Annotated in this window: 56 protein-coding genes (2 of these 56 running past the window's edge); 31 read left to right on the forward strand and 25 right to left on the reverse strand. The window is 73.0% G+C overall.

Annotated features, from left to right (window positions below):
- The 3 genes in view from BLA60_RS02130 to BLA60_RS02140 are tightly spaced (at most 4 nt apart) and all read right to left on the reverse strand, a layout consistent with a single transcriptional unit that may run on beyond the window.
- A protein-coding gene (locus BLA60_RS02130; protein ID WP_075130946.1) for a tripartite tricarboxylate transporter permease crosses the window boundary here: on the reverse strand, nt 1–602 show its 5' portion. 901 nt of this gene lie to the left of the window's left edge; 602 of the gene's 1,503 nt are visible here — the first part of the coding sequence; its start codon is at nt 600–602; its stop codon lies off the left edge, out of view.
- 1 nt (nt 603) lies between these two features.
- Complete coding sequence (locus tag BLA60_RS02135) at nt 604–1,089, reverse strand: tripartite tricarboxylate transporter TctB family protein (protein ID WP_075130947.1); 486 nt, start codon at nt 1,087–1,089, stop codon at nt 604–606.
- A 4-nt stretch (nt 1,090–1,093) separates the two neighbouring features.
- On the reverse strand, nt 1,094–2,089 hold the full coding sequence (locus tag BLA60_RS02140) for a tripartite tricarboxylate transporter substrate binding protein (protein WP_075130948.1): 996 nt from the start codon (nt 2,087–2,089) through the stop codon (nt 1,094–1,096).
- Nucleotides 2,090–2,169: 80 nt separating this feature from the next.
- On the opposite strand from BLA60_RS02140, the gene tcuA reads away from it, so the two are divergent.
- The 3 genes from tcuA to BLA60_RS02155 all read left to right on the forward strand — a co-directional run bounded on the left by tcuA (nt 2,170) and on the right by BLA60_RS02155 (nt 6,214).
- Nucleotides 2,170–3,624, forward strand: coding sequence for an FAD-dependent tricarballylate dehydrogenase TcuA (gene tcuA / locus BLA60_RS02145; RefSeq protein ID WP_075130949.1), 1,455 nt, complete (start codon nt 2,170–2,172; stop codon nt 3,622–3,624).
- A gap of 35 nt (nt 3,625–3,659) precedes the next feature.
- Nucleotides 3,660–3,857, forward strand: coding sequence for a hypothetical protein (locus BLA60_RS02150; protein WP_075130950.1), 198 nt, complete (start codon nt 3,660–3,662; stop codon nt 3,855–3,857).
- Between the two features lie 107 nt (nt 3,858–3,964).
- Nucleotides 3,965–6,214, forward strand: coding sequence for a DUF6351 family protein (locus tag BLA60_RS02155; protein ID WP_075130951.1), 2,250 nt, complete (start codon nt 3,965–3,967; stop codon nt 6,212–6,214).
- Nucleotides 6,215–6,222: 8 nt separating this feature from the next.
- Here BLA60_RS02155 and BLA60_RS02160 read toward each other — a convergent pair whose 3' ends face one another.
- On the reverse strand, nt 6,223–6,771 hold the full coding sequence (locus tag BLA60_RS02160; protein ID WP_075130952.1) for a TetR/AcrR family transcriptional regulator: 549 nt from the start codon (nt 6,769–6,771) through the stop codon (nt 6,223–6,225).
- A gap of 62 nt (nt 6,772–6,833) precedes the next feature.
- Here BLA60_RS02160 and BLA60_RS02165 point away from each other — a divergent pair, with 62 nt between their 5' ends.
- The 6 genes from BLA60_RS02165 (at nt 6,834) to BLA60_RS02190 (ending at nt 11,839) form a co-directional block, all read left to right on the forward strand.
- Nucleotides 6,834–8,054, forward strand: a complete 1,221-nt coding sequence (locus BLA60_RS02165) for an FAD-dependent monooxygenase (RefSeq protein WP_075130953.1) — start codon at nt 6,834–6,836, stop codon at nt 8,052–8,054.
- Between the two features lie 125 nt (nt 8,055–8,179).
- A complete protein-coding gene (locus BLA60_RS02170) occupies nt 8,180–8,509 on the forward strand; it encodes a hypothetical protein (RefSeq protein ID WP_075130954.1) in 330 nt (109 codons plus the stop codon).
- The gene (locus BLA60_RS02175) at nt 8,502–9,866 is read left to right on the forward strand and encodes a chromosomal replication initiator protein DnaA (protein WP_075130955.1); all 1,365 of its coding nucleotides are present in this window, start codon (nt 8,502–8,504) and stop codon (nt 9,864–9,866) included. Before BLA60_RS02170 ends, BLA60_RS02175 begins: the two co-directional genes overlap by 8 nt.
- A gap of 2 nt (nt 9,867–9,868) precedes the next feature.
- The gene (locus tag BLA60_RS02180) at nt 9,869–10,624 is read left to right on the forward strand and encodes an ESX secretion-associated protein EspG (protein ID WP_075130956.1); all 756 of its coding nucleotides are present in this window, start codon (nt 9,869–9,871) and stop codon (nt 10,622–10,624) included.
- A complete protein-coding gene (locus BLA60_RS02185) occupies nt 10,621–11,514 on the forward strand; it encodes a hypothetical protein (protein ID WP_075130957.1) in 894 nt (297 codons plus the stop codon). The genes BLA60_RS02180 and BLA60_RS02185 overlap by 4 nt, the downstream gene beginning before the upstream one ends.
- A 1-nt stretch (nt 11,515) precedes the next feature.
- Nucleotides 11,516–11,839 carry a hypothetical protein gene (locus BLA60_RS02190; RefSeq protein ID WP_075130958.1) on the forward strand — a complete coding sequence of 108 codons (324 nt, stop codon included), beginning with the start codon at nt 11,516–11,518 and terminating at the stop codon, nt 11,837–11,839.
- 1 nt (nt 11,840) lies between these two features.
- Here BLA60_RS02190 and BLA60_RS02195 read toward each other — a convergent pair whose 3' ends face one another.
- The 5 genes from BLA60_RS02195 to BLA60_RS02215 form a co-directional block, all read right to left on the reverse strand.
- Nucleotides 11,841–12,632 carry an Fpg/Nei family DNA glycosylase gene (locus BLA60_RS02195; protein ID WP_075130959.1) on the reverse strand — a complete coding sequence of 264 codons (792 nt, stop codon included), beginning with the start codon at nt 12,630–12,632 and terminating at the stop codon, nt 11,841–11,843.
- The gene (locus BLA60_RS02200; protein ID WP_075130960.1) at nt 12,619–13,569 is read right to left on the reverse strand and encodes a ribonuclease Z; all 951 of its coding nucleotides are present in this window, start codon (nt 13,567–13,569) and stop codon (nt 12,619–12,621) included. Before BLA60_RS02200 ends, BLA60_RS02195 begins: the two co-directional genes overlap by 14 nt.
- A gap of 40 nt (nt 13,570–13,609) precedes the next feature.
- Nucleotides 13,610–14,779, reverse strand: coding sequence for an MAB_1171c family putative transporter (locus BLA60_RS02205; protein WP_154814059.1), 1,170 nt, complete (start codon nt 14,777–14,779; stop codon nt 13,610–13,612).
- Entirely contained in the window at nt 14,776–15,327 is a 552-nt protein-coding gene (locus tag BLA60_RS02210; RefSeq protein WP_075130961.1) for a hypothetical protein, read from the reverse strand. The genes BLA60_RS02205 and BLA60_RS02210 overlap by 4 nt, the downstream gene beginning before the upstream one ends.
- A 107-nt stretch (nt 15,328–15,434) precedes the next feature.
- Nucleotides 15,435–15,890, reverse strand: a complete 456-nt coding sequence (locus BLA60_RS02215; protein ID WP_075130962.1) for a helix-turn-helix domain-containing protein — start codon at nt 15,888–15,890, stop codon at nt 15,435–15,437.
- A 127-nt stretch (nt 15,891–16,017) separates the two neighbouring features.
- On the opposite strand from BLA60_RS02215, the gene BLA60_RS44725 reads away from it, so the two are divergent.
- On the forward strand, nt 16,018–17,034 hold the full coding sequence (locus BLA60_RS44725) for a GGDEF domain-containing protein (RefSeq protein WP_162292886.1): 1,017 nt from the start codon (nt 16,018–16,020) through the stop codon (nt 17,032–17,034).
- Between the two features lie 5 nt (nt 17,035–17,039).
- Here BLA60_RS44725 and BLA60_RS02225 read toward each other — a convergent pair whose 3' ends face one another.
- Both BLA60_RS02225 and BLA60_RS02230 read right to left on the reverse strand, forming a co-directional pair.
- Nucleotides 17,040–17,861 carry a formylglycine-generating enzyme family protein gene (locus tag BLA60_RS02225; protein WP_075130964.1) on the reverse strand — a complete coding sequence of 274 codons (822 nt, stop codon included), beginning with the start codon at nt 17,859–17,861 and terminating at the stop codon, nt 17,040–17,042.
- 1 nt (nt 17,862) lies between these two features.
- A complete protein-coding gene (locus BLA60_RS02230; RefSeq protein ID WP_075130965.1) occupies nt 17,863–19,629 on the reverse strand; it encodes a hypothetical protein in 1,767 nt (588 codons plus the stop codon).
- Between the two features lie 151 nt (nt 19,630–19,780).
- Between BLA60_RS02230 and BLA60_RS02235 the strand changes: the two genes are divergently transcribed.
- The 12 genes from BLA60_RS02235 (at nt 19,781) to BLA60_RS02290 (ending at nt 31,894) form a co-directional block, all read left to right on the forward strand.
- A complete protein-coding gene (locus BLA60_RS02235) occupies nt 19,781–20,809 on the forward strand; it encodes a DUF6346 domain-containing protein (protein ID WP_075130966.1) in 1,029 nt (342 codons plus the stop codon).
- Between the two features lie 16 nt (nt 20,810–20,825).
- Nucleotides 20,826–21,353 (forward strand): YbaB/EbfC family nucleoid-associated protein, encoded by a 528-nt coding sequence (locus tag BLA60_RS02240; protein WP_084734548.1) that lies wholly within the window; start codon nt 20,826–20,828, stop codon nt 21,351–21,353.
- Nucleotides 21,346–21,654, forward strand: a complete 309-nt coding sequence (locus BLA60_RS02245; RefSeq protein ID WP_245811788.1) for a hypothetical protein — start codon at nt 21,346–21,348, stop codon at nt 21,652–21,654. The genes BLA60_RS02240 and BLA60_RS02245 overlap by 8 nt, the downstream gene beginning before the upstream one ends.
- Nucleotides 21,655–21,656: 2 nt before the next feature.
- Complete coding sequence (locus BLA60_RS02250; protein WP_075130968.1) at nt 21,657–22,712, forward strand: hypothetical protein; 1,056 nt, start codon at nt 21,657–21,659, stop codon at nt 22,710–22,712.
- A gap of 59 nt (nt 22,713–22,771) precedes the next feature.
- Nucleotides 22,772–23,233: a hypothetical protein gene (locus BLA60_RS02255; RefSeq protein WP_075130969.1), complete on the forward strand. Its 462-nt coding sequence runs from the start codon at nt 22,772–22,774 to the stop codon at nt 23,231–23,233.
- Nucleotides 23,234–23,293: 60 nt separating this feature from the next.
- The gene (locus BLA60_RS02260; RefSeq protein ID WP_075130970.1) at nt 23,294–23,551 is read left to right on the forward strand and encodes a ubiquitin carboxyl-terminal hydrolase 14; all 258 of its coding nucleotides are present in this window, start codon (nt 23,294–23,296) and stop codon (nt 23,549–23,551) included.
- Nucleotides 23,552–23,631: 80 nt separating this feature from the next.
- Complete coding sequence (locus BLA60_RS02265; protein ID WP_075130971.1) at nt 23,632–25,287, forward strand: NAD(P)/FAD-dependent oxidoreductase; 1,656 nt, start codon at nt 23,632–23,634, stop codon at nt 25,285–25,287.
- Complete coding sequence (locus BLA60_RS02270; RefSeq protein WP_075130972.1) at nt 25,284–26,705, forward strand: ATP-binding protein; 1,422 nt, start codon at nt 25,284–25,286, stop codon at nt 26,703–26,705. Before BLA60_RS02265 ends, BLA60_RS02270 begins: the two co-directional genes overlap by 4 nt.
- Nucleotides 26,706–26,741: 36 nt before the next feature.
- A complete protein-coding gene (locus tag BLA60_RS02275; protein WP_075130973.1) occupies nt 26,742–29,114 on the forward strand; it encodes a phosphoketolase family protein in 2,373 nt (790 codons plus the stop codon).
- A 10-nt stretch (nt 29,115–29,124) separates the two neighbouring features.
- Nucleotides 29,125–30,267: an acetate/propionate family kinase gene (locus BLA60_RS02280; RefSeq protein ID WP_075130974.1), complete on the forward strand. Its 1,143-nt coding sequence runs from the start codon at nt 29,125–29,127 to the stop codon at nt 30,265–30,267.
- 4 nt (nt 30,268–30,271) lie between these two features.
- Nucleotides 30,272–31,174, forward strand: coding sequence for a universal stress protein (locus BLA60_RS02285; RefSeq protein WP_075131458.1), 903 nt, complete (start codon nt 30,272–30,274; stop codon nt 31,172–31,174).
- A 228-nt stretch (nt 31,175–31,402) separates the two neighbouring features.
- Nucleotides 31,403–31,894: a DUF4383 domain-containing protein gene (locus BLA60_RS02290; protein ID WP_075130975.1), complete on the forward strand. Its 492-nt coding sequence runs from the start codon at nt 31,403–31,405 to the stop codon at nt 31,892–31,894.
- A gap of 24 nt (nt 31,895–31,918) precedes the next feature.
- On the opposite strand, the gene BLA60_RS42910 is transcribed toward BLA60_RS02290, so the two are convergent.
- On the reverse strand, nt 31,919–32,080 hold the full coding sequence (locus BLA60_RS42910; protein WP_154814061.1) for a hypothetical protein: 162 nt from the start codon (nt 32,078–32,080) through the stop codon (nt 31,919–31,921).
- 122 nt (nt 32,081–32,202) lie between these two features.
- On the opposite strand from BLA60_RS42910, the gene BLA60_RS02295 reads away from it, so the two are divergent.
- From BLA60_RS02295 to BLA60_RS02305, 3 genes are all read left to right on the forward strand, one after another.
- Nucleotides 32,203–33,003, forward strand: a complete 801-nt coding sequence (locus BLA60_RS02295) for a siderophore-interacting protein (protein ID WP_075130976.1) — start codon at nt 32,203–32,205, stop codon at nt 33,001–33,003.
- 309 nt (nt 33,004–33,312) lie between these two features.
- Nucleotides 33,313–34,578 (forward strand): extracellular catalytic domain type 1 short-chain-length polyhydroxyalkanoate depolymerase, encoded by a 1,266-nt coding sequence (locus BLA60_RS02300; protein ID WP_075130977.1) that lies wholly within the window; start codon nt 33,313–33,315, stop codon nt 34,576–34,578.
- A gap of 60 nt (nt 34,579–34,638) precedes the next feature.
- On the forward strand, nt 34,639–35,460 hold the full coding sequence (locus BLA60_RS02305) for a hypothetical protein (RefSeq protein ID WP_075130978.1): 822 nt from the start codon (nt 34,639–34,641) through the stop codon (nt 35,458–35,460).
- A gap of 3 nt (nt 35,461–35,463) precedes the next feature.
- Here BLA60_RS02305 and BLA60_RS02310 read toward each other — a convergent pair whose 3' ends face one another.
- From BLA60_RS02310 to BLA60_RS02320, 3 genes are read right to left on the reverse strand one after another with little or no spacing between them, the layout of a single operon-like run.
- Nucleotides 35,464–36,900, reverse strand: a complete 1,437-nt coding sequence (locus BLA60_RS02310; RefSeq protein ID WP_075130979.1) for an AfsR/SARP family transcriptional regulator — start codon at nt 36,898–36,900, stop codon at nt 35,464–35,466.
- 43 nt (nt 36,901–36,943) lie between these two features.
- Nucleotides 36,944–38,359 (reverse strand): aminotransferase class V-fold PLP-dependent enzyme, encoded by a 1,416-nt coding sequence (locus BLA60_RS02315; protein ID WP_154814062.1) that lies wholly within the window; start codon nt 38,357–38,359, stop codon nt 36,944–36,946.
- Between the two features lie 48 nt (nt 38,360–38,407).
- Nucleotides 38,408–41,107, reverse strand: coding sequence for a sensor domain-containing protein (locus BLA60_RS02320; RefSeq protein WP_245811789.1), 2,700 nt, complete (start codon nt 41,105–41,107; stop codon nt 38,408–38,410).
- Nucleotides 41,108–41,298: 191 nt separating this feature from the next.
- Here BLA60_RS02320 and BLA60_RS02325 point away from each other — a divergent pair, with 191 nt between their 5' ends.
- Nucleotides 41,299–42,453 (forward strand): beta-ketoacyl synthase N-terminal-like domain-containing protein, encoded by a 1,155-nt coding sequence (locus tag BLA60_RS02325; protein ID WP_075130981.1) that lies wholly within the window; start codon nt 41,299–41,301, stop codon nt 42,451–42,453.
- A gap of 36 nt (nt 42,454–42,489) precedes the next feature.
- Here the strand turns inward: BLA60_RS02325 and BLA60_RS02330 are convergent, their stop codons facing one another.
- The 5 genes from BLA60_RS02330 to BLA60_RS02350 are packed head-to-tail and all read right to left on the reverse strand — an operon-like array spanning nt 42,490 to nt 48,530.
- Entirely contained in the window at nt 42,490–43,713 is a 1,224-nt protein-coding gene (locus BLA60_RS02330) for an acyl-CoA dehydrogenase family protein (RefSeq protein WP_075130982.1), read from the reverse strand.
- A gap of 1 nt (nt 43,714) precedes the next feature.
- Nucleotides 43,715–45,925 carry an iron-containing redox enzyme family protein gene (locus BLA60_RS02335; RefSeq protein ID WP_075130983.1) on the reverse strand — a complete coding sequence of 737 codons (2,211 nt, stop codon included), beginning with the start codon at nt 45,923–45,925 and terminating at the stop codon, nt 43,715–43,717.
- Between the two features lie 9 nt (nt 45,926–45,934).
- On the reverse strand, nt 45,935–46,855 hold the full coding sequence (locus BLA60_RS02340; RefSeq protein WP_075130984.1) for a 3-oxoacyl-ACP synthase: 921 nt from the start codon (nt 46,853–46,855) through the stop codon (nt 45,935–45,937).
- On the reverse strand, nt 46,855–47,619 hold the full coding sequence (locus BLA60_RS02345; RefSeq protein WP_075130985.1) for a thioesterase II family protein: 765 nt from the start codon (nt 47,617–47,619) through the stop codon (nt 46,855–46,857). The genes BLA60_RS02340 and BLA60_RS02345 overlap by 1 nt, the downstream gene beginning before the upstream one ends.
- Nucleotides 47,616–48,530 (reverse strand): DMT family transporter, encoded by a 915-nt coding sequence (locus BLA60_RS02350; protein WP_075130986.1) that lies wholly within the window; start codon nt 48,528–48,530, stop codon nt 47,616–47,618. The genes BLA60_RS02345 and BLA60_RS02350 overlap by 4 nt, the downstream gene beginning before the upstream one ends.
- 163 nt (nt 48,531–48,693) lie before the next feature.
- Between BLA60_RS02350 and BLA60_RS02355 the strand changes: the two genes are divergently transcribed.
- From BLA60_RS02355 to fabG, 5 genes are read left to right on the forward strand one after another with little or no spacing between them, the layout of a single operon-like run.
- Nucleotides 48,694–48,948 carry an acyl carrier protein gene (locus BLA60_RS02355; RefSeq protein WP_075130987.1) on the forward strand — a complete coding sequence of 85 codons (255 nt, stop codon included), beginning with the start codon at nt 48,694–48,696 and terminating at the stop codon, nt 48,946–48,948.
- A gap of 2 nt (nt 48,949–48,950) precedes the next feature.
- Nucleotides 48,951–50,168, forward strand: a complete 1,218-nt coding sequence (locus tag BLA60_RS02360; RefSeq protein WP_245811790.1) for a beta-ketoacyl-[acyl-carrier-protein] synthase family protein — start codon at nt 48,951–48,953, stop codon at nt 50,166–50,168.
- Nucleotides 50,165–51,148: a beta-ketoacyl synthase N-terminal-like domain-containing protein gene (locus BLA60_RS02365; protein WP_075130989.1), complete on the forward strand. Its 984-nt coding sequence runs from the start codon at nt 50,165–50,167 to the stop codon at nt 51,146–51,148. The genes BLA60_RS02360 and BLA60_RS02365 overlap by 4 nt, the downstream gene beginning before the upstream one ends.
- Nucleotides 51,145–51,978, forward strand: a complete 834-nt coding sequence (locus BLA60_RS41905) for a 3-hydroxyacyl-ACP dehydratase FabZ family protein (RefSeq protein WP_084734550.1) — start codon at nt 51,145–51,147, stop codon at nt 51,976–51,978. The genes BLA60_RS02365 and BLA60_RS41905 overlap by 4 nt, the downstream gene beginning before the upstream one ends.
- On the forward strand, nt 51,971–52,708 hold the full coding sequence (fabG, locus tag BLA60_RS02380) for a 3-oxoacyl-ACP reductase FabG (protein WP_075130990.1): 738 nt from the start codon (nt 51,971–51,973) through the stop codon (nt 52,706–52,708). The genes BLA60_RS41905 and fabG overlap by 8 nt, the downstream gene beginning before the upstream one ends.
- Here fabG and BLA60_RS02385 read toward each other — a convergent pair.
- The 5 genes in view from BLA60_RS02385 to BLA60_RS02405 are tightly spaced (at most 5 nt apart) and all read right to left on the reverse strand, a layout consistent with a single transcriptional unit that may run on beyond the window.
- Complete coding sequence (locus BLA60_RS02385) at nt 52,663–53,442, reverse strand: helix-turn-helix transcriptional regulator (protein ID WP_154814063.1); 780 nt, start codon at nt 53,440–53,442, stop codon at nt 52,663–52,665. The genes fabG and BLA60_RS02385 overlap by 46 nt on opposite strands.
- A gap of 5 nt (nt 53,443–53,447) precedes the next feature.
- Nucleotides 53,448–54,488 (reverse strand): C45 family autoproteolytic acyltransferase/hydrolase, encoded by a 1,041-nt coding sequence (locus BLA60_RS02390; RefSeq protein WP_084734551.1) that lies wholly within the window; start codon nt 54,486–54,488, stop codon nt 53,448–53,450.
- Complete coding sequence (locus BLA60_RS02395) at nt 54,485–55,090, reverse strand: GNAT family N-acetyltransferase (RefSeq protein WP_075130992.1); 606 nt, start codon at nt 55,088–55,090, stop codon at nt 54,485–54,487. Before BLA60_RS02395 ends, BLA60_RS02390 begins: the two co-directional genes overlap by 4 nt.
- Nucleotides 55,087–55,374: an acyl carrier protein gene (locus tag BLA60_RS02400; protein ID WP_075130993.1), complete on the reverse strand. Its 288-nt coding sequence runs from the start codon at nt 55,372–55,374 to the stop codon at nt 55,087–55,089. The genes BLA60_RS02395 and BLA60_RS02400 overlap by 4 nt, the downstream gene beginning before the upstream one ends.
- Nucleotides 55,364–56,374, reverse strand: partial view of an AMP-binding protein gene (locus BLA60_RS02405; protein ID WP_211288561.1) — the 3' portion only. The gene runs 489 nt beyond the window's last position; 1,011 of the gene's 1,500 nt are visible here — the last part of the coding sequence; the start codon falls outside the window, past its right edge; the stop codon is at nt 55,364–55,366. The genes BLA60_RS02400 and BLA60_RS02405 overlap by 11 nt, the downstream gene beginning before the upstream one ends.

The raw sequence follows: 56,374 nt of genomic DNA on the forward strand, positions 1-56,374 counted from the left end.
AGCAGCGAGTCGATGCCGAAGGTGAGACGGGGCTGGCCGGTCTGGGTGTCGATGCCGATCAGGCCGATGGTCACGCCGACCAGCAGGCTCGCCACGCCCTTGAGCAGGCTGCGGCCCAGCAGCGCGCTGACCGTCACGAACGCCACGGCCATCAGCGCCACGTACTCCGGCGGGCCGAAGCTGGTCGCGAAGTCGGCCACCACCGGCGCCAGGAACGTCAGCGCGACCGTACCGATGGTCGCGGCGACGAAGCTGCCGATCGCGGCGGTCGCCAGGGCGGCGGCAGCGCGGCCGGCCCTGGCCATCTTGTTGCCCTCCAGCGTCGTGATCATCGACGCGCTCTCGCCGGGCGTGTTGAGCAGGATCGCCGTGGTGGAGCCGCCGTACATGCCGCCGTAGTAGATGCCGGCGAACATGATCAGCGCGTTGGCGGGGTCGAGGCGGAAGGTGATCGGCAGCAGCAGCGCCACGGTCAGCGCCGGGCCGACCCCGGGCAGCACGCCGACCGCGGTGCCGATGGTGACGCCGATCAGCGCCCACAGCAGGTGTTCGGGGGTCACCGCGGCGGCGAACCCGTCCATCAGCAGGCCGAAGGAGTCCATCTCAGAACCCCCACGGCCCGGTCGGCAGGCTCAACCCGATCACCCGGTCGAACACCAGGAACACGATCGCCGCCAGCGCCCAGCCGTAGGCCACCGTGCGCCAGAAACTGGGCGCCCCCAACAACATCGCCGCCGCGACGAACAGGGCCGTCGAGGTGAGTACGTAGCCGAGGACCGGCAGCAGCAGCGCGAACGCCACCAGCGCGGCGACCATCCCCAGCACCCGGGGCCCGGCCCCGCGCTGCCACGGTTCGCCGTCGGCCGCCCGCGCGAGTTGGAGTCGCGCCTGCACCAGCAGCCCGCCGCCGACGACCCCCAGCAGGACGCCGACCGGCAGCGGAACGGCCGCCGGCCCGACCGCCCCGGAGGTGTCCGGCAGCCGGACCGCGTCCACGATCACCAGCACCGACGCCACCAGCATCACCGCGCCGAACGCGCCGGAGGAGAGCACGGTGCGCCGGTCGGGCGCCGGTTCGGTCTCGGTCACCTGATCACCCCAGCCCGATCTCGGCCAGCACCTGGGACACCCGTTCCTGCTCGTCGCGGACGAACCGCTCGAACTCCTCGCCGGCCAGGGTCGCCTCGCCCCAGCCGCGTTCGGCCAGCGCCGAGCGCCACGCGTCGGTCTCGGTCATGTCGACCAGCAGGTCCTCCAGGGCCTGCTCCTGTTCGGCGGTGATCCCGCGCGGGGCGACGACACCGCGCCAGTTCTGCAGCTCGACGTCCATGCCGGCCTCGCGCATGGTCGGCACGTCGGGCAGCGAGTCCAGCCGCGAGGGGCTGGACACCGCCAGCGCCCGCACCGTGCCGGCCTCGATCTGCGGCGCGATCTCCGAGACCCCGGAGATCGCGATCGTCGAGCGGCCGGAGAGCAGGGTGCTGAGCATCTCGCCGCCGCCGGAGTGCGCGACGTAGCTGACCTGGGCGGGGTCGGCGCCGGCCGCCTTGGCCATCAGGCCGGCGAGGATGTGCTCGGCGCCGCCGGCCGAGCCGCCGGAGATCGACACCGCCGGCAGGTCGGCGCTCATGGCGGCGGAGACCCCGGCGAGGTCGGTCAGCTCGGAGTCGGCGGGCACCACGATCACCTGGTAGTCGGTGGTCAGCCGGACCAGCGGGGTGGTGTCCTCCAGCGAGTACCGCGACTCGTTGGCCACGACCGCGCCGACCATGATCAGTCCGGTGGCCATCAGTTGGCTCGGGTCGCCGTCGTAGCGGACGAACTGGCTCAGGCCGATCGTGCCGCCGGCGCCGGAGACGTTGTACACCTCGGTGCGCCCCACCAGCTCGCGCAGTGACTCCTGCATCTCGCGGGTGGTCTGGTCCCAGCCGCCGCCGGGGGAGGCCGGGGCCATCAGCCGCAGCTGCCGCTCGCCGAGCACGTCCCGCGCGGTCGACCCGGCGTGGCCGTCCTCCGGCGCGGTGAGCACCACCGTCACGGTGGCCAGTACCGCGACCGCGGCGGGCAGCCACCGGCGTATCCGTCCCATCGAACATCCCTTGGTCGATGCGCTGTCGACACTTGTATACAGTGGCTGGCGGGGTCAGCACAAGGAACGATGGAGGGCACATGCCGGCCGAGGAAACCGACGTCGTGGTGGTCGGTGGGGGAAATGCCGGGTTCAGCGCCGCGCACGCCGCCGCCGAGCGCGGCCGGCGCGTGCTGCTGCTGGAAAAGGGCGAACCCGACCAGGCCGGCGGCAACAGCTACTACACCGCCGGCGCGTTCCGCGTCGCCCACGACGGCCTCGCCGGGATCACCGGCCTGCTCGACCACGACGACCGGCACGCGCACACCGTCCTCGCGCCCTACCCGGCCGAGGAGTTCGCCGCCGACCTGGCCGCGGTGACCGGCGGACGCAACGACCCCGCCCTGTCCGCCGCGCTGATCGACGACAGCCAGGACGTGCTGCGCTGGCTGCACGGCAAGGGCCTGCGCTTCCGCCTCATGTACGAACGCCAGGCCTACCCCGACGCCCGGGGCCGGCAGGTGTTCTGGGGCGGGCTGACCGTCGGCAGCACCGGCGGCGGCCGGGGACTGGTCGAACAGCACACCGCCGCCGCCCGCGACGCCGGTGTCGTGCTCCGCCACGGCGTGCGGGTCACCGACCTGGTCGTCGAGCACGGCCGGGTCACCGGCGTCGCCTGGGCCGGCGGCACCGTGCGCGCCGAGTCGGTGGTGCTGGCCGCCGGCGGGTTCGAGGCCAACCCGGACCTGCGGGCCACCCACCTCGGCGAGGCCTGGCGGCACGCCAGGGTCCGCGGCACCCCGCTCAACACCGGCGACCTGCTGGTCGCCGCGCTCGCCGCTGGCGCCGCCCGGCACGGAGACTGGCGCACCTGCCACAGCGTGGCCTGGGACGCCTGGTACCCCGGCAACGAGAGCAACCGCGCGCTGACCAACCAGCTGACCAGGGGCGGCTACCCGCTGGGCATCGTGGTGAACAACCGGGGCGAGCGGTTCCTCGACGAGGGCCGCGACTTCCGCAACTACACCTACGCCGAGTACGGCGCCCGCATCCTCGAACAACCCGGCGGCGTGGCGTTCCAGCTCTTCGACGCCACCACCCGGCCGATGCTGCGTGCCGAGGAGTACGACATGCCCGGCGCGTCGGTCGTCGTCGGCCAGACGCTGGCCGACCTGGCCGCCGGTGCCGGCATCAACCCCACCGCGCTGGCCGCGACCGTCGCCGCCTTCAACGACTCGATCGACCGCTCGGTGCCGCTGGACATCGCCGTGCGGGACGGCCGGTCGGCGTCGGCCGACCCGCCCAAGTCGCACTGGGCGATCCCGCTGGAACGTCCGCCGTACCACGCCTTCCCGGTCACCTGCGGGATCACCTTCACCTTCGGCGGCCTGCGCGCCGACGTCCACGGCCGGGTGCTCGACGAGTCCGGCGCGCCGCTGCCCGGCCTCTACGTGTGCGGCGAGATGCTCGGCGGGCTGTTCAGCGGCAACTACCCCGGCGGCAGCGGGCTCACCGCCGGCGCGGTGTTCGGGCGTCGCGCCGGCCGACTCGCCTGACGTGTAGGAACCGGGCCGCCGGGTACGACCCAGCCATGGCACACCCCACGACGGCGGCCCGCGCGTACACCGGCAAGGCCGGCGACGACGACCGGATCCACCTGGTCGACGCGCCGGAGCACGTCCTGATCGACCCCGCCCCCTACCGGACCCGGTGCGGTGAACGGGTGTTCGAGGTCTTCAACACCCCGTTCACGGTCACCTGCCAGACCTGCCTGGCCACCGAACGGTGACGGTGAACTGACGGCATTCGGCGGCCGTCGGCGGTCCCGCGCTGGGCTATCGTGTCCGTGCCGGTGCGCTGGGACACCGTGAGACACCGCGAGGCTGGGAGGGCGCGATGCCGCGTCGTCGGTTCACCGTTGTCGCGGCCCTGGCCGTCGCCGGCCTGCTCGCCAGCGGGGTCGGCGCCGCGAGCGCGGCCCCCGGCGGACGCCACCACGGGCTCGCGGTGGAGACACTGTCCGGGCCGGCGCGCTACGTCAGCGGCGACGCGGCCAGGATCCGGGTCACCGTGCCCCGGTCGCTGCCGCTGGACCGGGCACGCGTCACCGTCAACGGCAGGGACGTCACCGCCGCCTTCACCCCGGACGACCAGGCGCCGCACGCGCTGGAGGGCGTGGTGCGCGGGCTGCCGGCGGGACAGAGCACGGTCGAGGCGCGGGCCGAGCGCGAGCGCACCAGCCTGCGGCTGGTCAACCACCCGGTCACCGGCCCGATGTTCTCCGGCCCCCAGCAGCCCGACTTCTTCTGCTCCACGCCCCAACACCTCGCCGGCTTCGACCTGACCGGCCCGTTCCTCGACGAGGACTGCTCGCTGCCGACCGTCACCAGCCACTACTACCGGACCACCGGCGGCGCGTGGCGGCCCTACGACCCGGCGGCGCCCCGACCCGAGGACCTGGCCACCACCACGACCGCCGACGGACACGAGGTCGACTTCGTCATCCGCTGGGAGCGCGGCACCATCAACCGGTTCGTCTACACGATCGCGGTGCTCGACCCGGAGGCGAGCGGGCCGGCCGACCTGCCGCACTGGAACCGCAAGCTGATCTACCACTTCGGCGGCGGCGTGGCCATCGGGCACTACCAGGGGTCCAACAACCAGGGCGAGTCCCGGTACGTGCACGGTCTCGGGCAGGGCTACGCGATCGCCTGGTCCACCGGCACCAAGACCAACACCCACTACAACATGGTGCTCGGCGGCGAGACCGCGATGATGGTCAAGTCCCGGTTCGTCACCGAGTACGGCGACCCGGTGTACACGGTGGGGCTGGGCGGTTCCGGCGGCGGCATCCAGCAGTACCTCTACGGCCAGAACCACCGCGGCCTGCTCGACGGCGCGATCCCGCAGTACTCCTACCCGGACATGGTCACCCAGACCATCCACGTCGGGGACTGTGAACTGCTGGAACGGTGGATGGACCGCAAGGTGATCGCCGATCCCACGTCGAAGTGGCGGACCTGGACCAACCGCACGCTGCTGGAGGGCCTGGCCTCCTCGGACACCGTCGCCAACCCCTACCAGCAGCTGACGCCGTGGATGCCGAGCCCGGGGTCGAGCGAGTGCGTCAACGCCTGGCGCGGGCTCTCGCCGCTGACGCTGAACCCGAAGTACGGCACCGTTCCCGGGATCACGCCCGAACAGCAGGCGAAGGTCGAGTGGACCCACTGGAACGACGCGGTCAACGTCTACGGCCGCGACCCGCTCACCGGCTACGCCAGGTCCACCTGGGACAACGTCGGTGTCCAGTACGGACTCCAGGCGCTGCGCGACGGTCAGCTGACGCCCGAGGAGTTCCTCGACCTCAACGCGACCGTCGGCGGCTGGAAACCACCGCAGGACGCCGTCCAGGAGGGCTGCCCGTTCATCGAGACGGCCTGTCCCGGTGACGTGGACGTGTGGAGCGTGCGCAACCAGACCGTGCCGGGGGCCAACGGCGTCGCGCCCCGGACCGAGGGCAGCGTCGAGGCGATGCGCGCGGTCTACCGCTCGGGCATGGTGTTCGACGGTGACATCGACATCCCGGTGATCGACTGGCGGCACTACCTGGACGCCGAACTGGACATGCACAACGCGCGCCAGTCCTTCGCCTCCCGCCAGCGGATGCTCGACCGCGACGGCTCGGCGGCCAACCAGGTCGTGTGGTTCACCGACGCCCGCCCGGCCCGCGCGTTCGACCAGACACCGCAGGCGCTGGCGGTGATGGACCAGTGGCTGACCAACCTGGCGGCCGACCCGGCCGGGGGAGTGGTCGCCGCCAAGCCGGCCGAGGCCGTCGACAGCTGTTTCGCCACCGACGGAACCCCGCTGTACCGGGGCGCCGACGCCTGGCGCGGGATCATCGACTCGCGCGCCGATGGCCCGTGCACCGCACGGTTCCCGATCAACGGCACGTCCCGCACGGTGGCCGGTGGCCCGTTCGACGAACAGCACTACAAGTGCGCGCTCCAGCCGGTGCGCGCCGCGCTGGGCAAGGGCGTGTACGGCGACTGGCGGCCCTCGCGTGCGGAGCTGGCCCGGTTGGGCGAGATCTTCCCGTCCGGGGTCTGCGACTACCGCAGGCCCGACGTCGGCCGCCCGCGCTGACCCCGGACCTACCGCACGGCCGCCGCGACCGCCTGGATCGCCTCGCGCAGGTCGTGACCCGACGGCGGGCTGTCCCGGTCGACCAGTGACAGCGCGGCCAGGCCGCCGATCAGTGCCTGGAACAGCGCGCCGACCGCGTCACCCTCGACCCCGAACAGGGTCGCCAGCTCCGCCTGCGCGCGCCGGTTGGCCTCCGCGAACACCTCTCTGAGCTCCGGTTTCCGGTCGAGGCTGGCCAGCAGTTCGAACTGGATCGCCCACAGCCGGTGGTTGTCGGTGAACGAGCTGATCACCCTGTTCCACGTCTGCTCGAACCGTTCGGCCGGGGTGAGGTCGGGGCCGGCCGAGGTGAGCGCGGCGGCGAGGTCGTCGCCCCAGTCGGCCATGGCCTGCTGGAGCGCGGCGTTGAGCAGGTCGTCCTTGGTGCCGTAGTGGTAGCCGATCGCGGCCAGGCTCACCCCGGCGGCGGTGGCGATGTCACGCGCGGTGGTGCGCGCGTAGCCCTTCTCGTGCAGGCAGTGCAGCGCGCCGGCGAGGAGGTCCTCCCTGTTACCCATGAGACAACTGTACAACACAAACGTCTTGCACAAGTGTCTAACACGGTTGTACCGTCGCTCTCGTGAAGAACACCACGGTCCTTGTCTCCGGTGCCGGCGTCGCGGGCATCACCCTCGCCCACTGGCTGCGCCGCCACGGCTGCACGCCGACGGTCGTCGAACGGGCCGCCGGCCCGCGCGACGGCGGCTACAAGATCGACATCCGGGGCGCGGCACTGCGCGTGGTCGAGCGCATGGGCCTGCTCGACCAGATCCGCGCCCACGCCACCGGCGTGCGGTCGGGCACCGTCGTCGACGGCCGGGGCCGGCGGGTCGCCAGCATGGACGGCGACACCTTCGGCGGCCGCGACAGCGGTGGCGACGGTGGCGGCGGCGATGGCGGTGGCGACGCCGAGATCCTGCGCGGCGACCTGCACCGCCTGCTGCTCGAGGCCACCGAGGGCGTGGAGTTCCTGTGGGGCGAGGAGATCGCCGGCCTGAACCAGGCCGGCGACCACGTCGACGTGACCTTCGCCGGCGGGGCCACCAGAGCCTTCGACCTGGTCGTCGGCGCCGACGGGATCCACTCGACGACCAGGACCATGGCCTTCGGCCCCGGCGACCACGTGCGCGACCTCGGCTACCGGGTGTCGATCTTCAGCGTGCCCAACCACCTCGGCCTCGACCGCGAGGAGATCACCTACGTCAGCCCCGACCACACCGTGCTGGTGTACTCGACCGCCCGGGAGGCCGGCGCCAAGGCCATGTTCCTGTTCGCCGACGACACCCCGCTGCCCGCCGACGGCCGGCGCCACCTCGTCGAGCACTACCGGGACCAGGGCTGGGAGGTGCCGGCGCTGCTGTCCGAGATCGGCGAGGACTTCTACCTCGACTCGCTCAGCCAGGTCCACCTCGACCACTGGTCGACCGGCCGGATCGCCCTGGTCGGCGACGCCGCCCACTGCGCGTCCGTCGCCTCCGGACAGGGAACCAGCCTGGCGCTGGTCGGCGCCTACGTGCTGGCCGGCGAACTGGCCGCCGCCGCCGACCACACCGAGGGCTTCGCGAACTACCAGGCCGCGCTGCGCGAGTTCGTCGCCACCAACCAGAAGCTCGGTCCGGCCAACGTGCGCCGGATGGTGCTGGGCAGCCGCGGCCAGGTCCGCGTGTCGATGGCGCTGCTGTCGCTGCTGTCCCGGCTGCCCGGCCGCGAGCGACTGCTGGCCAAGGCCGTCGCACCGATCCACCGCGCCGCCAACGCCATCGACCTCAAGGACTACCCCGTCGGCGAGGTCGCCCAGTAGGGAGCGCTCCCACCTGCGGAGAAGGGCCGATCCAAGGTTCGTCCCAGGTCTGTCCAATGCCCGTGGGGCACCGTTTCGAGGCAGTGCGGGTCAGTGCTGGCCAGGATCGGCGGGAGGGAGCGGACGTGGCCGGGTTCATGGTCAACGAGCAGAACGTCCTGGAGATCGGCAGGGCGTTCGAGGCGGAAGCCGGACGGATGGAGCAGCGGCTCGTCCGGCACGAGGCACGGATGCGGACGGAGGCGGCGCTGGGCGACCCGGCCAGCCGCGACTTCGCCCCGGCGCTCAACCAACTCCTGGTCGAGGGCCAGGACTCCTACCTCAACCGGGCGCGGGCCTACGTGGCGGAGCTGCTGGGGGTGGCCCGGCAGTGCCGCGACGCCGCCCTGGCCTACGGCTACACCGAGGACGAGATCGCCCAGGCGATGCGAGGGATCGGGGGCTACCGTGTCTGACTCCGGCCAGCTCCCCGAACAGTCCGGCCCCGCCGGTTTCGGCCTGGGCATCGGCTTCTACCAGTACGAGGGTTTCCCGCTCGAACAGAAGATCAGCTGGATGGCACAGGGCCCCGGCGCCTCGGTGCTCGCCGAGGCGCAGGCGGCGGTCGTCGACCTGGGCAATGACCTGATCGAGAGCGAACAGACGCTGCGCGACCTGGTCAACCGGCTCGGCGGCGAGTGGACCGGGTCCGCCGGCGGCGCGGCCGGGCGGTCGATGGTGACCGCCGCGAGCTGGTCGGCCGGCTCGGCGCCGGTCACCGGGGAGGCCGGCTCCCAGGTGGGGCTGCAGGGCGAGTCGGTCGAGCGGACCCGCTACGGCATGCCCGGCGCGGCACCGCGCCCGGAGTACGGGTTCGGCGACGCGTTCGGCGACGCCGTCAACCTGACCACCGGCAACCTGTTCGACGTGCAGACCGACTTCGACGAGCAGGTCGCCGCCCGGCGCGCCGCCGACGACGAGGCCAACCGGCTGCTCTACGCGCACGAGCAGGCCACCCGGACCAACCTGGCCGCCATTGCGCCGCTGGCCCGGATCGAGCCGATCACCGTCAGGGCCGACGTGCCGCCGACGACGCCACTGGTCGCCCGCGAGACCACCGAGAACCGGATCACCGAGATACCGCGGGTCCGCCCGAACGAGCGGACCACGGACCGGACCCCCGACCGGACTCCCGACCGGAACGAGCGGGAACCCGAGCAGAAACCGGACCAGAAACCGGAGGACCAACCGAGGAATCAGCAGGACGACCGACCGGAGCAGCGCGAACCGCTGGACCAGCGACAGACCCGACCGGAACAGGCCCCGGAGACGGACCAGCGGGTCCCCTCCCCGCCGGAGCCGACGACCACGCCGAACCACAGCGGCGTGACCCCGTCGAGCTTCGTGCCGGAGGCGGACCGCCCGTATCCCGGGCCGGCCAACCCGCGCGGGGGCTTCGGCCCGACCGGCGTGGGCGGTGGGGGAGTTGGTGGTGTGGGTGTCGGCGGTGTGCCCGGTGGGTTCGTGGGCGGAGCGGGGGGCTTCGTGCCCGGCGCGGAACCGGTGGCCGGGCGGGCCCCGGGAGCCGCGGCGGGCGCGGTGCCGCCAGGGGGAAGCCGCACCGCCCCGACGGGTGCCCGTGCGGCCGGGGTTCCCGGCCGCACGGGCGGTCCCGGCTCGCTGATGGGTCCGGCCGCCGGTGGTGCCCGGGGCACCGGCGACGACGACGCCGAGCACACCGACCGGTACTTCAGTGACACCGACGAACTGTTCACCACCGACGACATCCTGGTGCTCAACCACTCGGTCATCGGTGACGAGAGAAGGGCCTAGCCATGCCGGTCACCACGCCCGACACCGTCGCACTGTCCGTCGTGGAGTTCGAGGTGTGCTGGGAGCTCGCCGGTCTCGGCGCGCTGCCGCTGGTACTGGACCTGCCGCGCCAGGGCCGGACCCCGGCCGAACGGCAGCGGGTCGTCGCCGAGGTGCTGGCCGGACTGCGGGACCGGGGCCTGGCCGGCCGCGGCGGCCCCCGGCCGGAGCTGGTCCGCGACCTCACCCGGCTCGCCCGGTTCACCTGGGCGGTCGACGCCAGGATCATCCGCACCGGCCTGGTCCGGGCACGCGGCGGCGCCCGGGCCGGCTGGGCGACGCTCGCCGTGCACGACGGCCCCGCCGTAACACTGTGGACGGTCCCCGAACACGCGCTGGTCGCCGAGGTCGTCGCGCTCGCCGGTCAGGCGCCGACCAGCCGCGTCGACTCGGTGAGCGTGCGGGCCGCCGCGCTGGACGGCGCGACCTCCCGCGCGGCCGGCGGCATGCACGCGTTCGCCGAGCGGCTGGCCGCCCTCGGCGAACGCGTCACCGACGCCCGCGCGGTCGCCCGGGTGTGCGACGGCGCGCTCGCCAGAGGCCAGTTCGGGGTGCGCACCGGCGACACCGTCGGGTCGCGCCGGGTGATCGGCTACCACGACAGCGCCGCCGGCCGGTTCCTGCAACTGCGCCGCGACGGCTGGGTCACCTTCACCCCGGCCACGCAGGCCCAGCTGGCGGCCCAGATCAGCGGACTGCTCGACGAGGTACGGGGATGAGTGGGCCGATCCGGGGCATCGCCGACGCCGCCGACGCCGGCGAGGCGTACGTGCGCAAGTACGCCGAGGTCTCCTTCGGCCAGGAGGGCCTGATCCTTGACCTCGTCGGCCCGCACGACCACGCCTACGCGGTGGTGCACGGGGCGATGACCGCGATCGCGCGGATCACCGAGCGGACCGGCGCGGCCGTCGACGCGCTGGCCGCGCGGCTCGACGAGCCGGCCGAACCCGACCAGGTCCGGCCGGTCACCGACCCGACCGTCCACTTCCGCGATGCCGACCAGGCCGGTGACGGTGTCGGGTTCGACCTGGACGGTGACCCGCTCAGCCCGCCGGCCGTCATCCGCGAGGTGGTGTACCAGCTGGCCGGCGTCGACCCGTTCGTGTGGATGGTCGGCTGGCTGCGCGGGGACTGGGCGGCCTACCGGACCTGCGGCACGGCCTGGGAGCACGTCGCCGACGCCTGCCCGGACTTCGCCACGAACCTGACCAGGGCGGCCGGCGACACCCCCGGGCGGTACCGGGAACCGCTGAGGCTGCTCGCCGCAGCCGTCGAGGAGATCCAGTTGACCTGCGAGGTGCTGGCCGAGAACTACCGGGCGGCGGCCGAGGTGGCCAGCCAGCTCCACGAGGCGCTGACCGTGGTCGCCGGGGAGATCGTCGACACGGTGCTGATGGCCATGGCCGCGGCGGCCGTCGGCGACGCGACCGTCGAGACGGCTGTCGGCCCGGTCACCGGGTACGGGGCGGCGGCCTACCACGCCCGACAGGTGCTCGACCTGATCAACGAGGCGGTGACGCTCTACGGGCGGTCCAGGACGGTCGTCGCCGGCATCACCACGACCGTGCGCGACCTCGACGCGATCACGGTCCAGGAGGAGGGGAACTGACATGCCACGGGACTCGATCGACGCGGGGGTACTGCGGCACCTGGAGCGCGCCGACCAGGACCCCGCGATCCGGGAACTGGCCAGGGATCTGCTCGCCGGCCGGCTCACCCCGCGCGGTGCGCTGCGGTCCCACGCCGGACCACTGGCCGCCCTCGGCGAGCGGGCCATGGCGAACTGGCGCTCGCTCACCCCCGAGGAGCTGCGCCACCACCAGGAACAGGCCGCCGCCCTGACCGGAGCCGGCCGGCGACCACCGCCGCCACCCCGTCACCCGGCCCGTGAGCCCGGCCAGGACGCCTGGGTCGACCGGGGCCTGTTCGGCTGACCTACGCCGGCCCCGGCTGGCAGCGCGGGCAGTGGTAGGCGATCCGCTCCCGCGTGCCGCTGCCCTGCACACCGGTCAGCACCGGCCCGCCGCAGCGCAGACAGCCGAGCCGGTCCCGGCCGTACACCCACAGCTCCCGCCCGCGCCCCGGCTGCCCGGTGGTCGACCGCTGTCGCCGATCGGCGTTGTCCACCAACAGTTTCCGGCACAGCTCGACGGTCTCCACCGGGTCCACCCCGGACACCGGTGTCCACGGGGACACCCCGAGCAGGAAACACACCTCGGTCTTGTACACGTTGCCGACACCGGCCATCACGTGCTGGTCGAGCAGGGCGAGACCCAGCTCGCGGTCCGGGTCGGCGGTGAGCCGGCGCCGGGCCAGCTCGGCCATCTCCGGTGACCAGTCCGGGTCGAGCAGGTCGGGTCCGAGGTGGGCGACCAGCCCGGACTCCTCACCGGTGGGCACCAACGCCAGTCGCAGCAGCCGCTGACCGAGGGCGAGGCGGGTGTCGGTCTGCAACAGGACACGGGTCCAGTGGCCGACGGGGGCGCGCCGGCCGGGGTCGTGGAAGGTCCACGAGCCGTCCATCCCGAGGTGGCTGTGCAGGCTCAGGTCGCCGCCGAAGCGCAGGAACAGGTGCTTGCCGACCGACCGGGCGCCCTCGACGGTGCGGCCGGTGAGGTCGGCGGTGGCCAGCCGGGGGTGGCGCAGCTGCGCCCTGCGCAGGGTCGCGCCGCCGAGTTCCCTGGTCAGGGCCACGGCGGTCTGGCGGACGGTGTCACCCTCGGGCACCCCGCCAACCTACGCCCGCCCCGGCTCGCCGGGGCGGGACAGGCACCCGGGTGAGGTCCTCGGCGACCACGATCGGGCCGTCGAACACCGCCGCCGCCTCCTCGTGGAAGCGGGTCGGGTCGGGGTAGCGGGCGGAGAAGTGCGTGAGCACCAGGCACCGCACGCCGCTCTCGGCGGCCACCCGCGCGGCCTGCGCGGCGGTGAGGTGCCCGTAGTCGGCGGCGAGCCCGGCGTCCTGGTTGAGGAACGTCGACTCGATCACCAGCATGTCGGCGTGCTCGGCGAGCGCGTACACGCCCTCGCAGAGCCGGGTGTCCATCACGAACGCGAACCGCTGGCCAGGGCGGTGCTCACTCACCTCGGCCAGCGCCACGGACCGGTCGTCGCGGTGCAGCACGCCCTCGTGCAGCAGCCGGCCGACGTCCGGGCCGGTGATGTCCAGGCGGGCCAACGCCTCCGGCAGCATCCGCCGGCCGTCCGGCTCGACCAGGCGGTAGCCGAAGGAGTCGATGCGGTGGTCGAGCCGGCGGGCCTCCAGCGTGCCGAACGGGCCGGTGGCGACCGGTCCGTTGCGTTCGACGGGCTGCTCGACCAGGGTGGCCACCTCGTGAAAGGCGGCCGCGTAGCGCAGCCGCCGGAAGTACTCCGCGCCCGAGGCCGGGTAGTGCGCGTACACCGGTTTGTCGACCCGGTCCAGCGACAGTCGCTGCACGACACCGGGCACGCCGAGGCAGTGGTCGCCGTGGAAGTGGGTCACGCACAGGTGGTCGATGGCGTGCGCGCTGACCCCGGCGTGCTGCATCTGCCGCTGGGTGCCCTCGCCGGGGTCGAACAGCACGCCGAGGCCGTCCCACCGCAGCAGGTAGCCGTTCTGGTTGCGGGTGCGGGTCGGCGCCTGGCTGGCGGTCCCCAGCACGACCAACTCGCGACTCGACACCGGGGAACCATAGCCTGATCGTGATCGTCCACGCGCGGGTTCAGGAGGCGACGTAGCGGCACGCGGTGGTGCGCCGGACCGCGTCGGCCAGTTCCACCAGCCTGTCGGTGTCCGCGCGCAGCCCGCCCTCGCCCGGCACGGCGACCGGGATCGCCTGGGGCGGCACGGTTTTGCCGGCAGCGTGGTCGCGCAGCGCGTCGGCGAGCCGCCGGGCCAGCGGCTCCGGCTCGGCGAGGTCGCGTTCGGTGGCCAGGCTGGCCAGGTAGGGGCTGATCCGGACCAGCCCGTCGCGGCACTCGATGACCCGGCGGTAGTAGTGGCGGTGCACGCCGCGCAGCCGCAGCACGTCGCGCCACGGGCCGACCGGTGTGCGGTTGAGCGCGTCCTGCGGGAACCGCTCGTTCAGTATCGTCCACAGTGGACGTAGTCGGCGGTGGTCGCGGTGGTGCCGCAGCCAGACCCTGGCCAGCGGGACCGAGCCAGCCAGGGACGGGTGCGCCATGCCGGCGAAGAACACCACCAGCCCGGTCAGGAACAGGAACGCGCTCGCGGCCACCACCGGCGCCGGGGCGGGACTGCCGGCCAGCCGGCTCAGATCGGTGAGCACCAGCACCGCGTCGGCCGTGGCGACCGCGGCCAACCCACCCGAGGCCACCCGCAGTCCCCGTCGCAGCCGGGGCTCGGCACCCTTGGCGTAACGCCTGGTCCACCGCCCGGTGGCCAGCGCGACGTACAGCAGATACCCGTTGGCCGCCATGTAGAACGCGGCCACCGCCGGTTCGCCGACCGGACCGTCGGCGGGGTCGACGGCGACCGTGGCCGCCGGGATCCGCAGCGCCTCCGGGATCGTCAGGCACGCCACGGTGAGCACCGCGAGCGCCACGACCACCACGGCCGCCTCCCGCGCCACCCGCCGCCGCGCCCGGTCGACCTCGGCGGCGGCGAACTGGAAGAAGCAGACCAGGCTGAACGCGGCCAGCAGCATCAGCACGTGTTCGGCGTAGCGGGCGGTCAGGGCGTCGGCGCCGAGGAAACTCGTGCCGGTACTCGCGGCCAGGCTCAGGGGGTAGGCCAGCGCCCAGCCGCCGATCAGTCCCACCGCCGACCACCGCCGAGCGTCGTAGGGGCGGCGGGCGAGCAGGCACACCGCCCCGCCGAGCACGGTGAGCGAGACGACCTCGTGGGCCACGTCGAGCCAGGTGTGGGTCACAGCCAGCCCCACCGGGCGGTCAGCGCGTTGCCCATGCGCCGCGCGGTGTCGTCGGCGGAGGTGGCCGGCGGTCCGACCGACTCGAACACCGTCGCCCATTCCAGGATGATCGTGGCCACCGTCTCGGCCGCGCGTTCCTGGTCGGAGTCGTAGGACGTGCGGTGCAGCGCCCGGCGCACCGCCTCCGGTGCCAGGTCGGGGTACCGGCGCGCCAGCGTGGGACCGTCGGCCGGGTCGAGTTGGGCGGGCAGGGTGTCGTCGGCCCGCTCGCAGCGGTGACCGGCCAGGATGTGGCCCAGCTCGTGCAGGATGATGTGGTCCTGGTGGGCGCGGCTGGTCTCGCTCTGGTGGAGCAGGTAGTCGGCGGAGGCCGTGCTGACCCAGGCGCCGAACGGTCCCGGCACGGGGATCGGGTGGGCCACCGGTCTTATCGGTTTGCCGCGTCGTTCCCCGACGCGCCGGCACAGCTCGTGCACGTCCAGCGGTGGGCGGATGCCCAGCTCGTTCAACAACCCCCGGCAGTACCGGCGCAACTCGCGTTCGCGCACGCCCCCGAACCTCCCCGCCCACACCCCCAGGGACCCTGTCCCGGCAGAGTTTCCCAGACCGGGGGTGGATCGCGGCAGGACCGGACGCCAGGTCGCCCGTGCTCCGTTCAGCCCTGCGGACCGCTGTCCCGCTCGGCCTGCTCCAGCCGGTGGACCACGTCGAGCAGGTCCATCACCTGGCGCCGTCCCCGGGGGGAGAGCTCGCCGGCTCGCAGGGCCATCAGCTGCGCGTCGCTGGAGTCCATGATCTCGGTCAGCCGCGCCTGCTCGGCCCGCAGCCGCACCAGCTGCTCGTCGACCCGGTCGGTCACCTCGTCGTCGAAGAAGTAGGAGACCGGCACACCGAAGAACGCGGCGAGCGCCTGCAGGTGCTTGAACGTCGGGTTGTCCTTGCGGCCCTTGCGCAGCTGCCAGATGTAGCTCTGCGAGATCGTCACCCCGGTGGCCACGATGGCCGAGGCGACCTGTTCGTTGCTGAACTCCTGGCCGTTGCGGACGGTCATCCCGGCGAACAGGTGGTTCAACCTGTCGGCGAGGGTCCTGCCTGGCTCCCGTGCGACCATCACCGGCCTCCCGCCTGTACCCAGAGATAGCAACGCCGCTGAATGTCCATTTTTGTCAGTTGAAACGAGACAGTCAATCGGTCTACCCTCGACAGAGATCCACTTTGCTTCGGTTAAGGACTTCACGATGCGGCTAGCTGGCACGGATGATGTCTTCTCCGGCCCAGGCTGTGCCACCTGTGGGCAACCCCTCGGGTTCCGCACCACCGACAAGCTGACCGGCATGCTGGACCGCTGGGGCTGGGAACGCGCCGCCGGTGAGGTCCTCGACCACGCCGGCAGCGGCCCCGCCGCGCTGCTGATGATCGACCTCGACCGGTTCAAGGAGGTCAACGACACCCACGGGCACCTCGCCGGCGACGCCGTGCTGCGCGCGGTGGCCTCGGTCGTGCGGGGCGCGACCCGCCAGGTCGACGTCGCCGGCCGCTACGGCGGCCACGGCGGCGACGAGTTCCTGGTGCTGCTGCCGGCCACCGACCGCGAGGGCGCCGAACGGGTCGCCGGGACCATCCTCACCCAGATCCGCGCGGTGGCCGTGCCGGCGCCCTCGGCGCGCGACGGGATCACCACGTTCACCGGCCTGACCGCCTCGATCGGGATCGCCGTGCGCGAGCAGTGCGCCGACCACGACGTGGTGGCGCTGTTCCACGGCGCCGACGCGGCCCTGTTGCGCGCCAAGGACAACGGCCGCAACCGGTTCGTCACCGCCGAGGTCCGGCCCAGCGACGTGCCGCCGATCTGGCGCCTGCGCGGCAAGGGCCGCGACGCCGGTGGGCGGATCACCGACCTCACCTCCGACTGGAGCTCCGAACTCGGCCACCCCGGGCCGGCCACCGACTACGAGACCGTGCTCGCCGAGCAACTGCGGGCGCTGCTGCGGGTCCTGCCCGACGACCACGAGCTGGACGTGCTCGCCGCGCTGTCCTGCGGCCCGCTGCCCTACCGCGACGTGCTCGACCTCGGCGAGTCGGCCGAGCGGACCGTGCGCCGGCTGGAACTGGCTGGTCTGGTGGTCTGCGACCGCGACGGCGCGACGGTCCGGACCTGTTCGCTCAGCGCCGCCGCGCGCGAACTGCTCGACCGGCTGCTGCCGGCCATCCAGTGGGCCGGCCGGATCAGCTCCGGCGGCGTCACCGGCGGCTGAGGTTCTCACCCGTCGGCGGCACAGCGGAAACCGGTGTTGCCGGCCGTGCTGTCGGCGGTGTTGGCGGTGCGGGCGGCGACCCGGTAGCGGTTGCAGTACGAGTGGTGGCACAGGTACGAACCACCCCGGATGACCTTGGCGGCGTCGGGCGCGTCGGTGGTCCAGTCGTCGGCACACCACTCCCAGACGTTGCCGGCGACGTTGTACAGTCCGAAACCGTTGGGCGGGAAGGCATCCACCGGCGCCGTGGCCAGGAAACCGTCTTCCTCGGTGTTGTTCACCGGGAAACGGCCCTGCCAGATGTTGCACCGGTGCTCGCCGCCGGGCGTCAGCTCGTCGCCCCACGGGTAGCGGCGCTGTTCGAGCCCGCCGCGCGCCGCGTACTCCCACTCCGCCTCGGTCGGCAGCCGCCCGCCCGCCCAACGGCAGTAGGCGTCCGCGTCGCGCCAGGACACGTGGACCACCGGGTGGTCACCGCGCCCGTCGAGGACGCTGCCCGGACCCTCCGGCTCCCGCCAGTACGCCCCGTTCACCCCGCACCACCACGGCGTGCCCTCCGGTCGCGGCGCGCCCCGGCGCAGCGCCCCCGGCAGCAGCCCGGCGAACACGTAGGACCAGCCGAACCGCTCGGCGTCGGTCTCGTGCCCGGTGTCCTCGACGAACCGGGCGAACCGCTCGTTGGTGACCGTGTACGCGCCGATCAGGAACGGCGCGACCGCGACCGGCCGGACCGGGCCCTCGCTGCCGTCGGCCGCCGCCTCCTGGTCGTCGGTGCCCATCAGGAACGTCCCGCCGGGCAGGGAAACCAGGTCGTCCGGGTGCGCCATCTCAGCGCCACTCGATGAGGTCGTCGAGCGGCATCGGGTGCTCCGGGCCCTTGGCCGGCAGCCAGTGCATGGCCCCGCTGCGGTGCAGCACGACGATCCGGTTGTCGGCGTCGGCCGGGCCGACCACCACGAAACCCGAGTCCGGAGCCACCCCGGCGTAGTCCCGGGCGACGTCGGTGCGCACCAGCCCGTTCACGCCGCCACCGACGACCGTGCCGGCGCCGTCCACGACGACCACACAACGCACCGGGTCCTCGCGGTCGTGCGCCCAGCCGTAGAAGATCGGCGCCGGGTGGCCGTCGGCCAGCGGCGCGGGATCCACCGGCTCGACGGCGTTGACCGTGCCGGCCGCGCGCAGCGGACGTTTGTTGCCGCGCGCGGGCAGCAGGGGCTCCATGGCGCCGCGGTCCAGCCGCGACCCCAACTCCGGGCCGCCGCAGCCGAGGGTGAAGTCGTCGGTGAACGGGTAGTGGCCCAGCGCCCGCAGCCGGGGCACCAGGTCCTCGGCGGCCGGGTAGACGCGGTAGGCGTCGCTCAGGCCGGCGCGCAGCGCCACCGCCTCCACCTCGTGGATCCGCCCGGCCGTGCGTTCCTGCTTGGCGTAGGGCGCGCCGAGGGCGAACCCGAGCAGCCCGGTGAGCACCACCGCCACGGCGATCCGGTACCCGCGCAGGTCCACCTTCCGGTGGGCGACGGAGGCCACCATCACCAGCGCGGGGATCGACAGCAGCACCGACGCCGAGGTGTAGCGCGCGGTGTGCAGGCCGACCTCCTCGCCGTAGTCGACCCTGGCCAGCGCGATCATCCCGCAGTACAGCAGGGCGTGGCCGGCCAGCGCCCACCAGAACCACAGCCGGGGCTCGCGGGCCACCTTGCTGGTGGCGAGCGCGCCGTACACCGCGATGATCAGCGCGCCCGCGGCGGCGGCCACCCCGCCGTCCTCGGTGGTCCACAGCTTGCCGGCGATGGCGAGGAAGTAGTACAGCAGGCTGCCCAGGTCGCCGGCCGGCTGCCCGGCCAGCGGCGGCGACGGCCGGAAGTGCAGCCACACCAGCACGACCGTCACGCCCAGGACCAGCGGCAGGACCCGCTTCCACCAGACCTCGCGGCGCAGCAGGGCCAGCAGGGCCAGCATCGGCCAGACGGGGAACGCGGTGCCGTAGGTCAGGCTGCCCAGCAGCGCGAGCGCCAGCGCCGGCCACCACCGACCACGGCTGGCCAGCAGCAGCGACACGACCACGATCAGGTTGGCGGTCAGCCACGCGGTGCCGCTCATCGCCCGGGTGAAGTTCCACAGGCCGTGCAGGCTGAACACCAGGGCCGAGGCGGCCACCAGCAGCCCGGCCCTGACCAGCGGCGGCAGGTCGCGGGGCAGCGCGGCGCCCAGCGCCACGACGGTGAGCGCGGCGACCACCACGACGAACACGCCGAGCGTGCGGTTGTCCCCGGCGAACCATTCGATGTTGAGCCAGTAGAACAGCGTCGGCAGACCGAGCAGGTGCTCGTTGGAGAAGTAGTTCTGCAGGTCGAACGGCTTGAGGGTGCCGTCGGCGTTGGTGATCCTGGTGAGCTGGAACAGGTAGTCGATGTGCTGCAGGCGCCCGGCGCGGGTGACCTCCAGCAGCGTGGTGAGCGCCGGCACGGCGGCCAGCAGGGCTACCAGCCTGGGCAGCCACCGGCTCAGCGCCAGCCTTCTGGCGTACTCCAGCCAGGCAGGTCGGCCGGTGTGGACGGTCGACGCCGCCGGTTCGGGCGTCGGGTCCGGCACGGGATCGTTCCTCAACGCCGTGGTCGTCACGCGATTCCTGTTTCGTTCACTGCAATTTCGGACGGGAGTATAACCCCGGCTGAATTAATTGTTATTGGCAGGTCCCCATTCCTTGTTTCCCGCCATTTATCGATATCGCTAGGGTTGCCGGATGCGCGCACTCGCCTTCGGGCTGGCCACGGTGATCGGCCTGCTGCTGCTGGCCACCGTGGTCCGCGCCACCGACGTGCTCGTCGGGCCGCCGGAGGCCGACCGGACCGGCACCGCCACGGTGACCGACTGCACCACCTACGGCCCGGTCGGCCGCTGGGGCGTCGGCACCTCCCACGAGTGCCGGGCCGACGTGCGCTGGGACGACGGCGTGACCGGGACGGTGACCTTCCCGCCCGGCCAGCTCGCGCCGGGGGAGCGGGACGTCGCCGTGTTCGACTCCGGTCGGTCCCCGGGCGCCAACGACAGCGCGCGGTGGACGCTGGCCGGTCCGGTCCTCTCGATCGCCCTTGGTCTGCTGACCGTGTGGTTCGCCGCCGCCACCATCGGCCTGCTGATCCCGCGCCGACCCCGTGACCAGCGCCCCGACCGGCGCCGGGACAAACCCGATGAGCGGTGGCCGGTGACCAAGGCCGAGGTCGCGCGGGCGCCGGTGCCCCGGCGGGTGCGGCGGCTGCGGCTGATCGCGTGGCTGGGGCTGGGGGCCGGCGCGCTGGAGGTGCTGGCGTCCCTGCCGTTGTTCGACGCCCCGAGGCGGGTGGGCCCGTTCGTCTCGCCGTGGCCGGAGCTGGAGTCCGCGTGGCTGGTCGACCCGCCCTCCGGGGTGATCACCGGGTTCGGCGCGCTGGTCGCGGTGATCGCCGGCCTGGTCGCCTCGTCGGTGCACACCGACGTCGCCCGGATCGTGCGGTACGGGCAGCCGTACGTGGACTCCCGGCGGGTGCGGCCGGCGTCGGCCGGGCGGTGGTCGTGGGTGCCGGTGGCGGTGCTCGCCGCGCTGGGCGTGCTGGCCGTGGTGAGCGCGGTCGGTGCCCTCCCGGCGGACGCGCCGGCGGCGGTCGCGCTGGCCGCCGGACGGGACGCGATCCTGCTGTTCTCGCTGGTCGCGGTGGTGCTGGCGACCCGCCAGTCGGCACGGGAGATGGCCACCGAGGTGCTGCGGAATTCATGGGAACCTGAAATCAGGTAGGTCCGTCCAACCGCCCATGAATCTGGATGTAGGGGCCGGCGAGCGACGGCTCGCCGACTACATGCGACGGGTCGGCGAGATCCAGCAGCGGGCCGAGCAGACCCAGGCCGAGCTCAGGACGCTGCGGGCGCGGGCCACCAGCCCCGACCGGGGGGTGTCGGTGGAGATGGCCCCAGGCGGCCGCCTTGAGCGGCTGGTCATCACGCCGGAGGCCATGCGCAACGGCCCCGACCAGCTCGCCGCGATGATCACCGAGACCATCCGGGGCGCGCACGCCGCCGTCGCCGAGCAGATGCAGCAGACACTCCAGCCGCTGATCGGCGACTCCCCGGCCATGGACTTCCTGCGCGACCAGATCGAGGTCGCCCAGCGCGAGGACGACGACGAGCCGGACCCCACCGACCCCAGCCCCGGGCCGGTGACCGGGGACGAGCGGGAACCCGAGGCCCCGCTGCGCTCCGAGGCCCCCGCCGCCCGCCCCCGCCGCACCGACGCCGAGGACGACGAGGGCTTCGACTCGGTCTGGGGGGACGACCGTGGGTGACTTCGAGATGGTCCCCGCCGACGTGACCGGCCACGCCGGCAGCGTCGACGGCTTCGGAACGGCCCTGAGCGCCGCCGGAGCCAAGGGCGCCGGCGTCGACCTGGGCATCGAGACCTACGGGATCATCGGCCAGGTCTTCAGCGGGTCCGCCAGGGTGCAGATCGCCATGACCGGCAACTCCATCTCCGAGATGGCCTCCTCCCTGCCCGACATCGCCGACGCGTTGCGCGACTGCGCCGACTCCACCACCCAGACCGACGACGAGCACGCGTCCCTGTTCGAACAGTTCCTGGAGGACTAGCGGTGGTTGTCGAGGTCAACGCGGACAACGCGACCGACGGTGCCCGGATCGTCGACACGGTCTGGCAGTGCGCCCAGGATTTCAACAACCCGAGCGACTGGGCCTTCGACGGCGTCGCCCTGGGGCTCGACGTGCTCGGCTTCGTCGCCAACCCGCTGGGCATGCTCGTCGGCGGCGGCATCGGCTGGCTGATCGAGCACGTCTCCTTCCTCAAGGAGCCGCTCGACGACCTGGCCGGTGACCCCGGCGCGGTCAACGGCGTCGCCGCGACCTGGGGCGAGGTCGCCACGGAGTGCGCCAGGATCAGCCAGGAGTACGCCCAGGCCGCCACCAGCGAGACCGCGACCTGGAAGGGCGAGGCCGCCGACGCCTACCGTGCCGCCGCCACCCAGGTCGCCGAGCAGGTCGCGGCGCTGGAGGGCGCGGCGACGGCGGTGTCCACCGGCGTGCGCTGCACTGGCGTCCTGGTCGCCACCGTGCGCGGCATCATCCGCGACATCATCGCCGACGTCGTGGCGGAGTTCCTGATCGCAGCGGTGTCCGCGCTCGCGACCAGTTGGTGCAGCTTCGGTGCCTCGGTCGCCGCGTTCACCGGCTGGGCCGTGGCCCGCGCCGCCTCCACCGCCGGCAAGATCGCCGGCAAGGTCAGCAAGCTGCTGATGAAGCTGGCGATGGCCATTCGCAAGTTCGACAAGCTGCGCAAGGCGTCGGACGCGCTGGCCAAGGCGTCGGTGAAGGTCGGCAAGCGGGCCAAGGAGATGGGCCGGGCCATCGGCAAGCACCGCGACTCCCTGCGCCAGGTCGAAGGCGGCGTCGACCGGGCCAACAGCGCGATCCGGGACCGGATCACCTTCGGCAACGACCAGCTCAGCCGAGGCGCCGAACGCGTCGACGACGTGATGTCACCGCGTGGCCGCGACGGCTTCGCCGACACCATCAAACCGATCTCCCTGGCGCGTACCGGCGGTGCCGAGGCGTTCAAGGAGGTCGCGAACTGGGACGACAGCTACGAGGACGCCCAGCAGGAGCTCCAGGAGGAGGCCAAGCAGCAGCGGTAGGTCCCTGCCGTTCGCCGAATCTCGTCCGGCGCGGGTGGTGATCAAACTGGAATCGGCCCGTGGCAACCCTGCACCACGTGCTGGCCGGTCATCCGCCCGCGCCGGATCGAGGCATCCCCGCGACGGTCGCCTGCGAGCTGGTCACCGGTCTCGACGACACCTCCGTCCAGGACGCCTACGAACGGTCCGGCGCCGCCGCGTACCTGGTGGCGCCCTATCCGCGGGTCCTGGGGGAGCGGGGCACCCGGCGGTTGGTCGTCGGCCAGATCAGGGTCGCGGTGACCTCCACCCGGGACGTCCGCCTCGCGCTCGGCGTCGAGGGCGCGTGGTCGGAGACCGGCGGCTGGCACCACGCGCTGTTGCCGATCGCGGCCACCACGCTGATCGCCGGCGGCGTCGCCCTGCGCCGTTTGCAACGACCACGGGCGCGGCACTACGTGATCACCCTGTTGCTGGTGGTGGCGCTGCTCGCGGTGCTGTTACTGGCGGGTGCGCTGGTGCCGGCCGTGCTCAACCGCTGAGCCCACCGCCGCGGACCTCGGTCGCGGGGTGGTGACCGGTCAGCGGTGCGATGATGGGGCATGGCTCAATGCGTCCATCTCGACCAGATCCACGACGTGTCACCGGACACGACCGAAGGGTGTGCGGACTGCCTGGCCATCGGCGGCCGGTGGGTCCACCTGCGGGAGTGCCTGACCTGCGGGCACGTCGGCTGCTGTGACTCCTCGCCGCACCGGCACGCCAGCGCCCACTTCGCGGCCACCCAGCACCCGATCGTGCGCTCGTTCGAACCGGGCGAGGACTGGCGGTGGTGTTTCGTGGACCAGACCATCGTCTAGCGGAGGAATGATCACCGGCGGGGCGGTGTTGGTCAGTTCCGTCGCGTCCGGCGTCGGCCGGACCTTGGGAGTGTGAACGAGTGAACAAGCCCGTCCTGCTGACCGTCGACGACGACGAGGGGGTCTCCCGGGCCGTGGCCCGCGACCTGCGCCGCCGCTACGGCGAGGGGCACCGGATCGTCCGCGCGTCCTCCGGCAAGGACGCGCTGGAGGCGTTGCGGGAGCTGAAGTTGCGCGGCGAACAGGTCGCCGCGATGCTCGCCGACTACCGCATGCCGGAGATGAACGGCATCGAGTTCCTGGAGCAGGCGATGGACCTGTTCCCGCGTGCCCGCCGGGCGCTGCTCACCGCCTACGCCGACACCGACGCCGCGATCCAGGCGATCAACCTGGTCGACGTCGACCACTACCTGCTCAAGCCGTGGGATCCGCCGGAGGAGAAGCTCTACCCGGTCGTCGACGCGCTGATCGAGCTGTGGTGCGACGTTGCCGTGCCGGCCGTCGAGGAGATCAAGATCGTCGGCCACCGGTGGTCGGCGCCGACGTTCACCGCACGGGACTTCCTGGCCCGCAACGCCGTGCCCTACCGCTACTACAGCATCGACGAGCCGGAGGGCCACCGGCTGCTCGACGCCGCGTCGGCCGACCCGACCGAGATCCCGGTGGTGATCACCCCCGACGGGCAGGCGCTGCGCTCGCCCACCGACGCCGAGATCGCCTCGGCCGTTGGCCTGACCGTCGACCCGGAGACCGACTTCTACGACCTGGTGGTCGTCGGCGGCGGCCCGGCCGGCCTCGGCTCGGCGGTCTACGGGGCGTCCGAGGGGCTGCGCACCCTGCTGGTCGAACGCCAGGCGGCCGGTGGTCAGGCCGGACAGAGCTCCCGGATCGAGAACTACCTCGGCTTCCCCGACGGCGTGTCCGGCTCGCAGCTGACCGACCGCGCCCGCCGGCAGGCGGTCAAGTTCGGTGCCGAGATGCTCACCGCGCGCGACGTGACGGCCCTGGAGGTGGCTGGCTCGGCCAGGACCGTGCGCTTCGGCGACGGCAGCGGCATCGCCGCGCACGCGGTCATCCTGGCCACCGGCGTCTCCTACCGCAGCCTCGACGCCCCCGGCGTCGAGGACCTCGTCGGCCGGGGCGTGTACTACGGCTCGGCGATGACCGAGGCGGCCGAGTGCGCCGACCGCGACGTCTACATCGTCGGTGGCGCCAACTCCGCCGGGCAGGCCGCGGTGTTCTTCGCCCGGCACGCCAGAACGGTCACGCTGGTCGTGCGCGGCCCGTCGCTGCGGGCGTCGATGTCGCACTACCTGGTCCAGCAGCTGGAGGCGATCGACAACGTCCACGTGCGCACCGGCACGACCGTCGTCGAGGCGCGCGGCGGCGACCACCTCGAAGGGCTGCGGCTGCGCGCCACCGACGGCACCGAGGAGGTCGTCGACGCCCACCACCTGTTCATCTTCATCGGCGCCGCCCCCCGCACCGACTGGCTCGACGGCCTCGTGCGGCGCGACGAGCGCGGATTCGTGTGGACCGGCCCCGACCTGGTCGTGGACGGCTCGCGGCCCTCCGGCTGGACGCTGGACCGCGACCCGTACTACCTGGAGTCCAGCGTGCCGGGCGTGTTCGTCGCCGGGGACGTGCGCGCCCAGTCGGTCAAGCGGGTCGCCTCGGCGGTCGGCGAGGGCGCGATGGCCGTGACGCTGGTACACCGGTACCTGGAGGAGCGGTGACCACCATCGAACCGTCGGCGCTGCGCGAGCTGTTCCTGTTCGAGCACCTGACCGACGAGCAGCTGGCCTGGATCTCGGCCACCGCCGACGTCGTCTCGTGCGCCGCCGGTGAGGTCGTCGCGCCGGAGGGCGATCCGGCGGAGTGCTTCTACGTGCTGCTGTCCGGCACGATCACGCTGACCCGCCGGGTGCGCGGCGACGAGGTGGAGGTGGTGCGCTCGGACTCCCCTGGCGTCTACGCCGGCGCCACCCAGTTCTACCTCGGCGACCAGGTCGACCAGCACTACATGGCCTCGCTCAACGCGATCACCGACTGTGAGCTGCTGGCGTTGCCGGTGGCGGAGTTCGCGCCGAGGTTCGCCGAGTGGTTCCCGATGGCCGTGCACCTGTTGCAGGGCATGTTCGTCGGCATCCGCAACTCCGACGAGCTGGTCGCCCAGCGCGAACGGCTGCTGGCGCTGGGCAAGCTCACCGCGGGCCTGACCCACGAGCTGAACAACCCGGCGGCGGCCGCGGTCCGGGCGACCGAGACGCTGCGGGAGCGGGTCGCGGGCATGCGCCACAAGCTGGCGCTGCTGGCCGACGGCCACTTCGACGGCCTCCAGCTGCACCGGCTGACCAAGATCCAGGACAAGTTCGTCGACCGGATCGCCGAGGCGCCCAGGCTCACCCCGATCCAGGTCGCCGACCGCGAGGACGAGCTGGGGGAGTGGCTGGAGGACCGCGACGTCACCGGCGGCTGGGACCTCGCGCCGGTGTTCGTCACCGCCGGAATCACCGTCAGTGACCTCGACGAGCTGGCCGGTGTGGTGGAGCCGGACTTCTTCGAGCCGGCGCTGCGCTGGCTGGCCTACACGGTGGAGACCGAGAACCTGCTGCTGGAGATCAAGGACAGCACCGGCCGGATCTCCGCCCTGGTCGGCGCGGCCAAGCAGTACTCGCAGCTGGACCGCTCGGCCCACCAGACCATCGACGTGCACGAGGGCCTGGACGCCACCGTGGTGATGCTCGCCGGCAAGATCCCCGACGGCGTGCGGGTGGTGAAGGACTACGACCGTTCGCTGCCCAGGATCCCGGCCTACGCCGCCGAGCTGAACCAGGTGTGGACCAACCTGATCGACAACGCCGTGGACGCCGTCGACGGCGAGGGCACGATCACCCTGCGTACCGCCCTGGACGGCGACCGCGTGCTGGTGGAAGTGATCGACACCGGCCCCGGTGTCCCGGCGGAGCTGCGGCGGCGGGTGTTCGAGCCGTTCTTCACCACCAAGGGCGTCGGCCAGGGCACCGGCCTCGGGCTGGACGTGTCGTGGCGGGTGGTGGTCAACCGGCACGGCGGGGACCTGCGGGTGGTCTCCGCACCCGGCGACACGCACTTCCAGGTCCGGCTGCCCACGGAGTCCGCCGCCGGCCGCTGACATGCGGGTGCCCGTGATCTGGGTGATGCTACGGGCATGGCTGAGGCGTTGGCGGTGGAGCCGGGGCGCGACGTCCTGGGGTCGGTGGACGCGTACTGGCGGGCGGCGAACTACCTGTCGGTCGGGCAGATCTACCTGCTGGACAACCCGTTGCTGCGGGAACCGCTGCGGGTGGAGCACATCAAACCGCGACTGCTCGGGCACTGGGGCACCACGCCCGGCCTGAACTTCGTCTACGTCCACCTGAACCGGATCATCCGCGACCGTGGCCTGGACCTGATGTACGTCACGGGTCCGGGCCACGGCGGCCCGGGTCTGCTGGCGAACACGTGGCTGGAGGGCAGCTACTCCGAGGACTACCCGGAGGTCGCCCGGGACGAGCGGGGAATGCGGGTGCTGTTCCGCCAGTTCTCCTTCCCCGGCGGGGTGCCAAGCCACGTCGCGCCCGAGGTCCCCGGCTCGATCCACGAGGGCGGTGAGCTCGGCTACTCGCTGGCGCACGCCTACGGCGCCGCGTTCGACAACCCCGACCTGGTGGTGGCGTGCGTGGTCGGCGACGGCGAGGCGGAGACCGGGCCGCTGGCCACCAGTTGGCACGCCAACAAGTTCCTCGACCCGGTGCACGACGGCGCCGTGCTGCCGATCCTGCACCTGAACGGGTACAAGATCGCCAACCCGACGGTGCTGGCCCGCATCCCGCACGAGGAGCTGGACGCGCTGCTGCGCGGCTACGGCTACGCGCCGCGCTACGTCACCGGCGACGATCCGGCGCGGATGCACCGCGACATGGCGTCCACGATGGACGACGTGTTCACCGAGATCGCCGCGATCCAGCGCGCGGCGCGCTCGGGCGGGGTCGGCCGCCCCCGGTGGCCGATGATCGTGCTGCGCTCCCCGAAGGGCTGGACCGGTCCCTCCGATGTGGACGGTGTGCTGGTCGAGGGAACCTGGCGGGCCCACCAGGTTCCGCTCTCCGGCGTGCGGGACAACCCCGAGCACCTCGCGCTGCTGGAGCGGTGGCTGCGCTCCTACCGGCCCGAGGAACTGTTCGACGACAGCGGATGCCCGGTCCCGGAGCTGCTGGAGCAGGCGCCCACCGGCACCCGACGGATGGGCGCCAACCCGCACGCCAACGGCGGCCTGCTGCTCACACCGTTGGCACTGCCCGACTTCCGCGACTACGGCGTGCTGGTCGGCCAGCACGGCGGGTCCAGCTCCGAACCGACCCGCGAACTGGGCCGGTTCCTCTGCGAGGTCGTGCGGCGCAACGCCGTGAGCCGCAACTTCCGGATCTTCGGCCCGGACGAGACCGCCTCCAACCGGCTCGACGCCGTCTACGACGCCACCGCCAAACAGTGGCAGGCGCAACTCCTGCCGGTCGACGAACACCTGGCCACCGAGGGCCGGGTCGTCGAGGTGCTCTCCGAGCACCTGTGCCAGGGCTGGCTGGAGGGCTACCTGCTCACCGGGCGGCACGGCCTGTTCTCCTGCTACGAGGCGTTCATCCACATCGTCGACTCGATGTTCAACCAGCACGCCAAGTGGTTGGAGACCAGCAAGAAGCTGGCCTGGCGGCGGCCGATCGCGTCGCTGAACTACCTGCTGACCTCGCACGTGTGGCGCCAGGACCACAACGGCTTCTCCCACCAGGACCCCGGCTTCATCGACCACGTGATGAACAAGAAGGCCGAGGTGATCCGGGTCTACCTGCCGCCGGACACCAACACGCTGCTCTCGGTCGCCGACCACTGCCTGCGCAGCCGCGACTACGTCAACGTCGTGGTGGCCGGCAAGAACGCCACCCCGGACTGGCTGTCGATGGACGAGGCCGCGCTGCACGCCGCCCGGGGCGCCGGGATCTGGGAGTGGGCCGGCGGCGAGACCGGCGACCAGCAGCCCGACGTCGTGCTGGGCTGTGCCGGCGACGCGCCGACGATGGAGGTCATGGCCGCCACCGCGCTGCTGCGCGAACACCTGCCGTCGCTGCGCGTGCGGGTGGTCAACGTCGTGGACCTGATGCGCCTGCAGCCGGACACCGAGCACCCGCACGGCATGACCGACCGCGAGTTCGACGCCCTGTTCACCCGCGACCGGCCGGTCATCTTCGCCTACCACGGCTACCCGTGGCTGATCCACCGGTTGACCTACCGCCGCACCAACCACGCCAACCTCCACGTCCGGGGCTACAAGGAGGAGGGCACGACCACCACGCCCTTCGACATGCTGGTGCTCAACGACATGGACCGCTACCGGCTGGTCATCGACGTGCTCGACCGGGTGCCGGGGCTCGGTGAGCGGACCGCGCTGCTGCGCCAGCGGATGAGCGACGCCCGGATCCGCCACCACCGCTGGACCAGGGAACACGGCGAGGACCTGCCCGAGGTCCGCGACTGGACCTGGCCGTACTGAGGAGCCCGGCATGAACGTGCTCGTGGTCAACGCCGGCTCGTCGAGCCTCAAGGTCCGGCTGCTCGACGACGCCGACGACGTCGTCGCCGCCCTGGACCTCGGCCGCTGGTCGGGCGGGCGGGAGACCGACGAACTCGAACGGTTCGTCTCCGGGCTCGGCACGGTCGACGCCGTCGGCCACCGCGTCGTCCACGGCGGCTCCGAGTTCCCCGGTCCCGTCCGACTCGCCGGCGACGTGCGCGGGCGGATCGCGGCCCTGGCCGAGCTCGCCCCGCTGCACCAGCCGCGCGGCGTCGCCGGCATCGACGCGATCACCGCCGTGCTGCCCGACGTCGCGGCGGTCGCCTGCTTCGACACGTCCTTCCACCGCGACCTGCCGGCCGCCGCGGCCACCTACGCCCTGCCCCGCGACTGGAACGAGCGGTGGGGCCTGCGCCGCTACGGCTTCCACGGCCTGTCCCACGCCTACGCCGCCGGCCGCGCCGCCGAGTTCCTGCGTCGCGGCGACGCGCGGGTGGTGACCTGCCACCTGGGGGCCGGCGCCTCGCTGGCCGCCGTGCTGGCCGGCCGCTCGGTCGACACCACCATGGGCTTCACCCCGCTGGAGGGCCTGGTGATGGCCACCCGCCCGGGCAGTGTCGACCCCGGGCTGCTGCTGTGGCTGCTGCGCCACGGCGGGATGAGCGTGGCGTCGCTGGGCGACGCGCTGGAGCACGAGTCCGGTCTCGCCGGGCTCACCGGCGGCGACGGCGACCTGCGCGAGGTGCGGCAGGGCGTGGAGACCGGCGACGAGCGGGCGGTCCGCGCGTTCGACGTCTACACCCACCGGCTGCGCCGCGAGATCGCCGGCATGGCCGCGGCCATGGACGGGCTCGACGCGCTGGTGTTCACCGGCGGGGTCGGCGAGCACCAGCCGCCCGTGCGGACCGCGGCCGCCGCCGGCCTCGGCTTCCTGGGGGTGCGCCTGGACGAGGACGCCAACCGGGCCGTGGCCGGCGACCAGGTGACCGACACCGAGATCACGGCCGGCGGCGCCGCCGTGCGCACGTTCGTGGTCACCGCCAGGGAGGACCGGGAGATCGCCCGGCAGGTCCGTGAGCTGCTCGGACGGGGGCGCTCAGGTCGCGAGCGCCCCCGCGACCGCCGACAATGAGCCGATGAGCACGCTTACCGGAGGACCGGTCGTCGTCGGGGTGGACGGGTCGGAACGGGCCACGAACGCGATCGCGTGGGCCGCCGAGGAAGCCGCGCGGCACGGCGTCGCGCTGCGGCTGGTGCACGCCTGCGAGGTGCCGTTGGGGTACCCGGGCGGCATCATCGACCCGCAGGTGCTGCGTACCGCGCTGGAGGAGCAGGGCCGGACCTGGCTGGCCGAGGGCACCCGTGTCGCCAGGGCGACGGCCCCCGACATCCGCACCGAAGAGGTCTTCGAGCTCGCCCCGGCCGTTCCGCTGCTGGTCAAGGAGTCCCGGCAGGCCTCGCAGCTGGTGATCGGCAGCCGGGGCCTTGGCGGGTTCACCGGCCTGTTGATCGGTTCGACCTCGGTGTCGCTGGCCGGCCGGTCGCTGTGCCCGGTGGTGGTCGTGCGTGGCCGGACCGCCGAGGACGCGCCGCCGACCGAGGGCTCGGTCGTCGTCGGCGTCGACGGCACCCCGGTGGGCGAGGCGGCGATCGCCTACGCCTTCGAGGCGGCCTCGATGCGCCGAACCGACCTGATCGCCGTGCACACCTGGACCGACCTGCTGCTGGAGGTGGCCTTCGCCGGCGGGACCGACGCGCTGGACTTCAGCTCGCTGGCCGAGCAGGCGGGCGAGCTGCTCGGCGAACGGCTGGCCGGTTTCCAGGAGAAGTACCCGGACGTCCACGTGCACCGGGAGATCCGGCGGGAGCGGGCGACGCACGCGTTGCTGCGGGCGGCCAAGCACGCCCAGCTCGTGGTGGTCGGCAGCCGGGGCCGGGGCGGCTTCCGGGGGCTGCTGCTCGGGTCGACGAGCCAGCACATGCTCTACCACGCTCCGTGTCCGGTCGCCGTCGTCCGCACCACCGAGGACGAGGGCTGATCTCGGGCGCCCGGGCATCCTGCCACGCTTCGCCGATCGGTTCACCGGCGACACGCCGGACCCAATTCGCTTGTACCGCAGCGAGATCGATGGAACGGTACCGCCCATCAACTCGTCTGAGTGATCATGCGCGTCGTGTGCCGAAAGGGCGGGTTCCAGCTGGTTTGATCAAGGCCATAACGGGGCAGCCGGGCGCGGCGATCACTCAGTGAGACCGGGGAGGTATCGATGAGGGAGAAGACCGGGCGACTCGTGGTCGCGGTCATCGCGGTGGTGTTCCTGCTGGCAGGCGTGCTGGGACTGGCGGAGGGCACGGTGCTGCGCACCAGTGGCCTGAACTCCGTGGTGCACCTCGTCTTCGGGCTCACGGGGCTCGCTGTTGTACGCAGCGTGCGCGGTTCGCGACGCTTCCTCATCGCCGGTGGCGTGCTGTACGTGCTGTGGCACTACGGCGCGGTCACCGTGCTGACCAGTGGGTCCGGCGGCGCGCTGAACACCGCCAACGACTGGCTCAACCTGTGGCTGGCGGCCAGCATGATCGCGCTCGCCTGCATCGTCGGTGAGCGGCCGGCGCCGCGTCGCCGGCCGCGTCAGCTCGCCAGCGTCGAGGACCCGCTGCCGTGGCGCCGTGGGCGGGCCGCGGTGCCCAGTGCCCGGCCGCCGCGTCGGCGTCCGGCCGCGGGCAACCGCCCCAGGTTCGCCGGGGCGGTCAGCCGCTAGGCCCTGGTTGACCTACTGGTTGATCTAGTCGACGGCACTGCGGAAGAAGGCGAAGACCGACTGGATGCCGTCCCCGATCCAGCCGAAGATCGACTGGACGCCGTCGCCGAGCTGGGTCGGGTGGGCGATGAGGGTGTACACCAAAACCGCGGCCGCTGACAGCAGGAGTGCCTTCTTGATGTTCATGGGCACCTCAGTTCCTCGGCCCGGATGACGGCGTGCGCCATGCAGGATCCTTCCCCATTGGTTGTATCGAACGTAGGGCATCGCGCTCCTGGGCGCGACGACCACCGGCGTAGTGTCGCGGCATGACCGAACCTCGCAGGACACCAGCCGGGGGAGCGCGCCGGGAGCGCAGGCCCAAGCAGGCCCGGGTGGTGCGGGTGGAACGCCTGACCCCGCACCTGACCCGGGTCGTGCTCGGCGGTGAGGGCCTGGCGGAGTTCTCCGCGGGGGAGTTCACCGACCACTACATCAAGATGCTCTTCCCGGTGGACGGCGAGGAGCGGCCGAGGATGCGTACCTACACCGTGCGCCGCTGGGACGCCGACAGCCGCGAGCTGAGCGTCGACATCGTGCTGCACGGCGACGTCGGCCTCGCCGGCCCGTGGGCGATGCGCGCCGCGCCCGGCGACGAGGTCCAGTTCATGGGGCCGGGCGGGGAGTACGCGCCGTCGGCCGACGCCGACTGGCACCTGCTGGCCGGCGACGAGAGCGCGCTGCCGGCGATCGCCGCGAGCCTGGAGCGGCTGCCGGCCGGGGCGCGGGCCCACGTGTTCGTGGAGGTCGACGGGCCGCAGGACGAGCAGAAGCTGGAGACGCCCGGCGAGGCGAGCGTGACCTGGTTGCACCGGGGGTCCGAGCGGGTCGGTGTGCCGCTGGTGCGCGCGGTGGCCGACCTGGACTTCCCGCCGGGGGACGTGCAGGCGTTCGTGCACGGTGAGGCCGGCTTCGTCAAGGAGCTGCGGCGGTTGCTGCTGGTGGACCGGGGTGTGCCGCGGGCGCGGGTGTCGATCTCGGGCTACTGGCGGCTCGGGCACGACGAGGACCGCTGGCAGGCGACCAAGCGGGACTGGAACCGGCAGGTCGAGGAGGAGCAGGGGGCGTGACCGGCCCGAACAGGGGTCAGGTCCGGCGGTTCCACGACGAGATCGGGAACGTCCGGACCTGACGGTGATCCCCGAGGTGCTCTCGCCGGGGGTCGCTGGGCGGCGTTGTTCACCTTCGCCGGTGGGCTGGTGACCGACCGGTGGGTCCTCTGCACGGCCTGCACGCCCAGTTGACTCCAGTCTGGACCGAAACTTTCGGGTGTTCCGGCGCCTGTCGGACGTCGGAATCGTCCACACTTTGGTTCTTGAGTTTCGGAAACTTTCGGAACAAGAATCGAGGTGTCGCGTTCCCCTGCCCGAGGAGTGCCCGTGAAGTTCCGCAGAAAGTTGTCGAGCTGGCTGGGCGTCGTCGCGCTCGTGCTCGCGGCGCTGGTCCGGCTGGAGGCCCCGGCCTCGGCGGCCTCGCTGGTGGAGATCACCAACTTCGGCACCAACCCCAGCAACCTGCGCATGCACCTCTACGTCCCGGACAACCTCCCGCCCCGGCCGGCGGTGCTGGTCGCCGTGCACTACTGCACCGGCTCCGGACCGGCCTTCCACAGCGGCACCGAGTTCGCCCGGCTCGCCGACCAGTACGGCTACATCGTGATCTACCCGTCGGCCACCCGCTCCGGCCAGTGCTTCGACGTCTACACCCAGGAGGCGCTGCACCGCGACGGCGGCAGCGACCCGGTCGGCATCCGCTCGATGGTCGGCTACGTCCAGCAGCGCTACGCCACCGACCCGACCCGGGTCTTCGTCACCGGCGCGTCCTCGGGCGGCATGATGACCAACGTCCTGCTCGGCAACTACCCCGACGTGTTCGCGGCCGGCGCGGCGTTCATGGGCGTCCCGTTCGGCTGTTTCGCCACCACCCCGCCCAACACCTGGAACAGCGAGTGCGCCAACGGCCAGATCACGCGCACGCCGCAGCAGTGGGGCGACCTCGTCCGCGCGTCCTATCCCGGCTACACCGGTCCCCGGCCACGGATGCAGACCTGGCACGGCACGGAGGACTCGACGTTGCGCTACCCCAACTTCGGCGAGCAGATCAAGCAGTGGACCAACGTCCACGGCGTGAGCCAGACCCCGACCCAGACCGACAGCCCGCAGTCCGGCTGGACCAGGACCCGCTACGGCGGCACCGGCGCCACCGCCCCGGTCGAGGCGATCAGCCTGCAGGGCGTTGGCCACAACCTGCCGATGGGCGGCATGGCCGCGCGGGTGCTGGAGTTCTTCGGCCTCACCGACGGCGGCCCGACCGAGCCGCCGCCCACCGGCGGCTGCCGGGTGTCCTACGTCGTGAGCCCGTGGAACACCGGCCTGACCGCCGCCATCACCGTGACCAACACCGGCACCGCGCCGATCACCGGGTGGTCGCTGGAGTTCACCCTGCCCGGCGGGCAGGCGATCACGTCGGGCTGGGGCGCCAGCTACGCCCCGGCCAGCGGACGGCTCACCGCGAGCCCGGCGAGCTACAACACCACGATCAACCCGACCGCGTCGGTGGGCTTCGGATTCCAGGCCACGCACACCGGTGACACCGGTGAACCGGCGGCGTTCACGCTCAACGGGAGTACCTGTGCCGTGAGTTGATCCGGAGTGTCGCACCCGGCCCGGGGGATGGATCACGGGCCGGGTCGCTACGGTTGCGGTATGGGCGGGCGGTTCTGGTCGTGGTTCCTGGATTTCGCCCCGGTGCGCGAGGCGGTGCGCCGGGACGTGCGGTCGGCGGTCGACCGTGTCATGGACGAGACCGAGCAGGCCCAGGGACGACAGCGGGAGCGTCACCGCGCGGAGTGGGCCCGCCAGGAGCGTGCGCTGACCGAACTCGGCACCACGGTGGAGGAGCTGACCAGCGAGAACGCCGAGCTGCTCGGCGCCAATGCCGACCTGCGGGGCCGGATCGCGGAGCTGACCGACACCACCGAGAAGGAGGCGGCCGACCGCGAGGAGTTCGCCCGCCGGCTGGTCCGCGAGCAGGAGGCGGCCGTGGCCCAGCAGTGGCACGGCGCGACCACCGACGTGTTCTGCTGCCAGTCCTGCTGGGCGTTCTGGTTCCTCAGCACCACCCCCGACCGGGCCAGCTGCATGGTGCGCGGGCCGTTCGGCCGCGACGACGCCGGCTGCGCGGTGTGCGCCGACCCGCTGGTGGTGCTGCCGGCGGCCAAGAGCGTGGTGTACCGCAAGGGCGCCGAGGAGCGGGTCTGCCGCCCGGTCGCCGACGACGGCGTGCGCGGGGAGATCGGGCTGGCCGCCGCCGAGCTGGACGCGATCGCCGAGGGACTGTCCCGGCTGCCCAAGGTCCCCAGCCGCACCACCGCGTGGATCGCCGCCGACCTGACCGGGGCGCCGGAGCTGCCGGCGAAGGTGATCGGCGAGATCGCCGCCACGACGACGATGCCCGTGCCGCTGGAAGGGATCGTGGCCGGCATCCGGGCGTTCATCGAGGTCCGGGCGCCCCGCCAGCCGTCCTGAGGCTCAGCCCACGGGCGGGATCAGCCGGAACACCTGACCGGCGCCGTCGGGCGTGCATGGCGCCTGGATGATGGGGGTCTCCTTGATCACTGAGGCGTTCTCGGCCATCAGACACATCCCGGAGTGGATGGCGCGGATCAGGAACCCGTCCTTGACCGAGGGAAACGGCTCAACCGAGAACTCCTCGGCCGCTTCCAGGTCGCAGTAGTCGTTGTACACCGGGGCGCCCGGATCCTTGAGGGCCTTGCGGACGCCGAGACAACCCTCGCCGAACTGGGGGTGGTCGGACAGGATGCGATAGACGCCGGTGAGCCACGGCACCAGGGAGTACACCGGGACGTCGGTGCGGCAGTCGGTCTGCATCACCTCTCCGTCCCCGCTGCTCTGGTCGGGCCGCTCCGACAGGCACAGCGACGAGTGCACCAGCTGGAAGTCGTAGACGGCGGGCTGGGGGATCCTCGGGTCGAGCGAGATCGACGGTGCGGGGCTCGACCCGGCGGTGTCGCTGGGGCTCGCGCCGGCCGGCGGGTCGTCCGGGCGCAGGGTCTGGGTGGCCACCAGGACGCCGGCCATCACCAGGATCAGCGCCGCGATGGAGACGATCACACCGGTCCGCGACCGCAGCGGTCCCGGCGCGGGCTTGACCTGGTCGGCGGTCGGCGCGTCCGGTGGCGGTTCGGCCGGTGCCGGTTCGGGTGTGCGCGGCTCGGGCGGGGAGTCGTTGGCCAGCATGAGCTGGAAGACCTCCTGCACGCGCGGGCCGGGGTCGACGCCGAGGTCGTCGGCCAGGCGCCGGCGCAGCCGGTGGTAGTGGTCGAGCGCGGCGGCCGAGCGGCCCGACCGGTGCAGCGCCAGCATCAGCTGGCCGGCGATCCGTTCGTCCAGCGGGTGTTCCTCGGCCAGCCGGAGCAGGTCGGGCAGCACCTCGGCGTGCCGGCCGTGGCCCAGGGCCAGGTCGTGGTGGTCGAGCCGGGCCTGCAGGTGGTCGTGGTCGAGGGTGTCGCGCACACCGTCCAGCCACGGGCTGGAGGTCCCGGCGAACGCCTCGCCGCGCCACAGGGCCAGGGCGTCGTCGAGCAGCGTCAGGCCGTGCCGGTCGTCGTCGGTGGCGCGGGCCGAGGCGACCAGGGCGCGGAAACGGTGCAGGTCAACGGTGTTCGGGTCGACCTCCAGCAGGTAGCCGCCGTCCTTGCGCTGGATGTCGGCGGCGCCGTCGAGCGCGGCACGCAGGTGGTGGATGTAGCCGTAGAGCGCGTTGCGGGCGCGGGCCGGGGCCTGGTCGCCCCAGACGCGGTCGACCAGCGCCGGGGTGTGCACCAGGCGGTTGGCGTCCACCAGCAGGACCGCGAGGACGCAACGTTGCCTGGCGTGCCCGAGATCGACCGGCTGGCCGTCGACGAGAACCTGAACTTCTCCAAGAAGGGTGAACTCCGCCGGCACGTCGTTGATCCTACAAACACCTGTTGTCCGGCGGTGAAGTGCGTCAGCAGCGGTCACGCGGCGGCAGGCCGTCGGTGCCGGTGAGCCGGTCGCGGTAGGTGCGCTCGGTGAACTCGGCGAACCGTTCCACGTCACCGGCGGTGGAGGCGATGCCGAAGGAGACGCGGATCGCGCCGGCCGAGGGCAGGCCGAGCAGCCGCAGGTACTCCTCGAACGAGCCGGACGCCGACGTGCCGAGCGCGCGCAGCCGGTCCAGGCCGAGGCCGAAGGCGCCCTCGCCGACCCCGGGGTTGCAGAAACACCCGGTACGCAAGGAGATCCCGGCGGCCGAGGTCTCGGCGGCGACCAGCCGCTCGTCCACGATCCGGCCGGCCCGGTCGAGCAGGTTGAACGCGATCGTGCCGCCCCGGCCCTCGGTGGTCAGCGGCCCGTAGACCACCGCCATCGGGCTGCCGTCGCTGTGGCGCAGCGCGGTCAGCCGGTCGAGCAGCCAGCGGGTCAGGCAGCGCGCCCGGGTGCCGACCAGCTCGACTCCGATCCCCTCCAACCAGTCGAGTCCGAAGTGGACGTCCGGTATGGACAGGAAGTTGAGGGTGCCGTCCTCGAACGCCGACTCGTCGGGAGCCATGGCGTGCCACGGAGTTCCGACGGTGACCGCCTTGATCGTGCCACCGGAGAACCACGGCCGCCGCAGCTTCGCCAGCGCCTCCCGGCGCGCCACCAGGCACCCGACACCGGTCGGATAGCCGAACAGCTTGTACCAGCTGACGATCAGGAAGTCCGGGTGGATCACCGACAGGTCCAGCCGTGCGGTCGGCAGGTAGGCCGCCGCGTCGAGCAGCACGTCGTACCCGAGGTCCCTGGCCAGACCCACCCACTCCAGCGGGTGGCGCACCCCGCTGAAGTTGCTCTGCGCCGGGTAGCCGAACAGGCCCCGGCGACCCCTGGTCAGCTCGGCGGTCAGCACCTCGGGGTCGACCCGCAGGTCCGGGGCGGTGCCCGGGACGTAGTCGGTGGTGGTCCGCGCGCACCGGGCGAACTCCCGCACCCCGTTGAGCGAGTTGTGGTTGTCGCAGGTCAGCACGAGCCGGGAGGCGCGGGAGAACGGATACGCCTCGCCCACCAGCCGGGCCGCGCCGGTCGCGTTCGGGGTGAAGACCGCGACGTACTCGTCGGGATCGGCGTTGAGGTGGGCCAGCACCCGCGCCCGGGTGCGCGCCACCATCTCGGTGGCCGCCGAACTGGTCGGGTTGACCGAGTGCGGGTTGCCGAACAGCGTGCCGGACAACCGTGTCGCGTGCGCGGCGATCTGGGCGCGGGCCGCCAGCCCGGCGCCGGTGTAGTCCAGGTACACGTGCCCCTGCTCGTCGAGGTACCCGTACTCGGTCCTGCGCAGCTCGTCGAGCCGCGCCGTCGCCGCGTAGTCCGGGTCCGCACGCAGGATCCCCCCGGTGGTCACGGGTGAATCCTCCTCCTCGACGGCGCCGAGCAGAATCCCCGAAAAGGGTCAGAGTTGGTCCGCGGGCACCGGCCGGCCGAGGTGGTAGCCCTGCGCCAGGTCGCAGCCCAGCTCACGCAGGATCTCCAGCTGGTGCTCGTGCTCGACACCCTCGGCGACCACCGTCAGGTCCACCGCGTGGGCCATCGCGATGATGCTGGTGACGATCGCCTCCGCGTCCCGGGACTCACCCAGGCCGGAGACGAACGTGCGGTCGATCTTGAGCGTGTCCAGCGGCAGGGTCATCAGCTGGGCCAGCGACGAGTACCCGGTGCCGAAGTCGTCGATCGCCAGCCGGGCGCCGAGTTCGCGCACCGCGGCCAGGGTGCGGCCGGCGGCGGTCGGGTCGAGCATCAGCGCGCTCTCGGTGATCTCCAGGCACATCGCGCTCGGCGGCAGCCCCGAGACCTGGCTCGCCTCCCGCACGGCCGGCACCAGCGCCGGGTCGTCGAGCTGGCGGGCCGAGAGGTTCACGGTGAGCTGTAGGCCGGGATAACGCTGGCGCGGCCCGAGGATCTCCTCGGTCGCCATGCGCAGCATGTGCCCGCCGATGAGGTTGATCAGGTCGCTGTCCTCGGCCAGCGGGATGAACTCCGCCGGCGAGATGAGCCCGTAGCGCGGGTGGTTCCAGCGCAGCAGCGCCTCCACGGTCGTCGTCTCGCCCGTCCGCAGGTCCACGATCGGCTGGTAGGCCAGCCACAGCTGGCCCCGGCGCGGCGCCTCCCGCAGGTCCTGTTCGAGCTGGAGGCGGCGGTGGGTGCGCTCGCGCAGGTCGACGTCGAAGAACGCGTGCCGGCCCCGGCCCTTCGTCTTCGCCTGGTACATCGCCAGGTCCGCGTCGCGCAGCAGCTCGTCGCCCTGGCGGCCGTCGTCCTCGCCGGCGATCACGATGCCCACGCTCGCGTCGATGTGCAGGCGCCGCCCGTCCACGGCCACCGGCCGGTTCAGCTCGGTGCGGATGTGCTCGGCCAGCCCGGTCGCCGCCTCCGGGCCGGAGATGTCGTGCGCGATCACGACGAACTCGTCGCCGCCCAGCCGGCCGACGATGTCGTCCTCGCGGGTGCTGCCGCACAGCCGCGTGCCGACGATCTGCAGCACCTTGTCGCCGATCGCGTGGCCCAGCGAGTCGTTGATGACCTTGAACTTGTCCAGGTCGATGAACAGCACCGCGGTCGAGCCCGAGCGCCGGACGCGCTGCGCCGGGTTGAGCCGGGCGATGGCGACCGTGCGGTTGTACAGGCCGGTGAGCGCGTCGTGGGTGGCCTCGTACTCGCGCCTCCCGTCGATCATCCGCCGCTCGGTGATGTCGGTCATCGACACCACCACCGCCAGCGGCGGCTCGTCGTCCGGGTTGAGTGCCCGGCAGCTGACCGACAGCCACACCCGGCTGCCGTCGGGCTTGGTGGCGCAGACGATCTGGCCGTTGCGCGGCTGGCCGGTGCGGCGGGTGTAGGCGGTCGGGTAGCGCAACTGCGGCAGCCGCGCGCCGTTCTCGTCGTAGAGCTCGGCCAGCGAGGACGCCAGGCCGACCACGTCCTGGCCGGTGACCCCGAGGATGCGCTCGGCGGCCGGGTTGACCGACTCGATCCGCCCGGTCGCGCCGGTGACCACCACGCCCTCCTCGATGGCCGCCACCACCGAGGTGAAGTGCTGCTCGGCGCGGCGGCGGGCGGTCTCGTCGGCACAGATCAGCACGTAGCCGCCGTCCATGCTCGCCACCGACACCCGCACCGCGCGCAGCCGCCCGTCGGTGCCCCGGTGCACCGCCTGGACCACGCCGCCGGCGCCCAGGATCACCGCCGGGTCCAGCGGGGCGCCGACCAACTGGTCGATCGGCTGGCCGATCGCCTCGTACGCGTGGTGCCCGTAGACCAGTTCGGCGCTGGGGTTCCAGCTGGTGACGATCCCGTGCTCGGTGGTGGCGATCAGGGCGTCGCTGACGTGGGCCACCAGCGCCGCCTGGTAGCGCAGCGCGGCCTCGGCCGCCTTCTGCGCCGAGACGTCCCGCATGATCACCTGGTAGGCGGGGGTGCCCTCCCAGGTGATCCGCACCGCCACCGACTCGACGGTGATCGTGGTGCCGTCCACCCGCAGCAGCACGGTGTCCGACGCGCCGCTGGTCGCGCCGGGCTCGTCGAGCTGGGAGATGCGTTCGAGCAGGTCGGGCAGGGAGTCCGGGTGCACGAAGTCGACGATCGGCCGGCCGACCATGTCCGAGGCGGAGGCCGCCCTGGCGAACCGCACGGTCGCCGGGTTCGCGTACACCAGCCGGCCGGCCTGGTGCACGACGATCGCGTCCGGGGTCAGGTCGACCAGCAGGCGGTACCGGTCGCTGAGTTCCTGGCGTTTGTCGTGGCCGCTGCTCAGGTCGGTGGCCACGCCGATCAGCGTGCGGTTGTCCGACAGCGCGGAGACCCGCGCCCGGAAGCGGATCCGGCGCACGGTCCCGTCCGGCAGCGGGCACGGCTGCTCCAGCTCGTAGCCCTGCCAGGCCGGGTCGGTGCCCGCGGCGGTGACCAACGGGCGAACCAGCTGGGCCAGACGGGCGCGGACCTGGTCGTCCTCGGCGCCGGCCAGACCGATCAGGGCGTCCAGGCCGGGGGTCCAGGTGATGGCGGCGGTCCTGGGATCGAACGTCCAGACGATGGCGGACCCCGCCGAGAGGGTCAGTTCGGTTACCGCCTCATGGACGATACCCGTGTCGCCCATTAGGCCGCTCATGTCCTGGCCGCCTGGCCCCATGTTCCGTCCGTTCCGTTGTGGAATGACCAATGTGGATTATCCCCGTCACGTTCGAGCCGTCCCACCTTAGTGGCGCGGTTATCATGGTTGGGTCGGCGCTGGTCATGGTGCCTTTCCCGTTGTGCGCGCCGGCCCGGCGAACGACGAGGGGAGCGTGGATGGTTGCGCGGCACCTCGGCATCTGTGGAATCGGTGCGGTCAGCGGCTACGGCTGGGGCCGGGAGAACCTGTGGGACGGGTTGGTCTCCGGCACACCGGCCGCGCGGGCGCTGACCGACCCGGACTCCGGCGAACCGGTGTGGGCGGCCAGGGTTCCCGACGGCGGTGATCCCGAGGACGGCCAGACCAGGTTCGCCAGGGCCATGCGCGCCGCCGCCCGTGAGGCCATCCAGGACGCCGGGACCAGGGGTTGGCGGCCGGGCCGCCGGGTGGGTCTGCTGCACGCGGTCGTGCTCGGCGAGGTCGAGCTGTGGCGCGAGCTGTACACCGCCCGCGCCGGGAACCTGCCGGTGCACGAGTACCTGGCGCTGATGCCGTCCACGCCGATGACCACGCTGATGCGCGAGTACGGCTTCCACGGCCCGGCGATGACCGTCTCGGCGATGTGCGCGTCCGGCAACGCGGCGTTGATCACCGCCAAGTCGTGGCTGGACACCGGTGTCGTGGACGACGTGGTGTTCGTGGCGACCGACCTGTCGCTGACCCCGGAGAACGTCCGGCACTTCGTGCGCCTGGGGGTGGCGGTGGTCGACGAGGAGCCGCTGGCGGCCTGCCGCCCGTTCCAGGAGGGCAGCCGGGGTTTCGTGGTCGGCGAGGCGTCGGTGGCGTTCGTGCTCTCCACCCGCTCCGACCGGCCCTACGCGCTGGCGCTGGGCGGGGCGATGTCCCACGACGCGCACCACGTGACGTCGATCGACCCGGAGCTGACCCACATCATGGCCTGCGTGCGGGAGGCGTTGGAGACCACCGGGACCTCGGCCGCCGACGTGCGTTTCCTCAACGCCCACGGGCCGGGCACCGAGCAGTGCGACCGCGCGGAGACCGCCGTGCTGGAACAGATCTTCCCCGACGACACCGCCGTGTTCTCGGTCAAGCCGCTGACCGGGCACTGCCAGAGCGCGGCCTCGGCGATCGAGGTCGCGGTGAGCGCGTTGGGCTACGACCGGGGGCTGCTGCCGGCGCCGCCGACGGTCGCGCCCGGCCACCCCAACCTGCTCGACGGCCCGACCCCGATCTCCGGTGGGATCACGGTCAAGTCCTCGATCGGGATGGGTGGCCACAACTCGGCGGTCGTGTTGGCCCCGCCCGCGTGAACCCACCACCGGCATGGCGCGACCGTGCCCGCATGGTCAACGTTCTGTCAAGGCCCGGTTCCGTTCCGGGTTCGCCGGGGTGGCCCGGCGCGGGTCGATCGCGCTCGCGATGATCGTCTTCTGGATCTCGCTGGTGCCCTCGTAGACGCGCAGCGCCCGCACCTGGCGGTAGAGCCGTTCCGGCACGCTGCCGCTGACCAGACCGGCCGCGCCGAACACCTGGACCGAGGCGTCGACGATCTCCTGGGCGGCCTCGGTGGCGTGCAGCTTGGCGATGCTGGAGTGCCGGGCGAAGCGCCGGTTGCCGGTGTCGGTCTCCCACGCCGCCCGCGCCACCAGCAGCGCCGCGGCGTTGAGCTTGACCTCCATGTCGGCGAAGGTGGCCCGGATGGTCGGCAGGTCGAACAGGGTGGCCTCGCCCATCGGCCGGGCGCGTGCCCAGCCCAGCGCGGCGTCGGCGGCCCGCCGGGCGTAGCCGACGGCCGCGGCGCCGACGGTCATCCGGTAGCGGTCCAGCATGTCCATGGCCACGACGAATCCCTGGCCGGGCCGGCCCAGGACACACTCGGCCGGCACCCGGCAGTCCTCGAAGTCCAGGTGGGCGAAGGCGCGCGGGGCGATGGCGGCGATCCGTTCGCGGACCCGCAGGCCGGGGCTGGCGCCGGGGACCAGGAACGCGGTCAGGCCCAGCGCGCCGGGGCCCTCGCCGGTGCGGGCGATCACGCACAGCACGTCGGCGATGGCGGCGTGGGCGATCCACGCCTTGTCGCCGTTGAGCACGTAGTCCTCGCCGTCGCGCTCGGCGCGCAGCCCGAGGCCGGCGATGTCCGAGCCCCGGTCCAGTTCGGAGAGCGCGAAGGAGGCGATCAGCTCGCCGCTGGCCAGGCCGGGCAGGTAGCGGGCCTTCTGGGCGTCGGTGCCGAAGCGGGTGATCGGGCGGGCGGCGAGGGTGTGCACGGCGAAGCAGTTGTCGGGGGTGTCGTCGGTGTAGGCGAGGATCTCGCGGCCAAGGCACAGCGTCCGGAAGTCACCGTCGGCCGGCCGTCCGTTGGCGGGGTCGAGGAAGCCGAACCAGCCGTCCTCGCCCAGGGCGCGCAGCGTGCGCCGCACGGCCTGCTCACGGAACTCGTCCTGCTCGTGCGGCACGTCCCACAGGTCGGTGTGCCCGGCGCACCAGCGGTCGAGGCGCTGCGCGTGGTCGAGGTGTCGCGGTTCGTAGAAGGGCAGGCCGAGGATCTCCCGGTCGAAGGACGTGCTCACGTCAGATCACCAACTCGTTCGCGTTCTCGGCGGGGGCGTCGGCCACGGGGGTGTCGGTCAGCTCGGCCATCAGCTGGGGTTCGGCGAAGTAGGCGAAGGAGGCGTAGCCACGCCAGATCCGCCGCCACTCCGTGTCTACAGAGGACGGTCCGAGATCACGTCGGACGTCGTCGAGGTAGGAGGTGATCGCGTCCACCGCCTGCCGGGAGTGGCCGGCGGAGAAGTTGTCGATCGTCAGGTGCGCCTCCTCGTAGGCGGTGTCGAAACCGTGGTGGCGCAGGCGCTGGATCTCGTTCATCCGCATCTGGCCCAGCCCGTACATCTCGATCCCGAGGTTGTAGCCGAGGATCTCGTTGTAGAAGGTGTCCGGGAACAGCGACAGGCTCAGCTGGTGGTTGGCCGACTCGTACTGCCGGTGGCTCTCGGAGAGCTGGTCCTGCTCGCGGAACTCCGGGCAGCGCAGGTGCGGCAGCACGAAGTCCATGCTGGCCAGCACCTGGTGGATCAGCGTCAGGTGGTTCTTGGCCAGCTCGCCCCGGCCCATCTCGTCGGCGTAGATGGCCAGCAGCAGGCCGTCGCTGGCCCGCCGGTAGCGCCCGACGTTGCCGATGCGGTGTGCCCAGGTGCCGTCGATCAGGTTGCCCAGCGCGAGGTCGGCCTGGCCGAAGCGGACCTCCTCGCGGCCGGGGATCTCGGTCAGCGGCCGGTAGGGCTCGACGAGCTTCTCCCAGTACACCCGGTCGACGCGGGCGGCGAGCGCCTCGGGGGAGTAGTCGAACCAGCTGGCGTCGGTGAACCGGCCGCGCGCGCCGTGGGTGAACATGATCTCCGCGTCGACCAGGCCGCGCAGCGCCCGGCGCCTGGCCAGCGGCAGCAGGTTCGGGAAGTGCTCGACGTTCACCAGCCGGTAGAGGGTTTCGCGCTCGTCGGGCAGGCCGGGGTCGGCGAAGCGCACGTGGGGCGGGTCGGCCGCCGCCACCGCGGCGGACAGGCGCGCGGCGGCGTCGTCACCGGCGCGGTTCTCGTCGATCTCGATCGGTGACCGGTCGCCGCTCTGGGCCAGCGCGACCCACTCGGCGAGGGTCGCGGCCTCGTCCTCGTCGAAGATGCCGAACATCGGGCCGCCGAAGCGCAGCGCGTCGAGCAGCCGGCAGCCGCCGGTGGGCAGCGGCTTGACCTGGCGGGAGCGGCGCAGCTCGTCGAGGAACGCGGCGAGGTCCAGGTCGGGGTCGGCGAAGGTGTCGGTGAGCCGCTGCCCACGCACGGTGACACCGCCGTGCTGGCGGCCGGCGAACGGCGCGTGCCGGGCGACGATGTCGGCGACCCGGGAGTGCACCGAGCGGCCGGCGTGCCAGTCGGCCAGCTCGACCAGCAGCCGGGTCTGCTCCAGCTCCAGCTCGACGACGCGGGCCACCGAGGCGCGCAGCCGGGCGCGTTCGGCCGGGCCCCTCGGCGAGGTGGCGGTCAGCGACAGGTACTCGGCGAGCGTGGCCCGCAGGCCGTGCTCGGCCAGCACGGGCGGCACGCCGGCGAGCCGGTCGTCGACGGCCAGCGCGTGGAAGGCGTAGTGCGCGCCGACGACCTCGGGCAGCAGGCTGGTGGCCACCCGGGACAGCGCGAGGTGGAAGCACGCGTGCCAGGCGGTCAGCGGGCGGGTCCTGGCGGCGGTGAGGAACGCGTCGGCCGCCAGGTCGGGCAGGTCGATCCCGTCCTGTTCCAGCGCGCGGTGCCGGACGTGGTGCACCGAGCGCTGCGGGCTGCCGTCGCCCTTGAGCGTGAGGTGGTCGCGCAGCAGCCGGTTGACGATGATCGCCGGCTGGGTGGCCGGTGAGGACACCGTGTCCAGCCAGCAGCCGCCGAGCTGGCCGATGACCGCCCGCTCCCGCGCGGCGGCCCGGCGGTGCGCCGGCTCGTGCCGGGCGAGGGCGTCGAGCAGGACCCCGATCCGCGCCCGCGCGTCCGCGACGACGGCGACGACGTCCTCGGTGCTGACGTCCTCGGTGCTGGTCTCCCCCTCTCCCGGCGGTGGCAGGAAGGCGTGCACGATCCGGCGCGCGGCCAGCTGCGCGGCCTCGGACTCCTGGTCGCGCAGCAGCCGGCGGAACACCGCGCGCGGGTCACCGGCCAGCAGCTCGGCGGCCCGCTCCCCGGTGCCGGGGGTGAACTCGACGGTGGTGAGCGCCGATGACGTGGTCCGGTCCGGCAGTTCCATGTCCGCCTCCTACTGTCCGGCCCGCCGGCGCAGCAGCACACCGGCGCGCGAGCCGGGCACGCTGGCCGCCAGCAGGTAGTGCGCGCCGTCGCGCAGCTGGCCGGCCCGGTCGCGGTCGACCAGGTTGATCAGCGGGTCGGCGGCGAAGCAGTGCCCGAGCCGGGTGATGTTGTCCAGGTGGAGCTGGGTCGCCTCGAACCCGGCCTGCATCTCCTTGAGGTACACGACCGGCTTGTAGACGTTGGTGTGCAGCAGGCCGGCCAGGTCGGTCACCGCCAGACCGAACGGCGTGAGCAGCCGCTCGTTGACCCGCACGCTCAGCTCGGGGTTGATCTCGTTGGCCCAGTCCAGCTCGCCGGCCCTGGTGGCGCTGGCGCAGCCGAGCAGTTCCTGGTCGCCGGGGTCCTCGCTGGTCACCAGGCAGCTGGCGGCGCCATCGCTGAACAGTGCGAACTTGTCCATCCGGGTGGTCTCGTCGGTGACCCGGTCGGTGGTGACGACCAGGACCCGCCGGTGGCGCCCGGAGCGCACGTACGCGTCGGCGACGTGGAGGCCGGCGAGCAGGTTCGTGCACCGGTTGAGGCCGACCCCGACGAAGTCCGCGTCGGGAGTGCCCAGCCCGGTGAGCACCCGTTCGACGAACGCCCCGTGCACACCGGTGCCGACCGGGAAACCGGTCGAGCACAGCACGACCGCCTCGACCGCCGCCGGGTCGAGGCCGGCCGACGCCAGGGTCGCGGCACCGGACTCGACGGCCAGGTCCTCGATGGCCCGTTCGGTGCGCCGGACCGTGCCCCAGCCCCACAGGTTCGCCCTCGGCTTCATCCGGAACTCGGCGACCCGCTCGGCGAAGCCGGTGATCGCGGTGTGGTCCAGCTCTGTCTCACCCAGCACGTAGTGCGGCGCGGTGAGCACGACGGGGCGGTCCACTAGATCACCTCGACGTGGTCGTTGGCGGTGTCGGCGGCGGGGTCGCGCCGCAGGGCCGCGCGCAGGACGTCGGTGACCGCGCCGGGGCGGTCGGTGAAGTAGAAGTGGCCGCCCGCGCGCCAGTGGTAGTCGGGCACCGAGGTGAACTCGCGTTCCCACGGGTGCAGCACGCCGCCGCCGACCCGCCAGTCGTCGTCCCCGTTGACCAGCGACGCGGCCACCGGCAGCGGCTCGGCCGGCCGGTAGCGGTAGCCGGCGAACAGCCGCACGTCGGCCCGCAGCGCCGCCAGCAGCAACTCGGCGACCTCGGGGTCCTCGACGATCTCCCTGGCCAGGCCCTCGTGCCGGGCGGTCGCCTCGACGAACTCGTCCCACGGCAGGCCGGCGGCCCACACGATGTACTCGGTCGGCAGCAGCGACGGCGCCGCGCAGCCGGAGACCACCAGGTGGCGGACCCGCTCCGGCAGCCGCCGGGCGACCTCGAAGGCGATCAGACCACCGAGGCTGTGCCCGGCCAGACACACCGGCCCGGTCAGGTCGCCGACCGCGGCGGCCGCGTCGTCGGCCAGCTCCGCCAGGCTCGCCGGCGCCGGCTCGGCGAACCGGTGGGCCCGGCCGGGGGCGCACGCCACCCGGACCGTCACCTCCGGCAGCTCCCGCTGCCAGGCGAGGTAGGTCCGAGGGTCGCCGCCGGCGTGCGGGAAGCAGACCACGGTCGGCGCGTCCGGTCCCGGCCCGCCGTCGGTGAGGAACCAGGCGCTCATCGCCGCTCCGCCGGTACCGGGGCGGCGGCGCGCCGGCGGGACAGGGCGACTCCGGCCAGGCACAGCACGCCGCCGGCCACGGCCAGCAGCCCCGGCACCTCGCCGAGCAGCACCCAGGACATCAGGATCGCCAGTACCGGCACCAGGAACGTGGTGATGCCCATGACACTGGCCGGGGTCCTGGCCAGCGCGTAGGCCCAGGTGGAGAACGCCAGCGCGGTGGGCAGCACACCCAGGTACACGACGTTCAGGATGGCCGAGGGGGTCGCGTCGCCGAGTTCGGTGACCAGCTGGCCGGTGAACGGCAGGCACGCGACGGCCCCGACGACACAGCCGAAGGTGGTCACCTGGGCGGCGGAGGCCTTGCGCAGCGCGGGTTTCTGCAGGATCACCCCGCCGGCGGAGGCGACAGCGGCGAGCACGCACAGCAGCACGCCGCGCAGCGAGTCGTCGGTCGAGCCGGCGACCGAGAGTCCGATGAGGACGGTACCGGCGACGGCCACCCCGAGCCCGGTGACCAGGTTCCTGGACAGCTGCTCGCCCAGCAGCGCGCCGCTCACCGAGGCGACCAGGATCGGCGCCAGCCCGATGAGCATGGCGGCCGTGCCGGCGTCGACCTCCTGCTCGCCCCAGTTCAGCGCGACCTGGTAGAGGGCGAACCAGAGCACCCCCGACCCGGCGATGGCCGGCCAGGCGGCGCGCGGCGGCAGCCCACCCCGGCGCAGCACCAGGATCGCGACCAGGACCGCCGAGGCGACCAGCAGCCGGCCCAGCGCCAGCGCGCCGTGCGAGAACGACGGTGCGGCGGCGCGGATGCCGACGAACGCGGAGGCCCAGAGCAGCATGGTGACGACGACGGCCGCGATGGCCAGCCGCTGCCCGCCGGGCGCCGGCTCGGATGGCGGACTCATGGTCGGTGAGGCTAGCCGGGCGCCGGCCCCCGGCAGGGCGTGCGCGCTGGCAGGAACCTGTCAGCGCCGGCCGGGGGCGACCACTTCCTGCAATCGCCGGCTCTCCCGTCGGCCCGTCGGCCGGTCGTAGACTCCGGCCGACAACCGAAGGAGGTCGGTCGCGATGACCTCGATGATCGAGTCCCGCAAGCAGGAGATCCGCCGGATCGTCTGCGAGACACTGGAAATCGACCCCGACGTGGTGACCGACGACAGCTCGTTCCGCGACGACCACGACGCCGACTCGTTGCGTGCCATCGAGATCGTCGCCGCGCTCGAGGAGGAGCTGGAGATCAAGATCGACCAGAGCGAGCTGGTGCGCATGGTCGATCTCGCCGGGGTGTACGCCGTGGTGTCCGAGGCGTTCGGCGAGCGGTGAACGTGCCTGCCGGCCGGCGCCGCGTGGTGGTCACCGGCCTCGGCGCGGTGACCGCGATCGGCGTCGGCGCGCCGGAGTTCGGCGCCGGGCTGCGCGCCGGCCGGGACGCCGCCCGACCGGTGAGTTCCCCGGCGCTCAAGGACTTCGGGCACGCCAACGCCTGCGAGGTCGGCGAGTTCGACCCGTCACCGTGGCTGCGGACCGTCGACCCGGCGACCGTCGGCCGGGCCGCCGGGTTCGGGCTCGCGGCCGCCAGGATGGCGACCGGAGGCGTGCCGGCCGAGGTACTGGCCGGGCGGCCGAGCGTGGTGGCGATGGGCACCGCCTACGGCGAGGCGGCCACCGACCTCGACCGGTTGACCGAGCAGGAGATCGCCGGCGGTCCGGCCGGGATGGATCCCGCCCTGGCCCGGCGGATGAGCGCCGGGCGCCTGGCCACCGCGGTGGCCAGGGAACTGGGGTTGCGCGACACCGAGGCGGTCACCCTGCCGACCGCGTGCGCCGCCGGCAACTACGCCATCGGGTACGGCCTGGACGCGATCCGCACCGGCGACGCCGACCTGGCGGTGTGCGGCGGCGCGGACGCCCTGTGCCGCAAGACGATGGCCGGCTTCACCCGGCTCGGCGCGATGGACCCCGACCGCTGCCGCCCGTTCGACAGCGGCCGTGCCGGCATGCTCGCCGGCGAGGGTGCCGCCGTGCTGCTGCTGGAGGAACTGGAGCACGCGCTGGCCAGGGGCGCCGACATCCACGCCGAGGTCCTCGGCTACGGGCTGAGCTGCGACGCCGAGCACCCGGTGGCCCCGGCCGTCGACGGGGTGGCCCGGGGCATGCGCCGCGCGCTGCGTGACTCCGGGGTCGAACCGTCCACGGTGGACCTGATCTCCGCGCACGGCACCGCCACCCAGGCCAACGACCTCGCCGAGGCGCGGGCCATCCACGAGGTGTTCGCCGACGGCCCACCCAGAACGGTCGGCCTCAAGTCGATGCTCGGCCACACCCTCGGCGCGTCCGCCGCGCTCGGCGCGGTCGGCTGCGTGCTGGCCATCGAGGGCGGGTTCGCGCCGCCGACGATCAACCACCGGGAGACCGACCCGGAGTGTGACCTGGACTGCGTGCCGAACGCGGCGGTCGAGGCGGACCTGCGGGTGGTGCAGAGCAACGCGCTGGCCTTCGGCGGCAACAACGCCATCGTCCTGTTCGGACGGTACCCGGCATGAGCGTCCTCACCGCCTGGTCGGCCGTCTCCCCCTACGGCATCGGCGCCACGGCCTTCGCCGACGGTCTGCACGCCGCCGCGACCCGCACCCCCGCCGAACCGGGCCTGCCGCCGGCCGGGCTGGTTCCGGACTTCGAGCCGAGAACGCTGCTGGGCGCCAAGGGCACCCGCTGGCTGGACCGCGTCTCGGCGCTGGCCGTGGTGGCCACCGGCGAGATCGTCCGCGCGGCCGGTGACCTCGGCCAGGAACCCGGGCTGGTGCTCGGCGTCACCAACGGCAGCGCGCGGAGCATGCTGGAGCTGACCAGGGACTCGCTGGTCAAGGCCCGCCCGGAGTTCGTGAAACCGGGCCAGTTCCCCAACACCCTGATGAACTCCGCCGCCGCCCAGTGCGCCATCTTCCACCGGCTGCGCGGTCCGAACGCGACCGTCGCCGCCGGCCGCACCTCCGGGCTGCTGGCCCTGCGCTACGCCCGCCGCCTCCAGCGCACCGGCCGCGCGGAGGCGGTGCTGTGCGGTGCTGCCGAGGAGTACTCCGGCACCCGTGCCTGGTTCGCCCAGCACGCCGCCCCCGGCCCGGACCTCGGCGAGGGCTGCGCCATGTTGCTGCTCGGACCGCCCGGCCGCCCCGGCATCGCGGAGGTCGCCGGCCTGGCGTTCGGCGTGTTCGACGAGCCGGCGACCGCCGGCCAGGCCCTGGACCGCTGTGTGCGCCGGCTGCTCGACGCCCAGCCCGGCCCGCTCTGGGCGCACGCCACCGCGCACGACCCCGTGCTGTCCACCACCGACGTCGATGCGCAGGTGCGGCTGCCGCTGGCCGAGTTGGTCGGCGACACGCACGCCGCGTCGGCGGCGCTGGCGGTGGCCGCCGTCCTCGCGCTGGCCCCGGACGCCCCCGGACGCCTCGCCCTGGTGACGGCCACCGACCGGGACGGCACGGTCGGCGCCGCGCTGCTGCGGATCACCGGGGAGCGGTCGTGACCGGGTACCTGCTGCGCGAGCCGGTGACCGTCACCCGCGCCGGGGACACCGTGACCGCCACGCTCGCCGTGCGGGCCGGCGAGCCGGTGTTCGCCGGGCACTACCCGCACTTTCCCGTGTTGCCGGGCGTGTGTGTCGTGGAGAGCGTGCACCGCGCGGCGACCGGCACACTGCCCGAACCCGGGCTGGTGCTCGACGCCGTCGACACCGCGCGCTTCCTCGGCCCGGTGCGTCCCGGCGACGAGCTGACCGCCGAGCTCAGTTGGTCGGCCGACGGGGACGCGTGGTGCTGCCGCGCCAGGGCCGGCACGGCCGGCGGGCGGGTCGCGACCGTGCGCCTGCGCTACCGGGCCGACCGACCCGCCCCGGCACCGGCCGGGGACATCGCCCGGGACATCGCCCGGGACGGGATCCGGCTGGACCTCGACGGGATCACCGCGCTGATCCCGCACCGGCCGCCGATGCTGCTGCTCGACGAGGTCACCGGGCTGGTCACCGGGCAGCGGCTCACCGCCACCCGGACGGCCGTCGCGGGGGAGCCGTGGGGGCCGGCGCCGCTGGTCGAGTCCTGGTGCCAGGCGGCCGGGGTGCTCGCCCTGCACGGCACCGACCCGGCGCCCGGCCGGGTGCTGCTGCTCGGCGCCGTGCACGGCGCGGAACTGGCCGGCGCCGTCGCCCCCGGGGACGTCGTCGAGCACCGGGTCACGCTGTCCCGGGCCGATCCCGGGTCGGCCGTGCTGACCGGTGAGTCCGTTGTGGACGGACGGGTGGTGTTGCTGGTGCGGCGGGTCGTGGTGGCGGTACGCGAGCGGGAGGCAGCGGATGGGTGAGTCACGGGTGGCCATGGTCACCGGCGGGTCCCGGGGCATCGGCCGGGCGGTCGTGCTGCGGCTGGCGCGTGACGGCCACGACGTCGCGTTCTGCTACCGCGCCGAGGACGACGCCGCCCAGCGGCTGGTGACCGAGGCCGGCGAACACGGCGTGCGGGTCGTCGCCACCAGGGTCGACGTCACCGACCCCGACGCCGTGCGGCAGTGGGTCGCCGACACCCGCACCGGCCTCGGCGCCATCGACACGGTCGTCACCTCGGCCGGGGTGCTCGCCGACCGGGCGCTGGTGACCATGCGCGACACCGACTGGGACCGCGTCGTGGACACCAGCCTGGACGGCACCTTCCACGTCTGCCGGGCCGTGGTGTTCGAGATGATGAAACGCCGCGCCGGCTCGGTGGTCACCATCTCCTCGGTCGGCGGGGTGCACGGCAACGCCGGCCAGACCAACTACGCCGCAGCCAAGGCCGGCGTCATCGGGTTCACCAAGGCGCTGGCCAAGGAGGTCGGCCGCTACCGGATCCGGGCCAACGTCGTCGCCCCCGGCTACGTCGAGACCGCCATGACCGACGGCATGGACGCCAAGGCCCTCGACGACGCCAGGGCACGGATCCCGCTCGGCCGGCTCGGCCGGCCGGAGGAGGTCGCCGAGGTCGTCGCGTTCCTGGCCTCCGACCGCGCCTCCTACGTCAGCGGCGCGGTGCTCCAGGTCGACGGCGCGTTCGGCTGAGCCGCCAGCAACCGCAGCTGGGCGGCCCGCACCCCCGCCTGGAAACGGGACTCGGCCCCCATGTCCCGCAGGATCTCGGCGACGTGGCGGCGGTAGGTGCGCACCGACAGGCCGAGTTTGCGGGCCGCCGCGTCGTCCTTGTGGCCGGCGTTGAGACAGTCCAGGATCTCCCGGGTGAGCCGGTCGCCGGCCGGCGCGTCGAGCGGTGGCCTGGCCGCCTGCCACGTCCCGGTGAACAGCGCCCGCAGCGTGTGCAGGATCGACGGGGCGTAGGTGACCGTCGCCGGGCCGGGGTCGGGGCGGACCAGCGCGACCCGGTCGTCGGCCATCAGCAGCTCCGGCAGCGGGGACTCGCTGACCCGAGCGTCGATGCCGACCGCCACCGCGCTGGCCACGAACGCGGCGCCGGCCTCGGTGGAGGTGGTGGTGGGCGCGCACAGCATGCGCACGGTGATGCCGCGCAGCGGCAGCCGGCCCAGCTCGGCCAGCGCCAGCGCCGAGTCCCGCTCGGGATAGCGCGCGGGTGATGGCACGCACAGCAGCTCGCGGCGGGTGAGGGCGACCAGCCGGCGCACGGTCGCGGCCACCGCCTCGTCGTCGGCCGGCAGCTCCACGATCGGCGGCGAGCTGACCTGCCGGCGGTGGTTGGTGATCGCCGCGTCGACCAGCGCACGGGCCGACAGCAGCGCCTGCTCCAGCTCGTCGCCCGGTTCGGTGAGGGGGGTCGTGGTCACCGGCATCACCTGGGGACACCGGCGCGCGGGCGGAAGCGCTGGACCTGGCCGGCCGACCCGTCGCCCGGCCGCACGTGCAGCTCGCCGCGTGCCGGCAGCAGGACCACGGTCGCCACCGTGCGTTCGACGGTGATGTCGCCGGGGTCGGGGACCCGGATCGGCGGGTCGGCCAGCAGCGCGAAGTGGTCGGCGACCCCGGCGCCGGCCGGCAGCGCCGCCAGCCGGGAGCGCACCGCGTCGAGCCGGCGGGTGGAGGAGTTGCGGGCGAACACGTTCAGCTCGTCGTGCGGCGCGAGGTCGGGGTGCAGGTAGTGGTTGGTGTGGCTGAGGGTCTCGCCGGTGACCACCCGCCGCTGGTCGTCGAGGATCTCGACGTAGGCGGCGCGTCCCCGGTCGCAGAGCATGACCGACCGGGAGCTGGCCAGCGGCAGGTCACCCAGCAGCGAGATCGCCTCGGTGACGTCGCGCGCGGTGTCCAGCAGGTGCCGGATCGCCAGGTAGGGCGGCACGCCGGGGCGCCAGGTCCCGCCGACGACCAGGTTCAGCCCGACGGCCAGCCCGTGGGTGTTGACCCCGAGGTAGCCGAGCAGTCCGGCGAAGCTGAGCACCAGCGCCCGGCCGGTGTCCAGCACGGCGATCTGGTCGTCGAGGTCGCCGTTGAGGTCGACCGTCTGGGCCAGCACGGGTTCGTCGGCCAGCCGGGCGTAGGTGGTGCAGTCGCCGGCCGGTCGCACGCTGCGGTAGCCGAGGACCTCGCGGCGCAGTTGCAGCAGCAGCGCCTCGTGCCGGGTGAGCCCGGCGCCCTCGGCCAGCCCCAGGATCTCCTGGCCGAGGGCCGGGGTCGCCGCGTCGATCACCGCGCCGTGCGCGTCGAGCGCCGGCACCAGCTCGGCCAGCGTCAGCGGGGGCCGGCGCAGCCGGTTGAGCCGGCACAGGTCGTCGTCGACGAACGCCCGCAGGGCGTGCTTGCGGGCGCCGCCGTGCGCCCGGCCGGCCTCGACCGGGTCCGCGCCGGTCCGCACGTGGGCGACCTGGCCGGTGGTCATGTCCCGGCCCCGACCTTGGGGCCGGCCTCCAGCGCGCGCTTCACCTCCGGCCACTCGCCGCGCAGCACGCTGTAGTACACCGCGTCCCTGCGCCGGCCGCCCGGCATGTAGTTGAAGCTGCGCAGCGTGCCCTCCTCGACCGCGCCGATGTTGCGCAGTCCGCGCCGGGCCTGCTCGTTGAGCTGGTCGGTCTTGAACTCGACCCGCTGGGCGCCCAGCCGCTCGAACGCGTGCTCCAGCAGCAGGTACTTCGCCCAGCGGTTCACGCCCCGGCCACGGAAGTCCGCGCCCAGCCACGACCAGCCGATCTCGATCCGGGCGTCGGTCTCGGCCAGGTTGCCGTAGCTCATGCTGCCGGCGATCCGCCCGCTGGCCAGGTCGGTGATCACGAACACCACCCGCCGGCCGGCCTCGTGGTCGGCCAGTGAACCGTCGAACCACGCGTGGTAGTCCTCGTCGGTCTCCACCAGCGACACGAAGTAGCGCCAGATGTGCGGGTCCATGGCGACGGCGTGCAGGCCGTCGCGGTCGTCCGGCGAGATCGGGCGCAGCCTGACGAACTCGTTGTCCAGTGTGGACGGTGCGGTCTCGGCCCAGCTCATCGCGTCGACCCCTCGGCGACCAGGTCCGCGTGGCGGGCCAGCGCGGCGACGACGTCACCGAGCGTGCGCATCGCGGCGAGGTCCTGCTCGGTGAAGTGCGCGACCGACACACCGGTCCGCTCGCACACGTCGGTCAGGAACAGCACCTTGTTCAGCGAGGTCAGGCCGTACTCGCGAACCAGGTCGTGGTCCACGGCGATGTCCTGCGGCGCCACCTCGTCCAGCACCAGCGCCAGACTCTCCCGCGCCGCCGGTTCGAGACCGGCCCGTGACTCACCCGGCATGGATACCTCCCCTGTTGTCGACGATCTCCGCGCGGTACAGCTCCAGGATCCGGTTGCGGCGCGGCTTGAACTGTGAAGTGAGGGTCTCGCCGGCCACGCTGAACGGCCGGGCGATGACGACCTTGCGGATCTGCTCGTCGCGGCCGAACGCCGCGTTGGTGGCCGCCAGCTGCGCGGCGATGGCCGCCTCGTCCGGCTCGCCGGCCGGCGACACGACCGCCACCAGGTGTGCGCGGTCCGCGCTGACCACCACGCACTCCTCAATGGCGTGGCTGGTCCGCAGGTGCTCCTCGATCGGCCGCACCACGACCTTCTTCGCGTTGTCCAGCACGATCACGTCGTCGGCGCGGCCCAGGATGTAGAGGAAACCGTCCTCGTCGAAACGGCCGAGGTCGCCGGTGCGCACCACGCCGTCCGCGCCGAAGACCCGCTGCGACTCGCCGGGCGCGGCGTAGGCGTAGGCGGTGTTCACCGGGAAGTCGCTGCGCACGCTCACCACGCCGTGCTCGTCGATGAGCACCTCCTTGCCGGCCAGCACCTTCCCGACGCTGCCGACCCGGTGCGCGCCCGGATGGTTCTTGGTCACGATGCAGGTCTCGTTGAGGCCGTAGCCCTCGTAGAGCGGCAACCCGGCCTCGCCGAAGAACTCCAGCACGGCCGCGCTGGCCGGCGCCGACCCGGTCCACAGGTAGCGGATCCGGTCACCGAACACCGCCCGCGCCGCCTCGGCCAGCGGCCTGGTCCGTGCCTTGGCCCGGATCTGGCGGGCGGCGGTCTCGAAGAACGCCGGCACGCCCATCACCACGGTCGGCCGGGTCCTGGCCAGCGCCACGAACGCCGCCTCGTAGGTGCCGACCGTGACGTCGTGGCCGAAGACCAGCGCCGAGTACACCCAGTACCGTTGCTGCAACAGGGACAGCGGCAGGAACACGAACAGGTCGTCGCCCTCGCCGTGGGCGAACATCCGCTGCACCGCGCGCAGCGACGAGTCGATGCTGCC

The sequence above is a fragment of the Actinophytocola xinjiangensis genome (genome assembly GCF_001921215.1).
GTDB lineage: Bacteria > Actinomycetota > Actinomycetes > Mycobacteriales > Pseudonocardiaceae > Actinophytocola > Actinophytocola xinjiangensis.

Coding starts and splice junctions, on each gene's coding strand:
- BLA60_RS02140 (WP_075130948.1), bottom strand. CDS start 2,089: ATGGGACGGATACGCCGGTGGCTGCCCGCCGCGGTCGCGGTACTGGCC.
- tcuA (WP_075130949.1), top strand. CDS start 2,170: ATGCCGGCCGAGGAAACCGACGTCGTGGTGGTCGGTGGGGGAAATGCC.
- BLA60_RS02150 (WP_075130950.1), top strand. CDS start 3,660: ATGGCACACCCCACGACGGCGGCCCGCGCGTACACCGGCAAGGCCGGC.
- BLA60_RS02155 (WP_075130951.1), top strand. CDS start 3,965: ATGCCGCGTCGTCGGTTCACCGTTGTCGCGGCCCTGGCCGTCGCCGGC.
- BLA60_RS02160 (WP_075130952.1), bottom strand. CDS start 6,771: ATGGGTAACAGGGAGGACCTCCTCGCCGGCGCGCTGCACTGCCTGCAC.
- BLA60_RS02180 (WP_075130956.1), top strand. CDS start 9,869: ATGCCGGTCACCACGCCCGACACCGTCGCACTGTCCGTCGTGGAGTTC.
- BLA60_RS02185 (WP_075130957.1), top strand. CDS start 10,621: ATGAGTGGGCCGATCCGGGGCATCGCCGACGCCGCCGACGCCGGCGAG.
- BLA60_RS02190 (WP_075130958.1), top strand. CDS start 11,516: ATGCCACGGGACTCGATCGACGCGGGGGTACTGCGGCACCTGGAGCGC.
- BLA60_RS02215 (WP_075130962.1), bottom strand. CDS start 15,890: ATGGTCGCACGGGAGCCAGGCAGGACCCTCGCCGACAGGTTGAACCAC.
- BLA60_RS44725 (WP_162292886.1), top strand. CDS start 16,018: ATGCGGCTAGCTGGCACGGATGATGTCTTCTCCGGCCCAGGCTGTGCC.
- BLA60_RS02225 (WP_075130964.1), bottom strand. CDS start 17,861: ATGGCGCACCCGGACGACCTGGTTTCCCTGCCCGGCGGGACGTTCCTG.
- BLA60_RS02235 (WP_075130966.1), top strand. CDS start 19,781: ATGCGCGCACTCGCCTTCGGGCTGGCCACGGTGATCGGCCTGCTGCTG.
- BLA60_RS02240 (WP_084734548.1), top strand. CDS start 20,826: ATGAATCTGGATGTAGGGGCCGGCGAGCGACGGCTCGCCGACTACATG.
- BLA60_RS02260 (WP_075130970.1), top strand. CDS start 23,294: ATGGCTCAATGCGTCCATCTCGACCAGATCCACGACGTGTCACCGGAC.
- BLA60_RS02275 (WP_075130973.1), top strand. CDS start 26,742: ATGGCTGAGGCGTTGGCGGTGGAGCCGGGGCGCGACGTCCTGGGGTCG.
- BLA60_RS02280 (WP_075130974.1), top strand. CDS start 29,125: ATGAACGTGCTCGTGGTCAACGCCGGCTCGTCGAGCCTCAAGGTCCGG.
- BLA60_RS02285 (WP_075131458.1), top strand. CDS start 30,272: ATGAGCACGCTTACCGGAGGACCGGTCGTCGTCGGGGTGGACGGGTCG.
- BLA60_RS02290 (WP_075130975.1), top strand. CDS start 31,403: ATGAGGGAGAAGACCGGGCGACTCGTGGTCGCGGTCATCGCGGTGGTG.
- BLA60_RS42910 (WP_154814061.1), bottom strand. CDS start 32,080: ATGAACATCAAGAAGGCACTCCTGCTGTCAGCGGCCGCGGTTTTGGTG.
- BLA60_RS02295 (WP_075130976.1), top strand. CDS start 32,203: ATGACCGAACCTCGCAGGACACCAGCCGGGGGAGCGCGCCGGGAGCGC.
- BLA60_RS02305 (WP_075130978.1), top strand. CDS start 34,639: ATGGGCGGGCGGTTCTGGTCGTGGTTCCTGGATTTCGCCCCGGTGCGC.
- BLA60_RS02320 (WP_245811789.1), bottom strand. CDS start 41,107: ATGGGCGACACGGGTATCGTCCATGAGGCGGTAACCGAACTGACCCTC.
- BLA60_RS02325 (WP_075130981.1), top strand. CDS start 41,299: ATGGTTGCGCGGCACCTCGGCATCTGTGGAATCGGTGCGGTCAGCGGC.
- BLA60_RS02335 (WP_075130983.1), bottom strand. CDS start 45,925: ATGGAACTGCCGGACCGGACCACGTCATCGGCGCTCACCACCGTCGAG.
- BLA60_RS02345 (WP_075130985.1), bottom strand. CDS start 47,619: ATGAGCGCCTGGTTCCTCACCGACGGCGGGCCGGGACCGGACGCGCCG.
- BLA60_RS02350 (WP_075130986.1), bottom strand. CDS start 48,530: ATGAGTCCGCCATCCGAGCCGGCGCCCGGCGGGCAGCGGCTGGCCATC.
- BLA60_RS02355 (WP_075130987.1), top strand. CDS start 48,694: ATGACCTCGATGATCGAGTCCCGCAAGCAGGAGATCCGCCGGATCGTC.
- BLA60_RS02365 (WP_075130989.1), top strand. CDS start 50,165: ATGAGCGTCCTCACCGCCTGGTCGGCCGTCTCCCCCTACGGCATCGGC.
- fabG (WP_075130990.1), top strand. CDS start 51,971: ATGGGTGAGTCACGGGTGGCCATGGTCACCGGCGGGTCCCGGGGCATC.
- BLA60_RS02390 (WP_084734551.1), bottom strand. CDS start 54,488: ATGACCACCGGCCAGGTCGCCCACGTGCGGACCGGCGCGGACCCGGTC.
- BLA60_RS02395 (WP_075130992.1), bottom strand. CDS start 55,090: ATGAGCTGGGCCGAGACCGCACCGTCCACACTGGACAACGAGTTCGTC.
- BLA60_RS02400 (WP_075130993.1), bottom strand. CDS start 55,374: ATGCCGGGTGAGTCACGGGCCGGTCTCGAACCGGCGGCGCGGGAGAGT.